The sequence below is a fragment of the Salinarimonas sp. genome (genome assembly GCF_046292825.1).
Classification (GTDB): Bacteria; Pseudomonadota; Alphaproteobacteria; order Rhizobiales; family Beijerinckiaceae; genus Salinarimonas.
In genome coordinates, this window is sequence record NZ_JBKBQG010000019.1 from 1 (window position 1) to 56,519 (window position 56,519).

A 56,519-nucleotide genomic window follows, 5' to 3' on the forward strand; every position below is an offset into this window, starting at 1 on the left:
GCGCTCCCGAGGCCACCCTCCCCTGCGGGGAGGGATGCTGCCGCGCGCTCGTCCCTCCCCGAAGGGCAGGGTGGACCCTGGAGCGGAGCGACAGGGGCCGGGTGGGGCCCGTGGCGCGGAGGACGATCTCCACCCGGGCCCCACCCGACCTCGTTCGCCTACGGCTCCGAGGCCACCCTCCCCTGCGGGGAGGGATGCTGCCGCGCGCTCGTCCCTCCCCGAAGGGCAGGGTGGACCCTGGAGCGGAGCGACAGGGGCCGGGTGGGGCCTGTGGCGCGGAGGACGATCTCCACCCGGGCCCCACCCGACCTCGTTCGCCTGCGGCTCCCACCCTCCCCTGCGGGGAGGGATGCTTCCGCGCGCTCGTCCCTCCCCGAAGGGCAGGGTGGACCCTGGAGCGGAGCGACAGGGGCCGGGTGGGGCCCGTCGTGCGGAGGACGATCTCCACCCGGGCCCCACCCGACCTCGTTCGCCTGCGGCTCCGAGGCCACCCTCCCCTGCGGGGAGGGATGCTGCCGCGCGCTCGTCCCTCAGAGCGGGCTCACCGGGAAGAACCGCAGATACAGCTCCCCGTACGCGCCCTCCTCGTGGAGGCGGCGGATGGCTTCGTCGAAGGCGCGGGCGAGGGCGGCGTCTTCGGGGCGCAGGACGAAGCCGATGCCCTCGCCGAAGAAGCGCGGCTCGAGGAAGGGGCCGTCGGCGAAGGTGCAGCAGCCCTCCGATGCCCGCCCGCCGATCCACAGAGCGAGCGAGAGGCCGTCGGCGAAGAGATAGTCCGTCTCGCCCGCGCGCAGGGCGGCCTGCGCGGCGGCGAGGTTTTGGGCGGCGACGCGCTCGGCCTCCGGCCAGAAGGTCTCGACATAGGCCTCGTGCGCGGTGCCGGCGACGACGCCGACGCGCGCGCCCGCGAGGCCGTCCGGATCGAAGCCGCCGGCGCGGGCGCTCGGGACGGCGATGCGGGCGGGGAGCGCGAAATAGGGGCGCGTGACGGCGAAGCGCGCGCGCAAATCCCCCGTGATGCGGAAGGCGGCGGCGGCGACGTCCGCCTCGCCGGCCTCGATCGCCTCGAGGAGGCCGCCGAAGGGGCGGGCCTGGATGGTGCAGGCGATGCGCATCCGCTCGCAGGCCGCGCGCGCGAGCTCGACCGCGAAACCGGTGGGCGCCCCGTCCGCGCCGACGAAGTGCAGGGGCGGGTAGTCGACGCTGGTGACGACCCGCACCGTGCGCGTGCCGAGGAAGAGGTCGGTCGGGGGCGCATAGGCCCGCGGGTCCCAGAAATTGGGGATCACCGCCGGCGGCAGCACCAGCCGCTCCCGCGCCGCGCCCTGCTGCGCGAAGGCGGGGGAGGGGAGGGGGGAGGGCAGGTCGGAGGAGGCGACGAGGGCGAGGAGCCCGAGTGCCGCCGCCCCGGCGCCGATGCGATCCACGTGGTCTGCCAAGACGCCACCCTTCGTGCGAATACCGATGCCCCGACGTCACGTAGCGCCACGCGCGCGGCGGGGTCAAGGCGCACGCAGGCGTGCGTAGACTCTGCGTGCGCATGCGCTTGGATGCAATTGCGAATCATGTGAAGGGTCGGGGGGACGACATGGACGAGGACAAAGCCGGGGCGCCGGCGCCCCCGATCCTGCCGGACGACGTCCGGTTCCTCGCCGCCTGGGGCGTCCCCGCGCACACGCTCCTGCGTGCCGCCCGGCAAGGGCGCCGCGAAGGCGTCTGCGCGGCCAAGGCGCTGCTCGCGCACGGCATGGTCGAGCCCGAGCGGGTCTATCGCGCGCTCGCCGCGACGATCGGCGTGCCCTATCTGGCGCGGCCTCGTCTGTCTCCCGACGTACGCTTTCCCGAGAGCCTGCGGTCGGGCTTCGCGCCGCTCGCCGAGGGCGGGACGGTCGTCGCAGCTCCCAGGCCCGAGAGCTTCGCGAGCCTCGTCGGAGGACGCGTGGCGAAGGGCATGTCCTTGACGTCTCCGGACGCCCTTCGCGAGGCGGTCTTCGGCGCGCGCGCCTCCGAGATCGCCGAGGAAGCCGCCAACGGGCTCTCGCTGAGGCGATCGGACCTCTCCTTTCGCGGCGGTTTCCGCCGTGCGCAGATCGTCGTCCTCGTCCTGTTGGCACTCGCATTCCTGGCCGTGGCGGCTCTCGCGCCCCATACGCTCGACCTCGTCGCCTGCGCCGCCGGAATGTGCTTCATCGTGATCGCGACGCTGCGGATCGCGACCTGCTTCGAGCCGGTCGCGACGCGCATGCAGGACCCGCCACCCCGCATGGCGGAGGCGGACCTGCCCGTCTACACGATCGTGGTGCCGCTCTATCGCGAAGCCAACGTGGTGGGCGGCCTGTGCCGAGCGCTGACCAGTCTCGACTATCCGCTCTCAAAGCTCGACGTGAAGCTCGTCGTCGAGGAGGACGATCCGGTCACCCGCGCCGCCATCGTCGATCTCGCCTTGCCGGGAGCCTTCCAGATGGTGGTCGCGCCTGCCGGGCAGCCGCGGACGAAGCCCCGCGCGCTGAATGTCGCGCTGCCGCTGGCGCGCGGCTCCTTCCTCGTCATCTACGATGCCGAAGACAGGCCCGAACCCGATCAATTGCGCCTGGCGGTCGCCGCCTTCGCGCGCGAGACGAGCGACGTGGCCTGCCTCCAGGCGCGCCTGTCGATCCACAATCGCGACGCCCTGCTCCCGCGCCTCTTCGCGATCGAGTACGCCGCCCTCTTCGACGTCGTGAATCCGGCCTTCGCCCGTTACGACCTCCCCATTCCGCTCGGCGGCACCTCCAACCATTTCCGCACCCGCAGCCTCCAGCGCATCGACGGCTGGGACGCCTACAACGTCACCGAGGATGCCGATCTCGGCATCCGGCTCGCGACGCTCGGGATGCGCACCGCCGATCTGCCCTCGACGACGTGGGAGGAGGCGCCCGTCTCGCTCGGCAATTGGCTGCGCCAGCGCGCCCGCTGGACGAAGGGATTCTTGCAGGTCTGCGTCGTCCACGGCCGCGCGCCGGTGCGCACGCTCGTCCGGCTCGGGCCCGGCGCGAGCCTCGCGAGCCTCGTCCTGATCGGCGGCACGGTGGCCTCGGCGCTCGCCTATCCGCTCTTCGCCTGGATGGCGATCGCGAGCGGGCTCGCGTTTTTGGGGGTGATGGTGCCGCCCTATCCGCTCGACACCGGCAGCGTGCGCGGGCTATTGGTCGCGACCGTCGGGTTGTCGACGCTGCTCGCGGGCGCGGCCTCGATCTACGCGCCGGCTTTCCTCGGCCTCGCGCGGCGGGGATGGAGGGGGATGTGGGGGACGGCTCTGTGCCTGCCGGTCTATTACGCGCTCGTGAGCCTCGCCGCCTGGCGCGGGCTCTACGAGCTCTTCACCGCGCCGAGCCATTGGCACAAGACCGAGCACGGCGCCGCGCCCGCCGAGACGGACCCGGCGGCGCCCGCTCAGATGCGGCGCAAGAGCTCGGCGGCGGCGTCGGAGGGGGCGCGCGTCGTGTCGAGCCCGGCGACGAAGCGGCCCTGGGCGTCCATGATGTAGACGATCGCCGTATGCTCCATCGTGTAGTCCCCGTCCTCGAGCGGCACCCGGCGGGCAAAAGCCCGGAACGTCCGCACCGCGTCCGCCACCGCCTCCGGCGTGCCGGTCAGCCCGACGATGCGATCGTCGAAGCTCGAGAGGTAGTTCTGGAGGATTTCGGGCGTGTCGCGCTCGGGGTCCACCGTGATGAAGAGCGCGCGGATGTCGCGGCCGCGGGTCTCCGACACGTAGGCGAGGATCTCGGACATCTCCCACAGCTTCGTCGGGCACACGTCCGGGCAATGGGTGAAGCCGAAGAAGACGAGATGCGGCTCGCCGAGGAAATCCTGCTCGCTCACCGGCTCGCCGTGATGGTTCACGAGGGCGAAGGGCCCGCCGACCGAGGAGGCGGCGACCTCGCGGCCCTGCGGCGTCAGCGTCATCACCGCGGCGATGCCGAGCGCGACGAGGCCGAACAGGAAGGCGGCGAGGGGGATGACGATGCGGCGCGTGCGGTCTGTCATGGCGGCGGGCGGCTCTCTCTCGTGGCGTCACGGCGTCGGGCGCCGCAGCCCTCCCCGGCGCCTGCCGCTCAGATAGCCCCTCAGAAGCACCATGCCAATGCGGCGAGAACGACCTGCGCGAAGACGGCGTCCCCCTGCGCGGCCCACATCAGGAGCCCCGCGCCCGCGAGCCCCGCGAAGCCGAGCGCCCCGGCGGCCAAGGCCACGCCTGGACGCGCACCGGCCCGCGCCGCGTCGCCCGCGCGCGGAGCGTCGGCTGCGGCGGCCTCCAGGCCGGGGGGTGCGACAGATCGGCTCATCGGCTGCATCTTAAGGCATATGGTCGGGGATTCAACACGTGAGACGCCGCGGGTACCACCCGATTGACCGATCACACGGATTGTCGCGTGCTAAGCGGTATTCGTGCGTGTTGAAGTGCGGCCTGCCGACGTTCCGGGTTTACCTAGGTGAAAGTCAGTGGTTTACGCAGAGAACCTAGGCTCTATATCATAGAGACACTGTAGTTCGCCAGTTGCCGCGGGTTCCAAATGGCCACCATACGTAAGACCATAATTGCATTGAAAGATATCCTCGCAACTCTGGAGGCGGATCTCGACTGGCTGACGCCGGCCGGACGCGACGAATTCCTGCAGCGGATGCGGCGCGAGCGCGACGAGACGACCGTCATTCTTCTCAACGAGCCGCCGACGACTTGTTCGACCGAAGATGCCGCAATCCTGCGGCGCGTCGCGGCGAGCCTGCGCGCCGACGGCGACCCGGCCCGCGCCGCGCTCGCCGATCGGCTCGACGCCTGGACCGCCGGGGGATGAGCACCCCGCAAACGAAGACCGCCGCCGCGGCGTGAGCCGGGCGGCGGCGTAACGGAACGCTGGAACTGGACTGGACTCGACTCAATGCAGGGTGGTTCCCGCTGCCGGTTTCGACTCGCGCAGCCGGGCGATCTCGTCCTTGAGGGCGAGCTTGCGTCGCTTGAGTTCGGCTATTTGCAGATCGCTGATCGAGGGGCTCATCGCAGCCTTGTGGAGCTCGTGCTCGAGAGCCTGATGCTTGCGCTCGAGCTCGGCCAGATGACTGGTCAGCGACATGTGTGTCTCCCTTCCTTCGTTCGGTCCGACGGTCGTAACGAACGTTATGAAGGTGGCATAAAATCGACCCTCCGTCCAAGAAATCCGTTTGTGCGCCGCATCGTGGATTTCCCGTAAACGCCTATACGGCAAAGCCCTCATCGATGCTGCAGGGCGGCTCTCTCTTGACGGCGGGCGGCTTTGGGGCTCTCTCTTCGGCATGGGCGCGCGCGGCGCGCATCCGTCGATCTCGCGGGGTGGCGATGAGTGCCGAAGAGGGAGCTGACGTGGTGACGCTGGAGGGCGTCGCGGGAAACGATCGCGGGGGCGGTCAGCAGAGCGAGCTCCAGGCCGAGCTCGCGCGGCTGAAGGAGGAGCATCGCGATCTCGACCGCGCGATCGAGGCGCTCGAGGATTCCGTCGCCTCCGACCGCCTGCAACTCCAGAGGCTCAAGAAGCGCAAGCTCCAGCTCCGCGACCGGATCCAGTTCGTCGAGGACCAGATCCTGCCCGACATCATCGCCTGACCGGCACGCCGCGCTTGCGATGGCGGGCGCGGTCGCTCTATGAGGCGAGGGTGAGGAGCGGAGTGACGATGACGAACGACAGCCCTTCCCCGAGCCCGGCCGTGCCGGTGGCCATCGTCATGGGCTCGCAATCCGACTGGGCGACGATGCGCCACGCGGCCGCGACGCTCGACGCGCTCGGCGTGCCCTACGACGCGCGAATCGTCTCCGCCCACCGCACCCCCGAGCGCATGGTCGCCTTCGCCAAGGGCGCGGCGGGGGAGGGCTTTCGCGTGGTGATCGCGGGCGCGGGCGGCGCGGCGCACCTGCCGGGGATGGTCGCCTCGCTGACGGCGCTGCCGGTCTTCGGCGTGCCGGTCGAATCGAAGGCCCTGTCGGGGCAGGATTCGCTCCTCTCGATCGTGCAGATGCCCGCGGGCATCCCCGTCGGCACGCTCGCGATCGGGCGGGCGGGCGCCGTCAACGCCGCGCTCCTCGCCGCCGCGGTCCTCGCGCTGAGCGATCCGGCGCTCGCCGAGCGCCTCGCCGCCTGGCGGCGCCGGCAGACGGAGGCGGTCGCCGAGCGTCCGGTCGACGAGGAAGCCGCGGAGCCGGCGCGATGAGCCCGCTCGCGCCCGGCGCGACGATCGGCATCCTCGGCGGCGGCCAGCTCGGCCGGCTGATCGCGCTCGCCGCCGCCCGGCTCGGCTTGAAGACCCACGTCTTCAGCGACGATCCCGACAGTCCCGCCTTCGCCGTCGCCGCCCACGCGACCCACGCGACCTACGAGGACGAGGCGGCGCTCGAGGCGTTCTCGCGCTCCGTCGCCGTCGTGACCTACGAATTCGAGAACGTGCCCGCCCGCGCCGCCGAGATCGTCTCGCGCCACGCGGTGCTGCGCCCGGGCGCCCGCGCGCTCGCGACGACGCAGGATCGCCTCGCCGAGAAGAGCTTCGTCGCCGGCCTCGGCCTCGCGACGGCGCCGTTCCGCGGCGTCGAGGACGAGGCGGGGCTCGCCGCCGCGCTCGCCGCGATCGGCGCGCCGGCGGTGCTGAAGACGCGCCGCTTCGGCTACGACGGCAAGGGCCAGGTGACGATCCGCCCCGGCGACGATGCCGCCGCCGCCTTCGCCGCGATCGGCCGCGCGCCCGCGATCCTCGAGGGCTTCGTGCCGTTCGCCGCCGAGCTGTCGATCGTCGCCGCCCGCGGCCTCGACGGCGGCCTCGCCGCCTACGAGGCCTGCGAGAACGAGCATGAGCGCCATATTCTGGCCGAGACCCGCGTGCCCGCCGCCATCGGCGAGGGGACGCGCGCGGCGGCCGCGGACATCGCCCGCGCGATCGGCGACGCGCTCGATTACGTCGGCATCTTCGCCGTCGAGCTCTTCCTCGTGCGCGCGGCGGACGGCGCGGAGCGGCTCCTCGTCAACGAGATCGCGCCGCGCGTGCACAATTCCGGGCACTGGACCGATTTCGGCGCGCAGACCTCGCAATTCGAGCAACACGTGCGCGCGATCGCCGGCTGGCCGCTCGGCGGCACGAAGCGGCTCGGTCGCGCGGTGTCGATGACGAACCTGATCGGGGACGCGGTCGAGACCGTGCCCGCGCTCCTCGCCGAGGAGGGCGCCCACGTCACGCTCTACGGCAAGGCGCAGGCGCGCGCGGGCCGCAAGATGGGCCACGTCACGCGCATCGCCTGGTGACGCGCGCCGCCGCGGCGTGCCGCCCGCCCCCTATTCCAAACCCCGCGGCGTCCTGTTAAACGCCTCCCCGCGACCCGAGACCTCGAGAGCGGATGGCTCCCTCATGACCGCGCCTGCGCCCGTGCCCGTCACCTCCGATTTCCTGCGGATCCTCCAGGAGCGCGGCTACGTCCACCAGTGCTCGGACTGGGAGGGGCTCGACGCCAAGGCGCGGGCCGGGGAGGTGATCGCCTATATCGGCTACGATTGCACGGCGCCCTCGCTCCATGTCGGGCACCTCGTCAACATCATGATGCTGCACTGGCTCCAGAAGACCGGCGGCCGGCCGATCGTGCTGATGGGCGGCGGCACGACGCGGGTGGGCGATCCGTCGGGGCGCGACGAGGGCCGCAAGCTCCTCTCGCTCGAGGACATCGAGGCCAACAAGGAGCGCATCAAGGACACCTTCTCGCGCTTCCTCACTTTCGGCGACCGGCCCGGCGACGCGACCATGGTCGACAATGCCGAATGGCTCGCGCCGCTCAACTACATCGAGTTCCTGCGCGACGTCGGCCGGCACTTCTCGGTCAACCGGATGCTGACCTTCGATTCGGTGCGGCTGCGGCTCGAGCGGGAGCACGAGCTCTCGTTCCTCGAGTTCAATTACATGCTCCTGCAGGCCTACGACTATACCGAGCTCGCGCGCCGCTACGGCTGCAATCTGCAGATGGGCGGTTCGGACCAGTGGGGCAACATCGTCAACGGCATCGATCTCGGCCGGCGCATGGGCACGCACCAGCTCTACGCGCTCACCTGCCCGCTGCTCACCACCGCGTCCGGCGCCAAGATGGGCAAGACGGCGGCGGGCGCCGTCTGGCTCGATGCGCAGATGCTGAGCCCCTACGATTACTGGCAGTTCTGGCGCAACACCGAGGACGGCGACGTGGTGCGCTTCCTCAAGCTGTTCACGACGCTGCCGCTCGACGAGATCGCCCGGCTCGGCGCGCTCGCGGGGGCCGAGATCAACGAGGCGAAGAAGGTGCTCGCGACGGAGGCGACCGCGCTCATGCACGGGCGCGAGGCGGCGGAGGCGGCCGAGGCCACCGCGCGGACGACCTTCGAGCAGGGCGCGCTCGCGCAATCGCTGCCGAGCGTCGAGATCCCGGCCTCGCGTCTCGCGGAGGGGCTCGGCGTGCTCGCCGCCTTCGGCCCCGACTACGCCGCCCTCGTCCCCTCGATGTCGGAAGCCCGCCGCCAGGTGAAGGGCGGGGGCTTGCGCGTCAACGACGCGCCGGTGACGGACGAGCGGGCCACGCTGGGCGAAGGCGACGTGGTCGACGGGGTGATCAAGCTGTCGTTCGGGAAGAAGCGGCACGTGTTGTTGCGATTGGTGTGAGTCTGGTGGTGAGCTATTCTGAAACTCCGACGACTTGCGTCGGGTTGGATCCCATGAGACACTCGGTTTCGCGATCATCGGCACGCAATGAGGAATAGAAGTGAGCGCCCGCTTTCTTCGACGTCCGGACGATAACATCCCCCTGCCCGAGACGGAGGCGGAGCGGCGAGCGCGCATCGAGCACGAGCGCGCTCTGATCGAAGAGGCGCGCGAAGAGCTGGCGAACGGTCACGGCATCACCGGCGAGGACGCCCGCGACCTCCTTCGTGCGTTCCGAGAGGGCCGCTCGTTCCCGATCCCGGATACGTCGACGAAAACCGAGGCGCGCTGACGCCCGATGCCGGCGCAGCTGACGCTCGCTCCCGCGGCCGCCCGGGACCTCGACAATGTACGACTATGGCTCACACAGCCCGGTGCGGGCGCAACGGCGCATGCCTCTCTGATCGATATCTCCGATGCGATCGAAACGATTGCCGACGCTCCATTCCAATGGCCATTGAGCCGCGATCATCCTTACACCCGCGCGCGCGTCGTCCGTCGCCACACGATCGTCTACGAAACCGATCCGCATCCTGGGCCGGCGCCGGCCTACGCCACCCTGGTCCGAGTCCTGCGCGTTTTCCGCCCGGCGCAGAGTCGGGATAGGCTATGACCGATCTCCTCACCGCATCGGCGTGATCTGCAACGGCGGCGCGAGCGGCGCTTCGCCGAGATCGGGGGCGATGGGGCGGGTGGGGGTGCCGGCGCCGAAGAGGTTGCGCAGGACGCCCGGGGCGATGGCCGAGAGCGGATTGACGGTCAGGACCGGCTCGGCCATCGGGCCGGCGACGCGGAAATTCACCGCGATCAGCCCCTCGTAGCGGTTGCCGCCGAGGAGGCGGCCGACGAGCGGCACCTGGGCGAAGGCGTTGTTGAGCCCGTAGGCGGGCACGAAGGCGCCGGCGAGATCGAGGGCGTCGCGGGAGAGGTCGATCCAGCCCGACAGGGTGAAGCCGAGCTGCGCGCCCCACATCCGCGCGTCGCCGAGCGTGAGGAGGCCGCCCTCGCGCACGAAATCCGCCTGCGCCTTGACGAAGACGGCCTCGCTGATGTCGACGGTGCCGCCGCGCCCGTCCGACACGCGCGCGCTGCCCGCGATCCGCCGCAAGGCGGGCTCGTCGCGCAGGCTGAACTCGCGCAGCACGAGGGAGCCGTCCTGGCGCGGCCCCGGCCGCCCGGCCTGGAGGAGGAGACGCCCGCCGATCATGTTGTCGTAGAGGCCGAGGAAGCGCAGGGTCGCGCCGGCATCGGCGCTCTCGACCAGGAGCCCGCCCCCGTCGAGCCGCGCCGTCAGCGGCGCGTCCGGGAAGCGGCCGGCGAGTTCGAGCCGCTCCGGAATCTGCCCGACGAGGCGCGCGGACAGGGTTGCGCTCGTGATCACCTCGCCGCGATGGCCGGTGAGGATGTCGATCGCCGCGTCGATCTCGACCGGCTCGCCCCCGGCCGGCCCCCCGCCGCCGGACGGCGCCGACCCGCCGAGCCCCCCGGCCTGGAGGCTCGCGACGAGGGGGCGGACGTCGAAGCTGCGCCCGCGCAGGCGTGCGCGCGTGACGCCGTTCTCGCGACGCACTTCGAGCCGTGCGTCGTCGCCGGGGGAGAGCCGCAATTGGTCGATGTCGATGGCGGCGAGGGCGCCTTCCCGCGTGAGGCGCCCGCTGCCGCGCACGAGCGCGCTCCCGGCCTCGAGCGTGATCTCCTCGAGCAGGAGCCCGCTCCCGCCCTCGTCGTTCGCGTCGCCCTCGCGCACGCGCACGAAGAGGCGCCCCGGCACTCCGGCCGCCTTGGAGAAGCCGGGCACCGGCTCGTCGATCCGCGTCCCCCCGAGAAAAGCCTCGATCGTCGCGCCGCGGATCGGCCCGCGCCCGATCGGCGCGACGATTTCGACGGGGATCGCGCCGCGAACGCGGCCCGGCGGCAGGAGCCCGCGGTCGACGAGCGCCTGCGCGTCGAGATCGAGGCCGATCCTGGCCTCGCCCTCCGCTGCGGGATCGCGCGGCTGCGCGATCGCGATCCGTGCGGGGATGCCGCCGATGCGCGCGCGCCCGTCGATCTCGACGAGACCGTCGGCGTGCACCACGACGTCGAGCGCGCCCTCGTCGAGCGTCTCGCCGCCGACGACCGCGCCGAGCACCACGTCGGTCAGGCGCCCGCTCGCCGCGATCGGCAGATCGGCGACGTCGAAGGGCTCGTCGAGGGGAAAGGAGAAGGAGACGGCGAGACGCGCATCGCCGGAGACGGTGTCCGGGTCGAGCGCGATGCCGGCCGCGGCCTCGAGCGCGGGCGTCCGCATCAGGGCCGCGAGCGCGTCGAGCCCGCCGGACGCCTCGAAGGCGATCTCGGCGCGCGGCTCGCGCATCCAGAAGTCCCGGATGCCCATGCGCCCGGCTCCGAGCGCGATCGGGCTGCGGCCCGGCTGGACGAGCTCGGCCGCCCGCGCCTCCACGGAGGCCGACCGGCCGGTGACGCGGCCCGTCACCGAGACGCCCGCGAGCGGCGGGAAGTCCGCGTCGAGCGCGAGCACCCCCTCGTCGATCGCGAAATCGACGGCGACCGCTTCGTGCGGGATCGAGCCGTGGTCGAGGAGCGAGGCGAGATCCTCGCCGGTGAGCGCCACGGCGACGTCGAGCGCGCGGACGTGGCCCTCGCGCAGCGCGTCGCGCAGGAAGATGCGCGGGATCGGCGCGACGAAATCGGGCCACAGGGCCAGAGCGTCCCGGGAGGCGATGTCGCGTGTCGCGACGGAGACGCGCAGGCCCCCGCGATCCTCCTCGCCGCCGAAGGAGATGCGCGCGGCGACCGCGATGTTCTCGCCGGCGACCTCGACGGCGTCGAGGACGACGCCGTCGGGCCCGGCCGAGCCCGCCACCGCCACCCGATCGAGCCGCAGCGGCGGCTCGCCGTCGCGCGCCCCGCGCACGCGCGCGTCGCGGCCCTGGAGATCGATGCGCCAGAGGCCGGGCTCGTCGGCGGCGGCGAGCGTGCCGGCGAGCGCGATTCGCGTCGCGCCGCCGGCGATCGCGAGGCGCTCGATCGCGACGAGCCCCTCGGCGGGGCGCCATTCGGCGTCGAGCGCGGCCGTGTCGACGGGCACCCGCGGCATGAAGGGGTCGCGCGTCGTCAGCCAGCCCGGCCCGCCCTCGAGCGAGACCGCGAGGCGCCGCACGGCGCCGTCCGGGGCGACCGAGAGCCGGGCCGATCCGCCGAGGAGGAGACCGTCGCCGCTGATCCGCTGAGAGACGCCGGACATCAGAGCGAGGTCGTAGGCCGGCAGGCCCTCGAGCGCGAGTTCGGCCTGGCGGACGCCGTCGTCGGCGACCTCGACCGCGCCGCGCAGCGTCCAGGTGCCGCGCGGGCTCGCGACCTGCGCCTCGACGCTGCGGCGCCCGCCCGTCGTCCAGATCCGCGCGTCGATGCGCCCGAGCGCCACCCGCTCGCGCCCCGCCTCGTCGACGAGGGTCAGCCGCGCCCCGTCGAGACGCGCGCTCTCGAGGGCGCCGAACGGGGTCGTCGGATCGAGGAGGACGGCGAGCGCGGCGCTGGAGCGCGCTTCGAGCGCGGGGGCGAAGCCTTCGTAGGAGGGGTCGAGCGGCTCGGCCTCCACCGGCGTCGCCGGTTCGGAGCTCGCCTGGGCGGTCGTTTCCTGCGCCGGCACGAGCGAGACGGAGCCGTCGCGGGCGATGCGCGCGCGCAGATCGACGTCGGAGAGGACGATCGAGCGTGGCGCCGGCTGCCCGGAGAGGAGGGAGAGCGTGCCGATCCCCACCACCGCGTGCGGCGCGCGCGCGACCAGCGCGCCGTTCGCGTCGTAGAGGCCGAGATCGGTCACGGCGAGCGCGAGCGCGCCTTCGTGGAGGGTGAGCGCGCTCTCGCCGAGGCTCGGAACGAGGGTGGGGCCGAGCCGCTGCGCGAGCGCGGCCTCGATCTGCTCGGACAGGCCGTGCACCCGCAGCGGCGCCGAATCGAGGCGCAGGTAGAGCGCTCCCACCGCGACGACGAGGGCGACGCCGAGGAAGAGCTTGGCGACGAGCATGCCGCGGAGGGCGCGCGCGAATCGGCCGCGGCGTGGGCGCAGGCGCTCGCAGGGTCCGAATCGCCCGCCGCGCAACTCGGCCGGCCGGAGGTGGGTCACCTCGTCCGTCACAGAAGAGTCCGCCGTCGCGACGCCACGCCTTTTCCCCGTCCTCGCCCTCGCCGCGGCGGCGCCGGCGGCCTATGCTCGTGATCCTGGAGGCGCGGCGCGGCGTACACCGCGCGCAGGCCCCGGCAGGACAATACCTCAAAACCGACGAAAGGAAGGCACATGGCGCTGGTCATCGGCGAGCCCGCACCCGGGTTCACGCTCCCCGCGGACGGCGGGCGCAGCGTCTCGCTCGCGGATTTCGCGGGCAAGGCGTTGGTTCTCTACTTCTATCCCAAGGACGACACCAGCGGCTGCACGAAGGAGGCGCAGGCCTTCAACGGGCTGCGCGACGCCTTCGCGCAAGCCGGCGCCGCGATCCTCGGCGTGTCGCCCGATTCGGTGAAGAGCCACGACAAGTTCAAGGCGAAGTACGAGCTGGGCTTCGACCTCGCCTCCGACGAGGAGAAGAGCATGCTCGAGGCCTACGGCGTGTGGGTCGAGAAGAGCATGTACGGCAAGAAGTACATGGGCGTCGAGCGCACGACGGTGCTGATCGACGCGCAGGGCAAGGTCGCGCGCGTGTGGCCGAAGGTGAAGGTCCCCGGCCACGCCGAGGAGGTGCTCGCGGCGGTGAAGGCGCTCTGAGCGGGGAGGGGGCGCGGCGGCGTGGCCTGGAAGACGGACGCCGCTGTTCTCCTTGTCCTCAGGGGGGGGGAATCTTCCGAAGGCTGTCATCCCGGGCCGCGAAGCGGACCCGGGACCCATACGCTCCGCACCGAATCCGAGCGCGCATGCCGCGCTCGTCCCGCACCCTCGCATCATCGAACCTCGGAGACCCGCAGCCTACAGGCTGCGAGGCAAACGTCGCGGTTCTGGGTCCCGGATCGCCCTCCAGCGTCCGTGGTGACGCCGTCGGGGCTGCTCCTGCGTGTCATCCCCGGCCGGAGCACGCGTAGCGTGCGCAGGGGAAGGGGGCCCAGCACCAAGACGTGTGCGGAGCACACTATCCTGCCGCCGACCAGGCGGCTAGACGCCGCCGCAAGCGCTTGCTGCGCAAGCAGGTTTCACGCTCTCGTCCCCTTCCCCTCCGGTCGCAAGCGACCTCCGGCCGGGGATGACACCGGGGAGCACGCACCAAGTCGGCGCGACTGAGTCGATGACGCCTCGGAGAGATCCCACTTCCGCCTGACCCGGCGAGCGTTTGCCCAATCTTAACCCTAACGGGGCTTGAATCCCTGGCGCGTGGCAGGCGTCGGGAGGCGGCAGGATGGGTGGAGACTGGGCTTCGTCGCGGGAGCGGGATCTCGTCACGGCGCGGTTGCGGCCGCCGCCGCGCACGCTCTTCGCGGTCGGGCCCGTCACCGCGACCGTCGCGGCCCTCGCCTTCACCCTCCTCGCCGCCTGGGCGGGGGGCGCGACCTGGTACATCGCCTCGAAGGAGGACCTCGTCGGCGAGCTCCTGCGCCGCCAGGCCCAGACCGAGGCGCGCTACGAGGACCAGGTCGGGGCTTTGCGCGCGCGGCTCGACCGCGTCGCGAGCCAGAAGCTCATCGACCAGGACACGATCGAGCAGCGCGTCGGCGCGCTCGTGAACCGGCAGGCCGAGCTCGAGACGCGCCAGGCGGTGCTCGCCGATCTCGCCGAGCGGATCGCGCCCGGCGGCGCGCTCGTCGTGGGCGATCTCCTGCCGGCCGCGACCGGGAGCCTGCGCGCGAGCGAGATCGAGGCGCCGGCGCTGCCCGCTGCGGCGACCGGCTTCGCGCCCGTGCCGCGTCCCGCTCCCGTCGCGCCGGACGCGCGCGAGCGGCGCCCCGAGCCGGGCGGCTTCGAGCTGCGCCTGCGCGACGGCCGCGCGAGCGACGCGAGCCGCGTCTTCGCTCCCGCGAGTTCTGGCGCCGCCCCCGTCCGCGCCGCGCTCGAGGGCGGCCTGACCCGCGTCGAGGCGGCCCTCGCGGGGATCGAGGAGCGCCAGATGCGCGCGCTCGCGGCGATCCAGGAGGTCGTCGAGGACGAGGCGACGCTCCTGCGCGAGGCGATCCTCACGGCGGGGCTCGATCCCGACTCGCTCGAGCCGGCGCCCGAGGGCGTGCTCGCGGTCGAGGGCATGGGCGGCCCCTTCATCCCGCTCGGCATCGACGGCGAGGCGGGCGGGTTCGAGGCCAAGATCGACGGGCTCCAGGAGATGCTCGTCCTGCGCGATCGCCTGCGGCGCACGACGATCGGTCTGCCCTTCGCCCGCCCGGTCTCCGGAGAGGTGGCGGTGACGTCGGATTTCGGCGTGCGGCCCGACCCCTTCACCCGGCGCCCGGCCTTCCATGGCGGGATCGATTTCCGCGCGGCGACCGGCACGCCCGTCTACGCGACGGCGGCCGGGCGGGTCGTGGTGGCGGCGCGCGCGGGCGGCTACGGCAATCTCGTCGAGATCGACCACGGCAACGGCCTCACGACGCGCTTCGCCCATCTCTCGGCGATCGTCGTCGCGGAGGGGGACGAGGTCGCGGCCGGCACGATCGTCGGCCGCGCCGGCTCGACCGGCCGCTCGACGGGCCCGCACCTGCACTACGAGACCCGCATCGACGGCCGCCCCGTCGACCCGCGCCGCTTCCTGCGCGCGGGAGAGCTGCTGGATGCGGGGGGGTGAGCGTGCGACGACCATAGGAGCGCGCATGCCGCGCTCGATCGGCTGACGTGCAGCACCGATCGTCGAAATAGCGCAGCCGAATGCTGCGTCCCTCGACGCCGTCATTCCGGGGCGCGAAAGCGAGCCCGGAACCCAGACTCCCGACGTCGGATGAGCAGCCTGCAGGCTGCGTCCTTCGACGCATCCAGGGACTCGGTTTCGAGCGAGCGCGCATGCGCGCTCGAACAAGCGTCGTGGATCTGGGTTCCGGGCTCGCTTCGCGCCCCGGAATGACGGCAGGGGAATCCCGCCTTGCCCTCAGCCCTGCCGGGCGGGGGTGTGGACGACGAGGCCGTCGAGGTCCTCGCGCACGCGGATCTGGCAGGAGAGGCGGGAGGTCGGGCGCACCTCGAAGGCGAAGTCGAGCATGTCCTCCTCCATCGATTCCGCGCCCCCGGCCTTCTCCGCCCATTCCTCGGCCACGTAGACGTGGCAGGTCGCGCAGGCGCAGGCGCCGCCGCATTCCGCCTCGATGCCGGGCACGCCGTTGCGGATCGCGGTCTCCATGACGGTGGCGCCGATCTCGGCCTCGACCGTACGCGCGGTGCCCTGGACGTCGATGAAGGTGATGCTGACCATGGGTTCTCCGTCGGTGCCGCACGCATGTCCGCGCGTCGCCTCCGCCTAGCCGGGATTCCTCCCGTACGCAAGGGGTCGAGACGTCTCGCAGGCACCGCGGCGGGTGCCGCTCAGGCGATCAGCGGCGCGATTTCCGATTGCGTGGCGGCGAGCGTGTCGGGAAGCGCCGCGATCTCGGCGGCGGGCTCGACGCCGCCGCGCAGGTCGCGTTCGATCCCCTGGAGGAGGTGCGCGAGGCGCAGCGCGCCGATCCCCCGCGCGGAGCCCTTGAGCGTGTGGGCGGCGTCCGCGCGCGCGACGGCGGGGCCGGGCGCGAGGATCGCCGGGGCGAGCTTCCCGATCTGGCCGACGAACAGCGCCAGCACCTCGCGGGCGAGGTCGGCATCGTCGAAGGTCTGCCGCGCGAGATGATCGCGGTCGAGAAGGGGGACGTCGTCGTGCATGCGGCGGCTCTCCTTGTCCGGGGGCGGGGTCCGGGCGCCTGTCCACAGCCTGGAGGCCACAGCGTTAACGAAAACCTAAGAAGCGTCCGCGCTCGGGTTTCCTTCGCATCCGCGCGCCTCTAAAGTCGCTCCGAGAAGATCGCGCATGTCCGTCGCGCCTCGGGAGGCGGGGCCGGCGGATTTCGGGGGCCGGGGGAGCGAAACTTTAACGCGCTCTCCTGCAGATGCCCTCGCGCGTGTTGCGTCACGAGGCGGCGAGATGGCGACAGAGAAGAAGCTCAAGGACCCGGCGGAAGCGGCGCTTTCGGCGATCGAGCAGGCCCTGAGGCTGGACGGGGAGCGTCCCGCTCCCGATCCGCGCGAGCGGCCGGATCAGCGCGGACCGGACGCGGCCGACGGCACGACGCCGGCCGAGCCGTCGGCGCGCGCCGAGGGGGCCGACGAGGAGCGCCTCGCGGCGGTCCGCGCCAATTTCGCCGAGGAGCTTCGCCTGCCCGAGATCGGCAAGGACGAGCTCGCCCGCCTGCCCGAGGCGCGCGTCGAGGCCGCCCCCGCCGAGGCCGTGCCCGCCGACGGGCCGGGCTCCGATCCCCTCGCCGAGTTCGGTCCCGATCGCTCGCGCGTCGCCAACGACGATCGGGCGAGCGTCGGCGCGTTGATGCAGGCGCTCCAGGCGCGGCCCTCGCGGCGCCCCTACGCCGTCGCCGCCGGCCTCTCCGTCCTCTGGGTCGCGGGCCTCGCGGCGGTCGCCTCCGCCGAGGCGGGCCTCGCCACGCTCGGCGGGCCCTGGTCGCCGGCCGAGGCGGCGGTCGCCCTCGTCCTCGTGCTCGCTCCGGTCACCGCGATCTTCACCGCCGCGATCCTCGCCGTGCGCTCGCAGGAGATGAAGCTCGTCGCCCGCTCCATCGGCGAGGTCGCCGTGCGGCTCGCCACGCCCGAGACCTTCTCGACCGACGCGGTGCTCACCGTCTCCCAGGCCGTGCGCCGCGAGGTTGCGGCGGTGGGCGACGGCATCGAGCGCGCGCTCGCCCGCGCCGGCGAGCTCGAGACGCTCGTGCGCACCGAGATCTCCACGCTCGAGCGGGCCTATTCCGACAACGAGATCCGCATCCGCTCGCTCGTTGACGAGCTCGTCGCCCAGCGCGAGGCGATCGTCTCTAATGCCGAGCGCGTGCGCGCGGCGCTCGCCGGCTCGCACCAGAGCTTCACCCAGGATCTCGAGAACGCGGCCGCGCGTGTCGTCGAGGCGATCGGCCAGACCGGCGAGCGGGTGTCGCATTCGCTCGAATCGCGCGGTGAGCAGATCACCCTCGCCCTCGGCCGCACCGGCGAGCGCGTCGTCGAGGACATCGCCTCGCGCGGCGAGGAGCTGATCCAGCGTCTCGCCGGCTCGAGCGACGAGATCAAGGCGGGCATCGCCGCGACCGGCGAGGAGCTGGCGCTGACCCTCGACGGCAAATCGCGCGACATCACGAACGCGCTCGACGAGACCGGGCGCGTGCTCACCCGCGGGCTGACCGAGGGCGCGAGCGAGATCACCCGCACCCTCGCCCAGACCGGCGAGGGCGTCGTCGCTTCGCTCGCCGAGCAGGGCTCGCTCGTGCGCGCCACCTTCGAGGGCACCGCGAAGGCGCTCGAGGAGAGCTTCACCACCCGCGGCGAGGAGCTCAACGCCCGTCTCGCCGAGACCGGCGAGACCATCGCCGCGACGCTCGCCGCCCGCGGCGCCGAGGCGCGCGCGCAGATCGAGGAGAGCGTCGCCGACGTCGGCCACGTCCTCGCCTCGCGCGGCGAGGGCCTCGCCCGTCGCCTCGAGGAGGTCGGCGACGGCGTGATCGCGCGCCTGTCCGAGCGCGGCGAGAGCGTGCGCGCGGAGGTGGCCTCCGCCGCCGACGCCATCGCCCGCTCCGGCGACGAGGTGTCCGGCCGCATCGCGGAGCGCTTCGAGGCGCTAAAGGCCGAGGTCGAGGAGGCGAGCGCCGCCGTCGCCCGCTCCGGCGACGCGGTCTCGGAGCGGATCGCCGAGCGCTTCGACGCGCTGCGCGCGCAGATCGCCGAGGCGAGCGAGGCGGTGGCGCTCTCGGGCGACGACGTGCGCCTGCGCGTCGAGGAGGCCGCCCGCACCCTCGCGGACGCGCTCTCCGCGCATACGGACGCCTTCCGGGGCGCGGTCGGCGAGCACGAGCGCGCGCTCGCCGGCGCCCTCGCCGCGAGCGCCGCGCAGACGCGCGAGGACCTCGCCGCCACCGGCAAGGAGGTCGTCGTTGCGATCACGACGCAGGGCCTTCGCATCAACGACGCGCTGCAGCGCACGAGCGACACCCTCACCGACACGCTCGACACCCGCGGCGCCGCCCTCGACAAGCTGCTGGGCGAGCGGCTCGACGGCTTCGAGAGGATCGTGGTCGAGCGCGGCGGTCGTCTCGTCGAGCGGATCGGCGAGCGCGCGGAGGCGCTCGACGGGGCGCTGGGCGCCAAGCTGCGCGTGCTGGAGGAGACGATCGTCGACCGTGGCGGGGCGCTCGCCGAGCGCTTCGGCCGCGACGTCGAGACCCTGACCGGCGTCGTCTCCGAGCGTTTCGCCGAGATCGACCGCATCGTCAACGTGCAGGGCCAGGAGCTCGCGCAGAGCCTCGCCGAGCGCGCCCGCGAGGCGACCGAGAGCGTCGAGGCCCAGCTTGCGGCGCTCGAGGAGCGCTCGCAGAAGCGCTCGCTCGAGATCACCGCGACCTTCGACCAGCTCGTCGCCCGCGTCGACCAGAGCCTCGGCGCGCGCTCCTCCGCGCTCAACGAGGCGCTCGTGGTGCGCACCGGCGAGATGGCCCGCGTCCTCGCCGAGGGCGGCCGCGAATTCGCCCGCACGCTCGAGAGCCGCGCGGCCGAGATCGGCGAGGTCATCGGCAACCGCTCGGCCGAGCTCACGCAGGTCCTGTCCGCCAAGGCCGGCGAGATCGACGCCGTGCTCGGCGGCCGCGCCGAGGAGATCGCCAAGACGCTCGACGGCCGCGTCGAGGCCATCGCGACGACGCTCGACGGGCGCGTCGAGGACCTGGAGACCCGCGTGATCGGCCGGCTGGAGCGCGTCTCCGGCGAGATCGGCGCGCGCGGCGAGGCGATCGACGGCGCGATCGGCGCCCGCGCGGAGGCCTTCATCGGCCTCTACGACAGCCGCGCGAAGGACATCGACGAGACGCTGTCCCAGCGCTCGAGCGAGCTCGTGACCCTGTTCGAGACCCGCAGCCGCGAGGTCGTCGCGGCTCTGACCTCGCGCACCGACGATCTCGCCCACGTCTTCGACGAGAAGAGCCGGCTCCTCGCCCAGACGCTCGACGAGCGCGGGCGCGAGGTGACGGCGCAGCTCGAGGCGCGCACCCGCGACGTCGCGGTCTCGCTCGGCAACCGCATGGGCGAGATCGCCACGCTGCTGTCCGAATCGAGCCGCTCCATCGCGGCCATCATCGACGAGCGCGGCGAGGAGGTGGTCGGCACGCTGTCGGCGCGGATGGCCGAGGTCGGCAGCCTGTTCGACGACCGCATGGGCGCGCTCTCCGAGCTCCTGTCGGAGCGCGGCGAGGGTCTCGTCGGCACGCTCGACGCCCGCGGCCGCGACCTCGTGGCGACGCTCGGCGCCCGCGTCGGCGAGATCGACGCGCTGATCGCCTCGGGCGGCGAGCGCCTGACCTCGAGCCTCGCGGCGCGCGGCGAGACGCTCGTCGGCACGCTCGAGGAGCGCATCGGGCGCATCGAGCATCTCATCGAAGACGGCGGGGCGCGCCTCGCCGGCACGATCGAGAGCCGCGGCGAGGGCCTCGTGACCGCTCTCGAGACGCGCATGGGCCGGCTCTCGGCTTTGTTCGAGCGCGGCGGCACCACGCTCGCCGAGATCCTCGACAAGCGCTCGGACGCGATCATCGTCAATCTCGGCGAGCGCATCGATCAGGCGACGGGCGCGATCGACGCCCGCGCCGGCGCCCTGACGGACGCGCTCGACCAGCGCACCTCCGATCTCGCGCGCATCGTCGACGATCGTGGCGAGGCGCTCGTCGGTGCGCTCGGCGCGCGCGTCGGCTCGCTGCATCAGCTCATCGAGACCCGCGGCGTCGCCCTGGTGCAGGCGCTCGAAGCCCGCTCCGAGGCGCTCGGCCGCGACGTCGACACGCTCTCGAGCCGGCTCGTGGACGGGCTCGGCGCCCAGAGCCGCGAGCTGCTCGACGCGCTCGCCGTGCGCAGCGACGACCTGCGCGAAGCCTATGCGCGCACGACGAGCGAGCTGCGCGAGGCGCTCGACGAGGGCACCCAGGCGACCGTCGGGGCGCTCGTCGCGACGAACGAGCGCATCCGCACCGAGCTCGGCGGCGTCCTCCTGCGCCTGCACGAGGCGAACCGCGCGCTCCAGGGCGTCGCCAATTCCGCGACGGGCAGCCTCGGCGAGGTCGAGCAGGCGCTCGCCGGCCGCGCGGGCGAGATCGCGGCGCTCATCGGCGAGGTCGCCGAGCAGACCCGCGACGCGGCCTCCCGCGTCGAGCGGCAGGTCTCCGCCCTCCAGGGCGTCTCGACGGGCGCGATCAAGGAGGCGGGCGAGCTCGCGATGCTGCTCGACGAGCGCGGCCGCCAGATCGCCGACACCACGCGCGATCAGCTCGCCTCGCTCGGCGACGCCACCGCGGTGCTCGAGCGGCTCGAGAGCCGCCTCGGCGCCGCGCTCGGCGCGCGCGTGCAGGCGCTGGAAGGCGCGCTCGCCCGCATGGACGAGCGCTCCGGCGAGATGGAGCGCGCGACGAGCGCCTTCTCCGCTCTGATCGAGGGCGCGCTGCACGAGGCCGAGGAGAAGGCGCGCGCCATCGGCGGCGTCCTGTCCACGAGCGCCGAGAGCGCGAGCCGCGCCATCGGCGCCGAGTTCGAGAAGGTGCGCGAGGCCACCTCCGACGAGCGCGCCCGCACCGCGCTCGCCATCCGCGACGCCTATTCCGAGGTCGCGCGCGAGATGAACGAGGCGCTCGCGGGCGCGGCGACGCGCTTCCGCGAGGCGGCCTCCGAGCTCAAGGGCATGACGGCCCAGGTCAGCCGCGATCTCGAGGCGACCCGCGCGGAGCTCAAGCGCGGCGTGCTCGAATTGCCGAAGGAGACCGAGGAGAGCGCGGCCGCCATGCGCCGCGTCGTCGGCGACCAGATCAAGGCGCTCAACGAGCTCGCCTCCCTCGTCGCCCGCTCCTCCAAGGCGGTCGACGCGATCCCCGCCCAGCCGCAGCAGGCCCGCGCGGCGGCGATCGGCGGCGCGGCGGTGGCGGCGGCGACCGACGTGTTCGCGGCCCAGCCCGCCTTGCGCGGCGCGGCGCCCGCTCCGGCGGCGCCCGCACCCGCCCCGGCTCCGGCGCAGCCCGCGCGCGCCAGCGTCGAGAAGCTCAGCCTGCGCGGCTCGGATGCGGGGGCGCCCGCGAGCGCGGCGCGCGGCGGTTGGCTCTCCGACGTCCTCGCCCGCGCCTCGGAGGACGAGGAGCCGGCCGCGCCGAAGCCCGCGGCCAAGCCCGCCGCCCAGCAGCAGGCCGCCCGCCCGCGTTCGAACGCGCTCGAGAGCCTCAATTCGATCTCCGTCGACATCGCGCGCATGATCGTGCACGAGGTCGCGGTCGAGTTCTGGAACGGCTACGAGCCGGGCGAGATGGGCCGCTTCGAGGGCAGGCTCTACACCCAGCAGGGCCGTGCCACCTTCGAGGAGATCCGCCGCAAGTACCGGCGCGAGGCCGATTTCCGGCAGACGGTCGACCGCTACGTGGAGGAGTTCGAGCGGCTCCTCGCCGAGGTCGCCCGCGACGATCGCGACCAGGTGCTCACGCGCACCTACCTCACCTCCGAGACCGGCAAGGTCTACACGATGCTCGCCCATGCGAGCGGCCGGCTGAGCTGAGGGAGCGCGCGCGATGGCGGAGATCGATCAGGGCGCGGTCGCGGGCCTGAAGGAGGCGATGCCGGTGTGGTGCGCGAGCCTGCGCGACCGCATCTGCGCCGCCTTCGAGGCGATCGAGGACGAGGCGACGGGGCCCTTCCACGCGGACGCGCCGGGGGAAGCCGGCCGCTTCGAGCGCAAGCCCTGGTCGCGCAAGGACCATAGCGGCGCCGATGGCGGCGGCGGCACCATGGCGATGATGCGCGGGCGCGTCTTCGAGAAGGTGGGCGTGCACGTCTCGACCGTGTTCGGCGAGTTCGCCCCCGAGTTCCGCGGCCAGATCCCCGGCTCGGGCGAAGATCCGCGCTTCTGGGCCTCGGGCATCTCCCTCATCGCCCATCCCTGGAACCCGCACGCGCCGACGGTTCACATGAACACGCGCTTCGTCGTCACGACGAAGCCGTGGTTCGGCGGCGGCGCGGACCTGACGCCCGTGCTCGATCGCCGGCGCCGCCAGGAGGACCCCGACACGATCGCCTTCCACGAGGCGATGCGCGGCGCCTGCGAGGCCTTCGCGCATGTCGCGGATTACGCCCGCTACAAGGAATGGTGCGACGAGTACTTCTTCCTCAAGCACCGCAACGAGCCGCGCGGCATCGGCGGGATCTTCTACGACTACCATTGGAGCGGGGACCCGGAGGAGGACTTCGCCTTCACCAAGCGCGTCGGCGAGGCCTTCCTCGACATCTATCCGCGCATCCTGCGCGGCAACGTCGCCACGCCCTGGACGGAGGCCGACCGCGAGGAGCAGTGCATCCGCCGCGGGCGCTACGTCGAGTACAACCTCCTCTTCGACCGCGGCACGATCTTCGGCCTCAAGACCGGCGGCAACGTCGAATCCATCCTCTCCTCGATGCCGCCGACGGTGCGCTGGCCGTGAGCCGGCGGCTTTCGGGGGATTGGCGGGGGTAGGCTGCGCGCTCCCTCTCCTTCCCCCGAGCGTTCGAAAATCTCTTCCCTGTCGTCATTCCGGGGCGCGAAGCGAGCCCGGAACCCAGAACCTCGACGTCGGTTCGAGCGCGCATGCGCGCTCGCGCTTCAACCAAAGAAAGATGACGCCTTGAGGGACGCAGCCTACAGGCTGCTAATCGACGGTCGGGAATCTGGGTTCCGGGCTCGCTTCGCGCCCCGGAATGACGGCGTTGAAGTACTAGGCGAAAGATTCGCAGACTCTAAGCTTAGACTCAACGTTCGAAAATCCCTCCCTGCGGTGTCATCCCGGACGCCGAAGGCGATCCGGGACCCATACGCTCGACGCTGCAGTCGCAGCCTGTAGGCTGCGTTTCTCCGACGATTTCTGCTCCAAGGTGGCGGGGCGAGCGCGGCATGTGCGCCCGAACTTGTCGTCGAGCGTATGGGTCCCGGGTCCGCTTCGCGGCCCGGGATGACAACCCTCGCAAGATTCGCAAGACTCCGAGCGGGAGGAAGGAGAAGGGTCGCGCCTGCCGAAACGCGTCGGGAGACGAAGAGCGGCGAGAGCGCGACGGTGACGCCATGCCCCTGCACGCGAACGGCCCCCTCTCGCGGCTCGTCGAGCGGCATCTGACGCCGGAACTGCCGGCGGCGCGCTTCGTCGCCAACGTGGCGCTCGTCTCGATCGCCGGGCTCGTGCCGGCGCTCGCGCTCTACGTCTTGCTCACGCCGGGCTTCGCCGCCCATCTGCGGGGGAGCGAGGGCGCGCTCGGCGCGTTCCTGCGGCAGGTCGCGACGAACGGACTGCCGGTCGTCATCGCACTCAACTACGTCTCGTTCACGCTGCTGGCCCGCGTGAGGGCGGAGACGACCGGGCTCGGCAGAATCGTCGCGCTCGATTTCGCCGCGCGGACCGGCTTGTTCGTCGCCCTTCACGCGGCGATCTATGCGGGCTCGGCCGTCCTGTTCGGCTCGTTCGGCGGCGATCCGGCGCGCGGCCTCGCGGTGGTGGCGCCGACGCTCGTCGCCGCCGCCGGCTTCGGCAATCTGTCGGGCGTCTATCTCTATGCGGGCCTCGTCGGCGCGCTGCCGCTGCACATGGCGCTCGCCGAGAGCGCCGCGCGGCGCGCCGGCCGTGGCCCACCGACGCGCGCCGCGAGCCTTCTCCTCGCGATCGCGATCTTCGGCGCGCAGGCGCTCGCTCTGACGCTGACCGCCCGCCTCCTCGCCGCCCTGCAGACGGCGTGACGCGCCGGTCCGCTCAGGCCGCGAAGAAGCGCAGCACGAAATACAGGATCGCTGCGAGCGCACCCGAGGCCGGCACCGTGATCACCCAAGCGGCGGCGATGCCGAAGGCGTGGCGGCGGCGCACGAGCCGGCGCTTCTCGCGCTTGCGGGCATTGGCGATCGCCTCCTGCGGCGTCTTGTTGAGCTTCTCCGGCTCGAGGAAAAGCGAGCGCGGCTGCACGGCGGGGTTCGGCACGCCCTTGTTGGTGAGCGCCTCGCGCAGGAGGCCCACCCCGAAGATGGCGCCGACCGCGATATGGGTCGAGGAGACCGGCAGGCCGAGCCAGGAGGCGATCAGCACCGTCGTCGCCGCCGAGAGCGCGACGCAATAGGCGCGGATCTGGTCCATCTTGGTGATCGTCTCGCCGACCACCCGGATGAGCCGCGGCCCGAACAGAGCGAGCCCCACCGCGATGCCGATCGCGCCGATCGCGAGCACCCAGAGCGGCAGCGGCACGCGATCGACCGCCGCCGTGCCGCTCTCGGCCGCGGCGACGATCGCGGCGAGCGGGCCCACCGCATTGGCGACGTCGTTGGCGCCATGCGCGAAGGAGAGGAGGGCGGCGGCGAAGATCAGCGGCACCGTGAACAGCGTGCTCACGTGCTTCGAGCGGTTCTCGAGCCCGCGCGCGTTGCGGCGCACCCAGGGGCGCGACATCAGCCAGCCGAAGGCGAAGAACGCGAGGCCGAGGCCGAGCACGAGCTCCGTCGTCGGGCGCCAGATCCGCGAGAGGCCCTTGAGCGCGAGATACATCGCGAAGATGCCCGCCATCAGCCCGACGAGCGCCGGCACCCAGCGCTCGGCCGCCGCGATCTTGTCCTCGCGAAACAGGATCGCCCATTTGACGAAGCCGAGGAGCGCGGCGGCGATCGCCCCGCCGAGCACCGGCGAGATCACCCACGAGGCCGCGATCGTGCCGATCACCGGCCAGGCGACGGCGGCGGCGCCCGCCGCGGCGAAGCCCGATCCGATCACCCCGCCGATGACCGAATGGGTGGTCGAGACCGGTGCGCGCAGATAGGTCGCGAGGTTGATCCACAGAGCCGCCGCGAGAAAGGCCGACATCATCACGAGGATGAAGTCGAGCGCGCTCATGGCGGCGTCGGTGCGCAACAGGTTGCGCGAGACCGTGTTGACGACGTCGCCGCCGGCGATCAGCGCGCCCGCCGCCTCGCAGAAGGCCGCGATGGCGAGCGCGCCGCCGAGCGTCAGCGCCCGCGCGCCGACGGCGGGGCCCATATTGTTGGCGACGTCGTTGGCGCCGACATTGAGCGCCATGTAGGCGGCGATCACCGCGCCGATCACGACGAAGACGCTGAGCGGCCCCTCGGTCACGGAGAAGGCCGCGACTGCGATCGCGCCGATCAGGAAGACGAGCACGAGACCCGGACCCGCGAGGCTGCGAGCGAGATCGTAGGTCGCGGCCTCGAGCCGTCCGACCTTCTTCAGGTCCTTGTCGACTTTCGCCAAGAGAGAGCAATCCTTGCGCCGGCAAAACAACGCCTGCCCATAGCATTCCGGTTCCGGATTGGAAGCGGATTCGGGCCGCGGCCCGCGCTCGGGAGGCATCGCGTCCGCGACATTCCGGGGTCGCATTCGCGGTCCATGCGGTCTATCGAGCCCCGACCCGCGCAAGACCCGGCGCGCGCGAAAGGACCCTTCATGGACCGCACCATCGACACGACGATGCACCAGGGCATGCACCTCCAGCGCCAGCGCTTCCGCACGCGGGCCTGGATCAGGACGCGGCTGTGGGCGCAGGTGCTCGTCGGCATGGCGGCGGGGCTCGCGCTCGGGACGCTGCTCGGGCCGGATGTCGGGCTCGTCGCGCCCGCGACCTCGGAGACGATCGCCTCCTGGCTCGCGCTGCCGGGCATGATCTTCCTCGGGCTCATCGCGATGGTGCTCGTGCCGCTCGTCTTCGCCTCGATCGTGGGCGGGCTCGCCGGCTCGGCGTCCGCGGGCGCGCTCAAGGCGGTGGCGGGGCGGCTCGCGCTCTTCGTCCTCGCGACGACCGTGCTCGCCGTCACGCTCGGCGCGACCCTGGCCAATTTGATGGCGCCCGGCGCCGGCATGGGCGGCACGCTTGCGCCCGCCCCGCGCCCGACCGCCGGCAACGACGCCTTCGACCTCGCCCGCGCGCCGGAAGTCCTCGCCGCGGTGCTGCCGACGAACCCCACCGCCTCGATCGTGCAGGGCGATCTCCTCGCGGTCGTCGTGCTCGCGGTGCTCGTCGGCCTCGCCTGCCTGCAGGTCGACCGCGAGCGGATCGCGCCCTTCCTGCGCCTTCTCGACGCGCTCCTCTCGATCGCGATGGAGATCGTCAAATGGGCGATGTTCCTCGCGCCCTTCGCCGTGTTCGGGCTGATGGCGCAGCTCGTGATGCGCATCGGGCTCGGCACGGTCGCGGCGATGTCGGCCTACGTGCTCACCGTGATCGCCGGGCTCGCGATCCTGCTCTGCGTCTATCTCGCGCTTTTGTGGCTGCGCGCGGGCGTCTCGCCGGGGGCGTTCCTGAAGGGCGCGGGCTCGACCATGCTCCTCGCCTTCTCGACCTCGAGCTCGTCGGCGATCATGCCGATGACCATCGCGACCGCGCGGCGGCTCGGCGTGCCGGAGGCCACCGCCAACCTCGTCGTGCCGCTCGGCGCCACCATGAACATGGCCGGCACCGCGCTCTACCAGAGCGTCGCGATCCTGTTCCTCGCCCAGATGGCCGGCATCGAGCTCGGGCTCGGCGAGACCGCGCTCATCGCCGCGACGCTGGTGGCCACCTCGATCGGCGCGCCGGGGACGCCCGGCGTCTCGATCGCGATCCTGATGAGCGTCGCGGCCGGCTTCGGCATCCCGGTCGAGGGCATGGTGATCATTCTGGGCGTCGACCGCATCCTCGACATGGCGCGCACCACCGTGAACGTGACCGGCGACCTCGTCGCCTGCATCCTCCTGCGCGAGACGGGGGCAGGGGAGGGGGCCGGGGTGACGGCGGGGGCGGCGACTTAGCCGTCCGTGGCCGGCGATCGTCGGCGTCGTATGGGACCGACGTCGATGCCGGGCGCTCTGTCCTTCCCCCTTGTGGGGAAGGTGGCCCGACGCCGAAGGCGGCGGGTCGGATGGGGGTCGTCGACATGGCACCGATACGTCAGATCCTGCACGACCTCCACCCCGAGCCCGATCCGGAATAAGACCCGAAAAGACGTGCGACGCTCATGGCCCCCGTTGGGAGGCGCCGAGGGTGAGGGGAGTGCAGGGTCAAGCGTCAGGGTGCCTTCTGCACGACCCCCATCCGTCTCCGGGCTGGCGCCCGGAGCCACCTTCCCCCAAGGGGGAAGGACAAGAGCGCGCTGCATCCGCCGCTCGCTCAACGAGACAAATCTGATCCCTGGTGGGATGCTCGCGCGATCCGTCGCACGGGCGATGGGGAAAACCGGGGCTTTCCTCGGGGGCTCGGGTCGCTAGGATCGCCGCATTCCAAGGAGAGCCCCGCATGTCCGATCTCGACGCCGTCCTCGCCCGCATCGATGCCGACCTCGACGCGTCGCTCGAGCGCCTGTTCGCGCTCCTGCGCATCCCCTCGATCTCGACCGATTCGGCCTATGCCGCCCATTGCCGCGCGGCGGCGGAGTCGCTCCGGGCGGATCTCGCGAGCCTCGGCGTCGGCGCGCAGGTCCGCGAGGTGCCCGGCGCGCATCCGTCCGTCGTCGGGCGCATCGACGGGCCGGCGGGCACGCCGCATGCGCTGTTCTACGGCCATTACGACGTCCAGCCGGTCGACCCGCTGTCGCTCTGGGAGACGCCGCCCTTCGAGCCGCGGATCGCTGAGACGCCGGACGGGCGCAAGATCATCGTCGCCCGCGGCGCCTGCGACGACAAGGGCCAGGTGATGACCTTCGTCGAGGCCTGCCGCGCCTGGAAGGCGGTGACGGGCAAGCTGCCGATCGGGATCACCTTCCTGATCGAGGGCGAGGAGGAGAACGGCTCGCGCGGGCTGCCGGCCTTCGTCGCCGCCATCAAGGACGAGCTCGCCGCCGATCTCGCGCTCGTCTGCGACACCGGCATGTGGGACCCGAACACGCCCGCCATCACCGCCTCGCTGCGCGGCCTCGTCTATACCGAAGTGGTGGTGCGCGCCGCCGATCGCGACCTGCATTCGGGCCTCTTCGGCGGCGCGGCCGCGAACCCGATCCACATCCTCTCGCGCATCGTCGCCGATCTCCACGACGCGGAAGGCCGCGTGACGCTGGACGGCTTCTACGACGGCGTCGCCGAGCCGCCGGAGGAGGTGCGCGAGCGCTGGCACGCGCTCGGGCTCACGGCGGAGGGCTTCCTCGGCCAGGTCGGGCTCGCCCGGCCGGTGGGGGAATCGGGACGCATGGTCATCGAGCAGATCCAGTCGCGCCCGACCTGCGACGTCAACGGCATCGTCGGCGGCTATACGGGGGAGGGCACCAAGACCGTGATCGCCGCGGAGGCGCGCGCGAAGATCTCGTTCCGCCTCGTCGGCGACCAGGACCCGGAGGCGGTCGCGAACGCGCTCGAGGCCCACGTCGCCGCCCGCATCCCGGAGGATTGCCGCTACGAGCTCATCCGCTACAAGGGCTCGCGCGCCATCGCGCTCCCCTACGACAGCCCGGCCCTCGCCAAGGCGAGCCAGGCGCTCGCCGCGGAATGGCAGGTCGAGCCGGTGGTGATCGGCTCGGGCGGCTCGATCCCGATCGTCGGCACGTTCAAGTCGACGCTCGGCCTCGATTCGGTCCTCGTCGGGTTTGGTCTCGACGACGACCGCGTGCATTCGCCGAACGAAAAGTACGATTTGCGTAGTTTCCACAAGGGGATCCGCTCGTGGGCGCGGATTTTGGCGGCGTTGGGGGAGTGAGGGTTAGGAAGACCGCGAGGTCTTAAATGCCGAACGGCTCCCGGTTGGCTGCGAGCGATGGACCTGCCGGGATCATCGCCGCGGCGGCGGCTCCGAGCGCGCGATAGGCTCCCTCGCGGCAACTTGCCGGTCAGCCGTTACTGCTCCCCCTCCACCAACCCCTCCCCCTCCAACCACTCCGTCACGATCCTTCTAATCATCTCCGACCGGTTCGGCCGATCCGGCGCGCGACGGGCCGCCTCCTCCAGAGCTGCGACGATCTCCGGTGGTGCGCGGAAGGTGAGCATGGGCATGAGGCCGGTGGCAGGGCGGCCTCGCTTTTTTCGTATGTCGGGAATTGACACGGCATCCTTTTTCGACATACGATTATTCAGCCCCTCGAACAGGATTCGCCCCTTGTGCGAGACGAACGATACCACGCCCGGCGCGCAGGAGCACCGGGACGCGCGGCTTCTGGAGCTGGGCGCCGCGCTCGACAAGGCGGTGGACGCGCTCTGGCTGGCCGAGGAGGTTTTGGGGGACGGGTCGGAGCGGGTCGCGGGCGCGATCGCGCAGGGCTGGACCTTGTGCGACGCGATCGCCGAGCGCATCGGCGCACATCCCGCGCAGACGCTCGACGGTTTGAGCGTCAAGGCACGCGCGCTCGCCCTCCTCGGGGACGAGGAGGATGGTGTGCGACGCGATCTCGTGCGCGTGCTCGGTCGGCGAGTGGAGGCGCGGTGAGAGATTCTCGGAAACCCTTCCCACCCGTCATTCCGGGGCGCGAAGCGAGCCCGGAACCCAGATCCACGACGTCGGTTCGAGCGCGCATGCGCGCTCGCTCGCCAACCAAAGCCCATGGATATGTCGAGGGACGCAGCCTATAGGCTGCTCATCCACGGTCGGGAGTCTGGGTTCCGGGCTCGCTTCGCGCCCCGGAATGACGGCGTCTCGGTTCCAGGCGCCCCCTCAACGCCCCCGCCCGCGCGGCGGCGACGCGGCTTCCGCCTCACCGCGCGAAGCGACCCTCGGCCGCGCGGCGCGGCAGGCGTCGGAGCAATAGCGGACCTCGTCCCAGACGCGCTCCCATTTCTTGCGCCAGGCGAAGGGGCGGCCGCAGGCGAGGCAGTCTTTGGTCGGGAGGTCGCCCTTGCGGCGCATCTTCGCCATGAAAACCCCGCTCAGCGGCCGATCTCGCGGGCGGCCTCGCGCGAGATCGGGCTCCAGCGGGTGAGGACGACGTAGCCGTCGCGCGCGGCGACGACGAGGAGGCGGCGATAGGTGTGGACGACGGTGCCGGGCGCATGGCCGTGCGGCTCGCGCCAGCCCTGCGCCTCGGCGACGTGGACGACGCCCGGTCCGACGCGCGCGAGCGTCTCGATCGCGCCGAAGGCGCGCACGCGGCCGAGGATCTCGTCGACGGACGACGTCCAGTCGAGGGTTCGCTGCGCATCCGTCGCGCGCGGCCAATAGGAGCCGCGCCCCTGCGGCTCGGCGCCCGCCCAGAGCGCGGCGAAATCGCCGGCGATCCGGCGCGCGAGCCGGCCCGTCGCCATCTGGCACCGCATCAGGAGGGTCTCGTGCGTCTCGGCCTCGCCGAGGGGGAAACGCTCCTGCGCGATGACGGCGCCGGTGTCGAATTCGGGCTCGATCACGTGCGCGCTCACGCCCCAGTCGCGCCGCCCCTCGAGCAATGCGCGGTAGAGCGGATAGGGGCCGCGGCCCTCCGGCAGCGGGGAGGGGTGGAAATTGAGCGCGTAGGGAATGGCGCCGCGCCAGCCCTCGATCCGCCACGGATAGCCCGCGACGACGAGGCAGCAATCGCTCAAGGTCGCGAGATCCTCCGGCCGCAACCGCGACATCTGGATCGGGATGCGCAGCGATCGCGCGCGGGCGATCACCCGCTCGTTGTGGTCGAGCACGCCGTCGCAGGGGCGCGTGAACAGCTTGACCGGCTCCCATCCGGCCGCGAGGAAGCCCTCGAGCGCCTCGGCCATGAAGTCGATGCCCGCATAGGCGAAGCGCATGGCTCACCCCTCCCGCTCGCGCCGTCCGCGTCCTCCCCCGGCCGCCGCGGCGACGATCGGCCGCGCGGGGGGTGGACGCGGGACGCCCACGCGATACTTAGCGCGCGGCGTTGTCGTTTGCAGTGGGCAAGAGCCGGGAGAGAGTTCGATGAGCGGCACCATTCTCGTCTATGGCGGCAACGGCGGGGTCGGCCGCTCCTGCGCGCAGGCGCTCGCCGCGCGCGGCTATCGCCCCTATCTCGTGGCGCGCGACGAGGCGCGGCTCGCCGAGGCGGCGCGCGCGCTCGACACCGGCTACAGCGTCGCGGACGTCACCGATCCCGAGGCGATCGCCCGCGCGACGCGCGACGCGGCGGGGACGGACGGGCTCGCCGGGCTCGTCTACGCGGTGGGTTCGATCAATCTCAAGCCCTTGGCCAAGCTGACGGCGCAGGATGTCGAGGCGGATTTCCGGCTCAACGCGCTCGGCGCCGCGCTCGCGGTGCAGGCGGCTTTGGCGCCGTTCCGGCAGGCGGGGGGCGCGAGCGTGGTGCTCTTCTCGACGGTCGCCGCGCGGCAGGGCTTCGCCGCACACGCCTCGGTCGCGATGGCGAAGGGCGCGGTGCAGGGGCTGACGCTGGCGCTCGCGGCCGAGCTCGCGCCCAAGGTGCGCGTCAATTGCATCGCGCCCTCGTTGATGGACACGCCGCTCGCCTCGCCGCTGACCGGCAATCAGGCGATGGCGAGCGCGATCGCCGGCATGCACGCGATCCCGCGCATCGGCGAGGCGAAGGACGCCGGCGCGCTCGCCGCCTTCCTGATCTCGGAGGAGGCGTCCTGGATCACGGGGCAGACGATCGGCGTCGACGGCGGGCGCTCGACCCTGCGCACCAAGGGTTGAGGGCGCGCGCGTGGGCGCCCTGCGGCTCCTCCTCGGCGACCAGCTCACGCGTCGGATCGCCTCGCTCGCCGACCTCGATGCGGAGGCGGACGTCGTCCTGATGGTCGAGGTCGCCGAGGAGGCGACCTATGTGCGCCACCACAAGCAGAAGATCGCCTTCCTCTTCTCGGCGATGCGGCACTTCGCGGAGGAATTGCGCGAGGAAGGGGTTCGGGTCGACTACGTGCGGCTCGACGATCCCGGCAATACGGGCTCCTTCGGCGGGGAGCTCGCGCGGGCGCTGGGGCGTCATGCGGTCGACCGGGTGATCGTCACCGAGCCCGGCGAATGGCGGGTGCTCGAGGCGATGCGCGATTGGCGCGAGGAGCTCGGGCTCCCGGTCGAGATCCGCGAGGACAATCGCTTCCTGTGCTCGCGCGGCGAGTTCGCCGCCTGGGCCGAGGGGCGCAAGCAATTGCGGATGGAGTTCTTCTACCGCGAGATGCGCCGCAAGACCGGCTTCCTGATGGAGGGCGGCGAGCCCGTCGGCGGCCAGTGGAATTTCGACGCCGACAACCGCAAGAGCCTGCCCGCCGGCATCGCCGTCCCCCCGCGCCGCCGCTTCGAGCCGGATGCGACGACGCGCGCGGTGCTCGACCTCGTCGCGCGCCGCTTCGGCAACCATTTCGGCGATCTCGACGGCTTCGGCTGGGCGGTGACCCGCGCGGGCGCGCTCGAGGCGCTCGCCTTCTTCCTCGAGGCGGCTCTGCCGCGTTTCGGGGACTACCAGGACGCGATGAAGACGGGCGAGCCCTTCCTCTTCCACGCGGTGATCTCGCCCTATCTGAACGCGGGCCTGCTGACGGCCGAGGAGGTCTGCGTCGCCGCCGAGCGCGAATGGCGGGAGGGGCGCGCGCCGCTCAACGCGGTCGAGGGCTTCGTGCGGCAGGTGATCGGCTGGCGGGAATATGTCCGCGGCATCTACTGGTTGGAAATGCCGCGCTACGCGCAGACGAACGCGCTCGACGCCCAGCGCCCGCTGCCGGATTTCTACTGGACCGGCGAGACCGACATGAACTGCCTCGCGCAATGCGTCGCCGACACCCGCGCCCATGCCTATGCGCACCATATTCAACGGCTGATGGTGCTCGGCAATTTCGCCCTGATTGCCGGCATCCGCCCCGCCGCGCTCGAGGAATGGTTCCTCGTCGTCTATGCCGACGCCTACGAGTGGGTGGAATTGCCGAACGTGCACGGGATGATCCTCTTCGCCGACGGCGGTCTCCTCGCCTCGAAGCCCTATGCGGCCTCGGGCGCCTATATCGACCGGATGAGCGATTATTGCCGCGGCTGCCGCTACGATCCGAAGGTGAAGGAGGGCCCGAAGGCCTGCCCGTTCAACTACCTCTACTGGCATTTCCTGATCGACAACGAGAGCCGCCTCGCCCGCAATCCGCGCATGGCCATGCCCTATCGCACGCTCGCCAAGATGAATCCCGATCGGCGCGCGGCGATCGAGGCGGACGCGAGCGCCTTCCTCGGCGCGCTCACGTCGTCCTACCGGTGACCAGCGCGCGCCGCGACGGCGATCCGCGGCGCGAGCGCTTGCGTTCATCCGCGTTTCCACTAGGAAGGCACTCGTGGCCGCGTGCGTGCGGCCGGGAGGAACAGGCCCGATGGCCCTCGCTCTGCGCCTCGCGCGCGCCATCGACGCGACGAATGCGCTGATCGGCCGGCTCGCCGCGTGGCTCGTCCTCGCGGCCGTGGTGATCTCGGCGGGCAATGCGCTGTCGCGCCGGATGTTCTCGCTGTCGTCGAACGCCTGGCTCGAGGTGCAATGGTACCTGTTCGGCGCGGTCTTTCTGCTCGGCGCGTCCTGGACGCTGCGGCGCAACGAGCACGTGCGGATCGACATCCTCGCGAGCCGCTTCTCGAAGGGCGCGCGCGACCGGCTCGACCTCGTCGGCCACGCGCTCTTCCTGATCCCCTTCGCCCTCGTCCACGTGGTGCTCGCCGTGCCCTTCTTCCTCCTGTCCTGGCGCACCGGCGAGATGTCGGCCAATGCCGGCGGGCTGCCTTTGTGGCCGGCCAAGCTCCTCGTCCTCGTCGGCTTCGCCATGCTTCTCGCGCAGGGCGTGTCCGAATTCGTCAAGCGGCTCGCGATCGTCACCGGGCGGCTCGCGGACGAAGCCGACGAAACCGTCCCCCACCCGGCCACGCGCCGCGAGCCGTGAGCCTCGGATGAGCGCCTTCCTTATCGAGAACATCGCCCCGATTATGTTCGTGTGCCTCGTGGCGTTCATGATCCTCGGCTATCCGATCGCCTTCTCGCTCGCCGCGCTCGGGCTCTTCTTCGGCTTCGTGGGCATCGAACTGGGGCTGTTCGCGCCGACCTTCTTCCAGGCGCTGCCCGATCGCGTCTTCGCGGCGATGGCGAACGAGACGCTGCTCGCGATCCCCTTCTTCACCTTCATGGGGCTCGTCCTCGAGCGCTCGCGCATGGCGGAGGACCTGCTCGACACGATGGGCCAGCTCTTCGGCGCGATGCCGGGCGGGCTCGCGCTCTCGGTCGTGCTCGTCGGCGCGCTGCTCGCGGCGACGACGGGGGTCGTCGCGGCGGCCGTGATCTCGATGGGGCTGATCTCGCTGCCGATCATGCTGCGCTACGGCTACGACCGCAGGTTGGCGACGGGCGTGATCGTCGCGTCGGGCACGCTCGCTCAGATCCTGCCGCCATCGCTGGTGCTGATCGTGCTCGCCGACCAGCTCGGCCGCTCGGTCGGCGACATGTATCGCGGGGCGATGGTGCCGGCGCTGATGCTCACGGCGGCCTTCGCGATCTACGTCCTCGTCGTCTCGCGCCTGCGCCCGCAGCTCGCCCCGCCGCTGCCGAAGGAGGCGCGCCGGATCGGCCGGGGGCTGCCCTCGCTCCTCGTCGTGATGGCGCTTTCGGGGGCGATCGGCGTCGCGGCGACGGCGCTCCTCGCCGATCGCGTCGAGCAGGCGCCCTATGTCTGGGGCGCGGCGATCGCCGTCCTGTTCGCCACCGCGCTCGCCATGCTCGACACGCGGCTGAAGCTGAACCTCCTCTCGCCGCTCGCGCGGGAGGTGGTCAGCGTGCTCGTGCCGCCGCTCGCGCTGATCTTCCTCGTGCTCGGCACGATCTTCATCGGGCTCGCGACCCCTACCGAAGGTGGGGCGATGGGGGCGGTCGGCGCGCTCGCGCTCGCGGCCCTGAAGGGGCGCCTCACCCTGCCGCTCACCCGCGGCGCCTGCGAGCAGACGTTGAGGCTCTCGGCTTTCGTGATGTTCGTTCTGATCGGCGCGCGCGTCTTCGCGCTGACCTTCTACGGCGTCAACGGCCACATCTGGGTGAAGGAGCTCCTGCTCGCGCTGCCGGGCGGGGAGGCGGGCTTCCTCCTCTTCGTCGCGGTGACGGTGTTCTTCCTCGGCTTCTTCCTCGATTTCTTCGAGATCGTGTTCATCCTCGTGCCGCTCCTGGTGGCGCCGGCTCAGGCGCTCGGCATCGACCTGATCTGGTTCGGGGTGCTGCTCGCGATCAATTTCCAGACGTCGTTCCTCACCCCACCCTTCGGCTTCTCGCTGTTCTACCTGCGATCGGTCACGCCGACGCGCGACCACGTCGATCCCGTCACCGGGCGCACCATCGCGGGGGTGACGACGATGCAGATCTATCGCGGCGTCGTCCCGTTCGTGCTCATCCAACTCGCGATGATCGCCGTCGTCTACGCGCTGCCGCAGACGGTCACCCATTACCGCGCCGAGCGCCCGGCGCTCACCGACGAGGACGTGCGCGAGCGTCTCGACCGCCTGATCATGCCCGATTTCGCACCCCCCGGCGGCTTCCCCGGCTTCGAGCCCCCGCCGCTGCCGCGGGTGGATTGAGGGTGTCCTAGCCGCGAGGCGGGGTCGCGCGGGGGCGTTGCGTGAGGCGTCCTATCTCCTTCGCCTTTCCCTGGGGATCTGAGGGTTTGGGACGAGCTCGACCGCTAGGGAGTGCACACGTCGCTGTCTTCGCATGCGATCGACGTCGACGAAGGCCGCTCTTGTCCTTCCCCCTTGGGGGAAGGTGGCTCCGAGCGAAGCTCGGAGACGGATGGGGGTCGTGCAGGAGGCACTCGAACGACAGTTCCTGCACGACCCCCACCCGTGAGGAGTCCCATTGCCCTCCCCCAAGGGGAAACCGTCGAGCCCTCCGCGAACGCTGAGATCTCCAAGAAAACCGATCGGAAGAGATGTGTGAATCTCGTAGCCCTTGGGGGAGGGCAATGGGACTCCTCTGGGGTGGGGGGCGTGCAGGATCGAGCGATCGAGTGCCTCCCGACGACCCCCATCCGACCCGCCGCCTTCGGCGTCGGGCCACCTTCCCCCAAGGGGGAAGGACAAGAACGTCCGCGAGCGACGCCGATCGCATGCAAAGACGTCGATGTCTGCGCTGCCTGGCTCCTGAGGAAAAGGAGAGGGGCCGTCCCCGTCGCTCTCGCCGCTACGACGGCGGCGTTCCCCAGAGCGCTGCGATCCAGCCGAAGGCCCACCAGGCGAGCAGCGTGAAGGCGACGAGGGCCATCAGCGCGAAGGCCAACGGGCGGGCGCGCTGGCGGGGCAGGTCGAGCCCGGCCTCGGCGCGGGCGCGGTGGTCGGCGAGCTGATCCTTCGGGATCAGGCGCACGATCGCCCACAGCCCGACCGTCACCACCGCGAGATCGTCGAGGAGCCCCACGATCGGGCGCCAATCGGGGATCAGGTCGAAGGGCATCAGCACGTAGGCGAAGACGAGCAGCGCCACCGCCTTCGCGGAGCGCGGGGTGTGCGGGTCGCGCAGGGCGCGCACGAGCGTCGCGCCGTCGGCGCGGATGCGGCGCGCGCCGTCGCGCAGGCTCACGAAGCGGCGGCCTTCTTCGCCGCGACGGCCTTCTTGGGCGCAGCCTTCGCCCCTGGAGACGCCTTCTTGGAGGCAGACGCCTTCTTCGTCGCCGTCTTCGCCGTCGCGGCCTTCTTCGGCGCGCTCTCGCCGTCGGCCTCAGCCTCCGCCTTCCTGGCCGCTGCCTTCTTGGCGGGCGCCTTCCTGGTGGCGCTCTTGCCGCCGGCCTTCTTCGTCTTGCCCCCGCCGCCGGAGGCGCGCTTCGCCTTGAGGAGGGCGGCGGCGTCCTCGAGCGAGATCGCCTCCGCCTCCATGCTCTTCGGCAGGGTGGCGTTGGTGGTGCCGTCGGTGACGTAGGGGCCGTAGCGGCCGGCCTTGACGACGATCGCCTTGCCGCTCTCCGGATCCTCGCCGAGCGCGCGGCCGGGATCGCCGCCGCCGCGCCGGCCGCCGCCGGTGCCGGTCTCCTTGGCGACGATGAGGTCGATCGCCCGGTTCTGGCCGATCTCGAGCACGTCGTCGTCGCGCCCGAGCGAGGCATAGGTCTTGCCGTGCTGCACGTAGGGCCCGAATCGGCCGATGCCGGCGAGGATCGGCTCGCCCGTCTCGGGATGGCGGGCCACCTCGCGCGGCAGCGACAGGAGCGCGAGCGCGCGCTCGAGATCGACGGCGGAGGGGCTCATGCCCTTGGGCAGCGAGGCGCGCTTGGGCTTCGCGTCGCCCTGCGCCTCGCCGAGCTGCACGAAGGGGCCGAAGCGGCCGTCGCGCAGGGTCACGTCGAGCGTCGTCACGGGGTCTCGGCCGAGCACCTTCACGCCCGGCTGCCCGCCCTCCGCGCCCGCCTCGCCGTCGGGCCCGGGGGCCGCGAGCTGGCGGGTGTAGCGGCATTCGGGATAGTTCGAGCAGCCGACGAAGGAGCCGAACTTGCCGAGCTTGAGCGAGAGCGTGCCCGTCCCGCAGCTCGGGCAGGCGCGCGGATCGACGCCGTCGCCGCGATCGGGGAAGATGTGCGGGGCGAGATAGTCGTTGAGCGCGTCGAGCACCTCGCCGGTGCGCAGCTCCTTCGTGCCGGCGATCGCGGCGGAGAAGTCGCGCCAGAAGTCGCGCAGGAGCTCCTTCCAGTCGACCTCCGCCGCCGAGACGCGGTCGAGCTGCTCCTCGAGCGCGGCGGTGAAGTCGTACTCGACGTAGCGCCGGAAGAAGCTCTCCAGGAAGGCCGTGACGATGCGGCCCTTGTCCTGCGCGACGAGGCGCTTCTTCTCGATCGCGACGTATTCGCGGTCCTTGAGCACCTGCAGGATCGAGGCATAGGTGGAGGGCCGCCCGATGCCGAGCTCCTCCATCCGCTTGACGAGGCTCGCCTCGGAATAACGCGGCGGCGGCTCGGTGAAGTGCTGGCTCGCGGTGATGCGCTCGCGCCGCAGCGGATCGCCCGCGGTCATCGGCGGCAGGCGGCCGCCCTCCTCGTCCTCCTCGTCGTCGCGGCCCTCCTGATAGACCGCGAGGAAGCCGTCGAACTTCACCACCTGCCCGGTCGCGCGCAGATCGAGCGTGCGCGGGCCCACTTTCGCGGCGATGTCGACGGTGGTGCGCTCGAGGAGCGCCGATTCCATCTGGCTCGCCATCGTGCGCAGCCAGATCAGCTCGTAGAGGCGCGCCTGCTCGGGCTCGAGGAAGCGCGCGACGTCCTTGGGCCGCCGGCCCATGTCGGTCGGACGCACCGCCTCGTGGGCTTCCTGTGCGTTCTTCGCCTTCGTCTGATAGCGGCGCGGCACGTCGGGGACGTATTGGTCGCCGAACTCGCGGCCGATGGCGCGGCGCGTCGCGGCGATGGCCTCGGGCGCCATGTCGACGCCGTCGGTTCGCATATAGGTGATGAGGCCGACCGTCTCGCCGCCGATCTCGGCGCCCTCGTAGAGGCGCTGGGCGACGCGCATCGTCTGGGCGGGGGCCATGCCGAGCTTGCGGGAGGCCTCCTGCTGGAGCGTCGAGGTGGTGAAGGGCGGCTGCGGGTGGCGCTTGGCGGGCTTGGCCTCGACCGAGGCGACCGAGAAGGTCGCGAGCTCGAGATCGCGCTTGAAGGCCTCCGCCTCCTCGCCCTTGCCGATGTCGAGGCGCGTGATCTTGCGCCCGTCGGCGCCGACGAGGCGGGCGTCGAAGATCGCGTTGTCCTTCGTCGCGAGGGTGGCGACGAGGGACCAGTACTCGCGGGCGACGAAGCTCTCGATCTCGCGCTCGCGGTCGCAGACGAGGCGCAGAGCCACCGATTGCACGCGCCCGGCCGAGCGCGAGCCCGGCAGCTTGCGCCAGAGCACCGGGGAGAGGTTGAAGCCGACGAGGTAATCGAGCGCGCGGCGCGCGAGATAGGCGTCGACGAGCGCCTGGTCGATCTCGCGCGGGGCCCGCAGCGCGCTCGCGACCGCGTCCTTGGTGATGGCGTTGAAGGTCACCCGCTCGACGGGCAGGCCCTTGAGGGCCCGCTTCTCGTTGAGCGCCTCGACGAGGTGCCAGGAGATCGCCTCGCCCTCGCGGTCGGGGTCGGTCGCGAGGATGAGCTTCTCGGCGCCGCGGATCGCCTTGGCGATCTCGGAAATGCGCTTGGCGCCGCGATCCTCGAGCTCCCAGATCATCCGGAAATCCGCGTCCGGATCGACCGAGCCGTCCTTGGGCGGCAGGTCGCGGACGTGGCCGAAGGAGGCGAGGACCTCGTAGTCGCGGCCGAGATATTTGTTGATCGTCTTGGCCTTGGCCGGCGACTCGACGACGACGACTTTCATCCGCGGCTTCCCGATGGGCGCTCTCGTGGTGGTCTCGTCCGCGCCGCCCGAAGCCCCCTCGAGCGACGCGGGCTGCATTAACTGGGTGATGGCGCGCGTCCTGTCAAATCGGGGCGAGTGCGGTGATGCGGCGCGGGGGAGGCGAGGGGAGGGGGGGCGATGACACCCTTCCCCCCCTCCCGCCCCCTCTTCCCCCCGCCGCCCCCACCCGCTAACGTCCGCGGCCCCAGCGACAAGCCAATGCGAGAGCCCCCATGTCCCTGCGCGTCGCGGTCCAGATGGACCCCATCGAGCACATCAAAATCGCCGGCGACACCACCTTCGCCCTCCTGCTCGAGGCGCAGGCGCGCGGGCATTCGCTCGTCTATTTCACGCCCAACGATCTCTCGATGCGCGACGGGACGGTGGTGGCGCGGATGCGCGATCTCCAGGTCGCGGACGTCGAGGGGGCGCATGCGCGGCTCGGCGAGCCGCGGCGGGCGGCGCTCGCGGAGGCCGTGGACGTCGTCCTGATGCGCCAGGATCCGCCCTTCGATCTCTCCTACATCACCGCGAGCCACCTCTTGGAGCGCGTCCACCCGCAGGTTCTCGTCGTCAACGATCCCCACCACGTGCGCAACGCGCCCGAGAAGATCTTCGTCACGGAATTCCCCCACCTGATGCCGCCGACGCTCATCTCGCGCGACAAGGCCGAGATCGAGGATTTCCGGCGCGAGCACGGGTCCGTCGTGATGAAGCCGCTGCACGGGCACGGCGGGGCGGCGGTGGTGCGGCTCACCCCCGACGACCCGAATTTCGGCTCGCTGTTCGATCTGTTCTCCGTCACCTTCCGCGAGCCTTGGGTGATCCAGAAATTCCTCGAGCGCGTCACCGAGGGCGACAAGCGCATCCTCCTCGTCGACGGGGAGCCCAAGGGCGCCATCAATCGCGTGCCGGCGCCCGGCGACATCCGCTCGAACATGGTGCGCGGGGGCGCCGCCGGGGCGACCGACCTCACGGCGCGCGAGCGCGAGATCTGCGAGACGATCGGCCCGTCGTTGAAGCGCATGGGCATGATCCTGGTGGGCATCGACGTCATCGACGGCCTCCTCACCGAGATCAACGTGACCTCGCCGACGGGCGTGCGGGCGGTGAAGCGGCTCGGCGGGCCGGACCTCGCGGTCGACGTCTGGGACGCGATCGAGGCGAAGCGGCGGGGCTGAGCGCGGCGGCACCGGGTCGCGGGGCGAGCCCCACCCCCGCCTTGCGGGCGCAAATCGCCCCCCCTATATCAGCCGCGGTCGGGGACGCGGCGCGGATCGCGGGCCCGGCGCATCGCGAAACACACCAGTCCATGTGAAGTCAGCCATGGGCCGAGCTGCTTCGGGGCTCGGCGGTCTGCTTGAAAGTGAGGGATCCCGCCATGGGTAAGGTCATCGGTATCGATCTCGGCACGACGAATTCCTGCGTCGCGGTCATGGAAGGCACCACGCCCCGCGTCATCGAGAACGCCGAGGGCGCACGCACGACGCCCTCCATCGTCGCGTTCACCGACGAGGGCGAGCGCCTCGTGGGCCAGCCGGCAAAGCGCCAGGCGGTCACCAATCCCGAGCGCACCTTCTTCGCGATCAAGCGCCTGATCGGCCGCACTTTCGACGACCCGACGACCAAGAAGGACCAGGCGCTCGTCCCCTACAAGATCGTTCGCGGCGGCAACGGCGACGCGTGGGTCGAGTCGGACGGCAAGCAATATTCGCCCTCGCAGATCTCCGCCTTCACCCTTCAGAAGATGAAGGAGACGGCGGAAAGCCATCTCGGGCAGCCGGTCACCCAGGCCGTCATCACCGTCCCCGCTTATTTCAACGACGCCCAGCGCCAGGCGACCAAGGACGCCGGCAAGATCGCCGGGCTCGAGGTGCTGCGCATCATCAACGAGCCGACCGCGGCCGCGCTCGCCTACGGCCTCGACAAGAAGCAGACCGGCACGATCGCGGTCTACGATCTCGGCGGCGGCACCTTCGACATCTCGATCCTGGAGATCGGCGACGGCGTGTTCGAGGTGAAGTCGACGAACGGCGACACCTTCCTCGGCGGCGAGGATTTCGACATGCGCGTGGTCGAGTACCTCGCCTCCGAGTTCAAGAAGGAGCAGGGCATCGACCTCACGAAGGACAAGCTCGCCCTCCAGCGCCTCAAGGAGGCCGCGGAGAAGGCGAAGATCGAATTGTCCTCGACGACGCAGACCGAGATCAACCTGCCCTACATCACCGCCGATTCGTCGGGCCCCAAGCACCTGACCATGAAGCTCTCGCGCGCCAAGTTCGAGAGCCTCGTCGACGATCTCATCCAGCGCACCGTCGAGCCCTGCCGCAAGGCGCTCAAGGACGCGGGCCTCAACGCGGGCGAGATCGACGAGGTGGTGCTCGTCGGCGGCATGACCCGCATGCCGAAGGTCCAGGAGGTGGTGAAGTCCTTCTTCGGCAAGGAGCCGCACAAGGGCGTCAACCCCGACGAGGTCGTCGCGATCGGCGCCGCCGTCCAGGCGGGCGTGCTGCAGGGCGACGTGAAGGACGTGCTGCTGCTCGACGTGACCCCGCTCTCGCTCGGCATCGAGACGCTGGGCGGCGTGTTCACGCGGCTCATCGACCGCAACACCACCATCCCGACGAAGAAGTCGCAGGTCTTCTCGACGGCGGAAGACAACCAGAACGCGGTCACGATCCGCGTCTTCCAGGGCGAGCGCGAGATGGCGGCCGACAACAAGCTGCTCGGCCAGTTCGACCTCGTCGGCATTCCCCCCGCGCCGCGCGGCGTGCCGCAGGTGGAGGTGACCTTCGACATCGACGCCAACGGCATCGTCAACGTCCAGGCCAAGGACAAGGCGACCGGCAAGGAGCAGGCGATCCGCATCCAGGCCTCGGGCGGCCTCTCCGACGCCGACATCGAGAAGATGGTCAAGGACGCGGAAGCCCACGCCGCCGAGGACAAGAAGCGCCGCGAGCTCGTCGAGGCCCGCAACCAGGGCGAGGCGCTCGTCCACTCGACCGAGAAGTCGCTGAAGGAGTTCGGCGACAAGGTCGGCGAGGCCGACAAGCAGGGCATCGAGACCGCGATGAGCGCCCTGCGCGAGGCGCTCGTCGGCGAGGACGTCGAGGTGATCAAGTCCCGCACGCAGGACCTGATGCAGGCCTCGATGAAGCTCGGCGAGGCGATGTACAAGGCCTCCCAGGAGGGCGGTCCCTCGGACGACGGCGACGAGCCCGGCGCGAAGAAGGACGAGGACGTCATCGACGCCGACTTCCAGGAGGTCGACGACGAGGACAAGAAGAAGCGCGCCTGACGGCGTCCTTCCCCAGCCGATCGTGCCGCCGCCGACAGCGCGAGCTTGACGGCGGCGGCGCATGCGTGTCCCCTGACGCGTGTCCCCTCGCGGGAATCGTCTCCGACGCTCCCGCGCGGGCGATCGCGGGAGCCGGGCGGGCGGCGCCCGCGGATGAGATCGAGGCACCGGCCCTTCAATGTCGAAGCGCGATTATTACGAGATCCTCGGCGTCGAGCGGAATGCCGACGAGAAGACGCTCAAGAGCGCCTTCCGCAAGCTCGCCATGCAATGGCACCCCGACCGCAATCCCGGCAACGCGGAGGCCGAGCTCAAGTTCAAGGAGCTCAACGAGGCCTACCAGGTTCTCTCCGACGAGCAGAAGCGCGCCGCCTACGACCGCTTCGGCCACGCGGCCTTCCAGAACGGCGGCGGCGGGCCGGGCGGCCCGGGCTTCGGGCCCGATTTCTCCGACTTCATGTCGGACATCTTCGAGAACTTCTTCGGCGAAGGCGGCGGCGCGCGCACGCGCGGGCGCTCGACCGGCGGTCGAGAGCGCGGGGCGGACCTGCGCTACAATCTCGAGATCGCGCTCGAGGATTGCTTCCGCGGCAAGGCCGAGGAGCTGACGATCCCCACCGCGATCACCTGCGAGGCCTGTTCGGGCACCGGCGCCAAGCCCGGCTCGAAGCCGAAGGTCTGCGGCACCTGCAACGGCTACGGGCGGGTGCGCGCGACGCAGGGCTTCTTCACGATCGAGCGCACCTGCCCCACCTGCGCGGGCCGCGGCGAGATCCTCGACGATCCCTGCGACATCTGCCGCGGCGCGGGCAGGGTCACGCGCGAGCGCACGCTCACCGTCAACATCCCCGCGGGCGTCGAGGAGGGCACGCGCATCCGCGTCGCCGGCGAGGGCGAGGCGGGCCTGCGCGGCGGGCCCTCGGGCGACCTCTACATCTTCCTTTCGATCAAGCCGCACGCCTTCTTCCAGCGCGACGGCGCCGACCTCTTCGCGCGCGTCCCGATCTCGATGTGCACGGCCGCGCTCGGCGGCGAGGTGACGGTGCCGACGATCGACGGCTCGGACGCGCGCGTGAAGATCCCGGAGGGCACCCAGACCGGCAAGCAGTTCCGCCTGCGCGGCAAGGGCATGCCGGTCCTGCGTTCGCGCGACGTCGGCGATCTGTACATCCAAGTCGTCATCGAGACGCCGCAGAACTTGACGAAAAGGCAGCGTGAGCTCCTCCAGGCCTTCGAGGCGGAATGCTCGCGCGACACGCATCCGGAGAGCCACGGCTTCCTGAACCGCGTACGCGAGTTTTTCGACGGTCTCGGTGGATCAGGGCGGGGTTGACGCACGTTCGTCGGGTTGGTGTAACGGATCGCGCGGGCTCGCCGCGGGACAGTCACAGGGGGAGGAGGCGCGCGTGCTTCCGAACATGCGGCGTCAGGCCGACAGGAAAGGTCCCGATCTCGAGGACGAGGCGCGCTTCCTGCGTTCCTGGCTCGAGCGGCCCTTGATGACGGGGGCGGTGGCGCCGTCGGGCAAGGATCTCGCGCGCGCCATGGCGCGATTCGTCGATCCGCGCCGCGAGGGGCAGGTGGTCGAACTCGGCCCCGGCACGGGGCCGGTCACCGAGGCGTTGATCGAACGCGGCATTCCGCAGGAGCGGCTCGTCCTCGTCGAGTTCAACCCGGATTTCTGCAAGCTCTTGAGCCAGCGCTTCCCGCGCGCGACGATCAGGCAGGGCGACGCCTACGACATTCGCCACACGCTCGCCGGCAGCCTCGTCGGACCCGCGGCCGGCGTCGTCTCCTCGCTGCCGCTGTTCACGAAGCCGGTGACGGAGCGTCTGCGTCTCCTGCGCTCGGCGATGGACCTGATGCAGCCGAACGCGCCCTTCGTGCAGTTCACCTACGCCGTCGTTCCGCCGATTCCGAAGCATCCCGGCGAGTACACCGCCGAGGCCACCGGCCGCATCTGGCTCAACCTGCCGCCCGCGCGCGTCTGGGTCTATCGGCGACCCGCGCATCGGTGAGGCGCCCGGGAGGCGCCGCGTCCCCCGCGCGGATCACCCGCTCGCGTCGCAGGTGGCGAGAAGCCCCGCCATGATTCGCCCGCGGCTCGCGAGCGTGTCGACGAGGATGTGCTCCTCGAGCGTGTGGAACTTGTCGCCCTCGACGCCGAGACCGTCGAGCGTCGGGATCCCCATCGCGCCCGTGAAATTCCCGTCCGAGCCGCCGCCGGCGCTGCGATGGGTCAGCGTCACGCCGATCGAGGCGGCGAGGGCGCGGGCGCGCTCGAACAAAGCGAGCGTCGCCGCGGAGGGCTCCCAGACCGGGCGCGTCACGCCGCGGCGGACGTGGAAGGCGACCTCGCCGGTCGCGTCGGAGAGCGCGAGCATGCGCGCGACGCCGTCGTCGAGATCCGCCTGACGCTTGGCCATCGAGAGCACCTCGCCCCGTGCCCGGCTCGCGACGCAGTTCACCCAGCGCCCGGCCTCTACGACGCCGACGCTGAACGTGCAGTCCTCGCTCGTCATCGCCTCGATCTCGAGGATGCGCCGCGCCATCTCGCGGATCGCCGAGCGCCCCTCCGAGAGGCGCGCACCGGCATGGCTCGGCCGGCCGATCGTCTCGATCTCGAAGCGCGCGATGGCGTAGCGGCCGCTCGTGGTCTCGCCGCCGATGCCGCCGGGCTCCGGCACGAGGACGAGAGCCGCCTTCGCCGCCTCCGCCTCGATGAGATCGCGCGTCGCGGGGCTGCCGACCTCCTCGTCGCTGGTGAAGAGGATCGTGACGGGGAGCTTCGTCGGGATGCCCGCCGCCTTCAGCTGCCGCAGCGCTTCGAGCGCAAGATAGTTTCCGCCCTTCATGTCGCAGATGCCGGGACCGTAGGCGCGCGCGCCCTCGCGGCGGAAGGGGAGATCGGCGAGCGTGCCGACGGGGTGGACCGTGTCCATGTGGCCGAGGACGAGGATGCCTCTGCCGTCGGGAGAGCCGATCCGCGCGCGCAGGCAATCGCCGAAGCCGAGGCGGCCGGGGATGCGCTCGGGCGCGGCGCCGAGATCGACGAGGTCGCGCGCGGCAAGGTCCATCATGCGGCCGACCGCCGCCGCATCGTAGGTCGGGCTCTCGCATTCGATCCAGGGGCGCAGGCCCGCGAGCATCGCGTCGGCGTCGAAGGGCAGGCGGGCGATGTCCATACGCTCAGACCTCCGGCGCGGTGCGGGTCTCGACGAGACGGGCGAGCAGGCTCGCGCCGATCGGCAGGATCGAATCGTCGAGAACGAAAGCAGGATTGTGCAAGGGCACGTCGCCGCCGTGGCCGACCCAGAGATACGCCCCGGGCACGATGCGCAGCATGTCGGCGAAGTCCTCGCTCGCAAGCGAGGGCGGATGATCGGCGCGGACGCCCGACGCCCCGACGATCTCGGCTGCGACCGCCTCGGCGGCCGCGACCGCGCGGGCATCGTTCTCGAGCACGTCGAACACGTCGCGGATCTCGAGCGCGATCTCGACGCCATAGGCCGTGGCGAGCCCCTTGGCGAGCGCGCCGAGGCGATCGCCCATGATCGTGCGCGCCTCGCGGTGGAAATAACGCAGGGTGCCGGCGAGCCGGGCCTCGTCGGGAATGACGTTGTAGGCGCTGCCCGCCTCGATGCGGGTGATCGAGAGCACCGCCGGGTGCAGCGGGTGGACGTCGCGCGCGACGACCGATTGCGCGCTCTGCGCGAACGCGGTCGCCACGACGACGGGGTCGCGCGCCAGGGACGGCATGGCCGCGTGCCCGCCTTTGCCGCGCACCACGATGTCGAAGAAGCTCGCCCCCGCCATCGCCGCCCCCGGCGTGATGCCCACCGCGCCGAGCGGCAGGTCGGGCGCGTTGTGGAGGGCGAAGATCTCGTCGCAGGGGAAGCGCTCGAAGAGCCCGTCGGCGATCATCGCCCGCCCGCCGCCGAGGCCCTCCTCGGCGGGCTGGAAGATCAGGATCGCGGTACCGGAGAAATCGCGGCTTGCCGCGAGATGGCGGGCGGCGCCCAAGAGCATCGTCGTGTGCCCGTCGTGGCCGCAGCCGTGGAAGAGGCCCGGCACGGTCGAGCGATAGGGGAGGTTCGTCGCCTCCTCCATCGGCAGGGCGTCCATGTCGGCGCGAAGCCCGATGCGGCGGCCGGGGCCCTTCGCGCCGGCGATCACGCCCACGACACCGGTCCCGCCGATTCCCGCGTGAACCTCGTCGCAGCCGAAGGAGCGCAGGAGCTCGGCCACGCGCGCGGCCGTGCGGTGCTCGGCGAAGCCGATCTCGGGATGGGCGTGGAAATCGCGCCGCCAGGCGGTCAGGTCCGCGGAGCCGGCGTCGATGGCGGGGAGGGGATTCATGGCTTTGGCACCTCCCGTGAGGCGGGGGGGACGAAGGCGGGGCCGTGCGGGCTGATCCGGATGCCCGGCGCGAGCCGGGTGAAGGGGAGGGCGCCGGGGTCGATCGGCATCGCGCCGGGCGCCGCCGCGACGAGGATCGCGCGGGCGATGGGGTCGAAATCGGCGCGGAAATGGACGGAGCTCTTCACGACGAGGACGTCCATGGCCTCCGGCTCGATGCCGACGTAGCGGAACATCGCCCGATCCGCCATCTGCGCCTTCGCCGAGGCGACCGCGATGCGCACGCCGCCGATCCGCAGGCAGGCGGACGGGCCGAGCCTCATGCGCGAGCCGCCGTAGAACGCCCCGTCGGCGACGAGAACGCCGTCCGAGAGCGCCTCGACCGTGAACGTGCCCTCGAAGGGCGCATCGCCGGGGATGCCGGAGGCGCCGCCGAGCGCGAGCGCGATCCGCGCGCCGATCCCGGCCTCGTGCGCGGCGGCCGCGGCGCGCGGATCGACGATCAGACCGATCGCCGCGCGCTCGATCCCCGCCGCCACGAGGGCGCGCAGCAGGCCGGTCGTGTCCGAATCGCCGCCCGCGCCCGGATTGTCCTGGGTGTCGGCGATCACGACCGGCCCGCCCTCGCGCGCGGCGATCGAGCGTGCCCGCGCCACCGCCTCCTCGGGAGAGAGCGCCTCGCCGGCGAAGCCGCCCTCGGCCGCGATCACGCGGGCCGCGAGCGCGTCCGCCGCGCGCTCGGCGCTTTCGGAATCGTCGGCATAGCCGAGGATCGCGGGCGCGCAATCGGGGATGTCGGCGGCGGGGAAGCCCGGAAGGAAGGAGAGGGAGGCGATCGCGGGATCGGTCGCCTCGGCCTGCGCGAGCGCGGCGTAGATGGAGCGCGCCGGCTCGAGATCCGTGCATTGCCACACGGTCGGGATCAGGAAGGGGATCTGCCGAAACGCCTTGGCGAGGGGGCGACCGTCGATAAGGCGCAGGAGGAGGGCGATGGCGCGCTCGCCGGTGCGCGCCATGTCGACATGCGGATAGGTGCGGAAGGCGACGAGCGCGTCCGCCGCCTCGACCATGCGCCTGGAGACGTTGCCGTGCAGGTCGAGCGCGGCGACGAGGGGCACGCCCGGCCCGATCAGCGCGCGAACGCGCGAGAGGATCTCGCCCTCGCCGTCCTCCACGTGCTCGGCGACCATGGCGCCGTGGAGATCGAGGAAGACCCCGTCGAGGGGGCCCGCCGCTTCCAGATGCGCGAGGAGGCGCCCGAGGATCTCCTCGAAGGCCTCGCGCGTGACGTGGGCCGACGGGACGGCGGCCGTCCAGAGCGTCGGCACGATGCGCAGGCCCGCGGCGCGAGCCGCATCGAGCGCGCCGGCGATCCCGATATTCACGCCGTCGACCGCCGGGAGCATCGCCTCGCCCTCGGCGAGACCCGGCCAGCCGCCGCCCTCGTGAAAATGGGCAAGCGTGGCCTTGGTCGGCGCGAAGGTGTTCGTCTCGTGGAGGAAGCCGCCGATCGCGATGCGGGGCCTCGCCTCGTCTGCGTCGTCGCGCGCCATGCCCGATGGGCTCCTCTGCCTGGTTCGACGACGAGCCTAGCGGCCCCCCGTGCCGCCGTCGATGCCGCAGCGCCCGGCGCGGACGCCCATGCCGGTGGGGTATGGGTGCGGCGTCGCGCGCATCGCGGATGGGGAGCCCGTGGCGCTTTACCCATCGTGAGAGCCCGGCCTAGGCTCGGGGGGCACGTGACAGGGAGTGGTCATGACCGACATCCACGATCTCGACGCCGCCGCCCTCGCCGCAGCCTATCGCGCGCGCGCACTCTCCCCCGTCGAGGCGACGCGCCATCTGATCGCGCGGCGCGACGCGATGGAGCCGGCGATCCGGGCCTTCACCCATGTCGACGACGACGCGGCGCTCGCGGCCGCGCGAGCCTCCGAGGCGCGCTGGCGGGCCGGCGCGGCCCTCGGTCCGGTGGACGGCGTGCCCGCGACGATCAAGGAGAACGTCGCCGTCGCCGGCTGGCCCTCGGCGCGCGGCTCGGTCGCGCTCGAGAGCCCGCCTTATGAGGACGACGCGCCCGCGACGATGCGGCTGCGCGAGGCGGGCGCGGTGCTTTTGGGCCAGACGGCGATGCCCGAATTCGGCTGGAAGGGCCTCGGCGACAGCCCCGCCCACGGTGTCACCCGCAATCCATACGACCTCGCGCGCTCGCCGGGAGGCTCCTCGGCGGGAGCGGCTGCGGCGGCGGCGCTCGGGATCGGCGTCCTGCATATCGGCACCGACGGGCTCGGCTCGGTGCGCATCCCCTGCGCCTTCACCGGGCTACCCGGCCTGAAACCCACCTCCGGCCGGGTGCCCGCCTGGCCGGCTTCGCCGATGGGGCTCCTCGCGATCCTCGGGCCGATGGCGCGGAGCCTCGCCGACGTCGCGCTCCTGTTCGAGCTGATGGCGCGCCCGGACGATCGGGATTCGCTCGCGACGACCGAGGCGGCGCCTGCGGCGCGCGCGGGGCTCGAGGCGGGCGTGCGCGGCCTGCGCGCGGCCTGGAGCCCGCGTCTCGGCTATGTCGTGGGCCTCGATCCGCGGATCGAAGCCGCCTGCGAAGCCGCGCTCGCGCCGCTGCAGGCGGCGGGCCTCGCGATCGAGGCGCGCGACCCGGGATTCGCGGATCCGATCGACCTGTGCAACGTCTTCTGGCATGCGGGCTCGGCCACCGTCCTGCGCAAAATACCAGAATCGCGTTGGGATATGTGCGACCCCGGCTTCCTGCGTGGCGCGCAGGCGGGCATGGCGCTGCCGGCGGTGCGTTATGCGGAGGCGATCGCCGAGCGCGCATCCTTCGTCGAAGCCATGCGCCGCTTCCACGAACGCTTCGATTTCCTGATCACGCCGACGATGCCGATCCCGGCCGTGCCGATCGGAGCCGACCTGCCGCCGGGATGGGCACACGGGACGGATTGGACCTCCTGGTCGCCCTATACCTATCCCTTCAACCTCTCGGGCCAGCCGGCCGTGACGGTGCCCGTCGGCCTCACCGAGGACGGATTGCCGATCGGGCTGCAGATCGTCGGCCGGCGGGGGGAGGATGTGCGGGTCCTCGCGACCGCGCGCGTGATCGAAGCCGCGATCGCGTACGTCCATCCCGACACGCCCCGCGGCATGCCGCTTGCTTAATCGTGACTATCGCGTGAGCAGATGCGGGGCAGAGCGTGCTTGACCATGGGTCAACCCCCGTGCTCCGATCCGAAATCCGGTCTCGACGCCGGAGGCGAACGAACAAAGGGGAACGACAATGCGGATCAAGACCACCCGCCGACAATTCCTCGCCGGCGCCGCCGCGGCGACAGGGGCGGCGACCCTGCCCTTCGGGGCCCTGCCGGCGCGTGCGGCGCCGAGCGGCATCCTGCGCGTCATCCCGCACGCCTCTCTGACGATCCTCGATCCGGTGGCGACGACGGGCTATATCGTCCGCAACCACGGCTACATGATCTTCGACACCCTGTTCGCGCAGGACGCGAACCTCCAGGTCCAGCCGCAGATGGCGAGCGGGGTCGAGATCTCCGACGACCGCCTGACCTACCGCATCTCGCTGCGCGACGGCCTCGCCTGGCACGACGGCAGCCCGGTCACGGCCGAGGATTGCGCGCTCTCGCTGATCCGCTGGGGCAAGGTCGACGGCATGGGCCGGCGCCTGTTCACCTATGTCGAGGAATGCACGCACGACGGCACGGACACGATCGTCCTGAAGCTGTCGCGGCCCTACGGGCTCGTGCTGCAATCGATCGGCAAATTGTCGACGAACGTGCCCTTCATGATGCCCAAGCGCCTCGCCGAGAAGCCGCATACCGAGCGGCTAACGGCCGAGGAGCAGATCGGCTCGGGCCCCTTCAAGTTCGTGGCGAGCGAGTTCCGGCCCGGCGCCCGCGTCGTCTACGAGCGCAACGCGGATTACGTCCCGCGCGACGAACCCGCCTCGAACGCCGCCGGCGGGAAGGTGGTGCATCTGGAAGGCGTCGAGTGGATCAACTTCCCCGATCCGAACACGCAGCTCAACGCGCTCATGACGGGCGAGGTCGATTATTGGGAGCAGGTGCCCGCCGATCTCGTGCCGATCGTCGGCTCGATGCCGGGGGTGAACGTCCAGAACTTCAACCCGCTCGGCAATGTCGGCATGGCCCGCTTCAACAGCCTCGTCGGCCCGAGCGACAATCCCGGCGTGCGCCGCGCGATCGTGCGGGCGCTCGATCAGACCTCGCTCCTGCAGGCGGCGGTCGGCTCGCCGGACTTCTACCAGACCTGCCATTCGGTCTTCCCCTGCGGGACGACCTTCGCGAACGACGCGGGCTCCGAGCTGATCGCCGAGCCGGATCTCGAGGACGCGCGGCGCATCCTCGCGGAATCGGGCTATGACGGCGAGCGCTTCGTCATCCTCGCGACGACCGACATCCCGGTCCAGACGAACTACATCCAGGTCGTCGCCGACACGATGCGGCGCATCGGCATCAATGTCGACGCGCAGGCGATGGACTGGGCGACGGTGCTCCAGCGCCGCACGAGCCGCAATCCCGTCGACGACGGCGGCTGGAACATGTTCGTGACCTGGTGGGAAGGCGCCGACCTCCTCGATCCCGTGGTGCAGTTCGCCCTCTCGGCGGCGGGCGACGGCGCCTGGGTCGGCTGGGCGGACGATCCTCGGATCGAGGAGATCCGCACGCGCTTCGCGGAAGCGGCCTCGACGGAAGAGCAGCTGCAGCTCGCCCGCGACGTCCAGGAAGCCTTCTTCGAGCAGAACTTCCACGCGATGCTCGGGCAGTTCTTCGTGCCGACGGGCTTCCGGGAGAACGTCACCGGCATCCTCGAGGCGCCGCCCTTCTTCTGGAACATCCAGAAGAGCTGATCGCGAGAGGTCCCGGCGCGCGCGTCCGCGGGCGCGCCGGTCCTCCTCCCTTCGGGAAACGCCATGCTCGTCCTCGTCCTGCAACGCCTCCTCTCGACGATCCCGGTGCTGCTCGTCGTCGCCGTCGTCGTCTTCATGATGCTGCGCGTATCGGGCGATCCGGCCGCGATCCTCGCGGGCGACACCGCGACGAGCGAGCAGATCGCCGCCGTGCGCGAGGCGCTCGGCCTCGATCGGCCGGTCTGGGAGCAGTTCCTCGCCTGGTTCGGCCAGGTCCTGCGCGGGGATCTCGGTCAATCCCTGTTCACGGGCCTGCCCGTGACGACGCTGATCGCCCAGCGCATCGAGCCGACCCTGATGCTCGCGACGACGACGATCGTGTTCTCGGTCCTCGTCGCGGTGCCGCTCGGCGTGCTCGCCGCCTGGCGCTCGGGGACCTGGATCGATCGCGGGGTGATGGTCTTCGCCGTGCTCGGCTTCTCGGTGCCGGTCTTCGTGCTCGGCTACGTCCTGATGCTCGGCTTCTCGATCAATCTGCGCTGGTTTCCCGTCCAGGGCTATACGAGCCCCTTCGTCGATTTCCGCGCCTTCGCCTCGCAGATCGTGCTGCCGACGCTGACGCTCTCGTGCATCTACGTCGCGCTCATCGCCCGCATCACCCGTGCGAGCGTGCTCGAAGTGCTCAACGAGGACTATATCCGCACGGCCCGCGCCAAGGGGCAGATCGAGCGCACCGTCCTCTTCCGCCACGCGCTGCGCAACGCCGCCGTGCCGATCGTCACGGTGATCGGGCTCGGCGTCGCGCTGCTCATCGGCGGCGTCGTCGTCACCGAGAGCGTTTTCAACATTCCCGGCCTCGGCCGGCTCGTCGTCGATGCGATCACGCGGCGCGACTACCCGATCATCCAGGGGCTGATCCTGTTCTTCGCGCTCGTCTACGTCGTGCTCAACCTGATCATCGACCTGACCTACACCCTGCTCGACCCGAGGATCCGCTATTGAGCCCCGCGCCCGACACCACCGTCGCGCCGGGTGCGAGCCCGGCCGAGACCGACGCCGACCTCGAGGCCGCGCCGCCGAGGCGGCCCGCCTCGCGCCTCTCCGCGACCCTCGCGCTCGTGCGGCGCTACCCGCTGGCCGCGCTCGCCGCCCTCGTGCTCGCCGCGATCGCGCTCGGCGCCATCTTCGCGCCCTTCATGGGGACGACCGACCCGACCGCGCTCGCGCCGGCACGGCGGCTCGCGGGCGCCTCCGCCGAGAACTGGCTCGGCACGGATCATCTGGGCCGCGACATCTGGAGCCGTCTCGTCTTCGGCGCGCGGGTGTCGGTCGTGGTCGGCCTCGCGGTGGCGGTGCTCGCGATCGTGGTTGGCCTGGTGATCGGGCTGTTCACGGGCTTCATCCGCTGGCTCGACCCGATCGTGATGCGCGTGATGGACGGGCTCATGGCGATCCCCGGCATCCTGCTCGCGATCGCCCTCGTCTCGGTCTCGGGCGCGAGCATCACCACCGTCATCATCGCCATCGTGGTGCCGGAAGTGCCGCGCGTCGTGCGCCTCGTGCGCGCGGTGGTGCTCTCGGTGCGCGAGGAGCCCTATGTCGAGGCGGCGATCTCGGTCGGCACGCCGCTCGTGAAGATCCTGTGGCGCCACGTCCTGCCCAATTGCGTGCCGCCGCTGATCGTGCAGGCGACCTACGTCGCCGCCTCCGCGATGCTGACCGAGGCGATCCTCTCCTTCCTCGGCGCCGGCACGCCGCCGACCGTGCCCTCCTGGGGCAACATGGTCGCGGAGGCGCGGCTCCTCTTCCAGATCGCGCCGTGGAACCTGCTCTATCCCGGCATCGCGCTCGCGATCACGATCCTCGCGGTGAACATCCTGGGCGACGCGCTGCGCGACCGCCTCGATCCGAAACTCGCCAAGCGCGTCGGCCAGAGGTGAGGGAGGCGGCGATGGACAAGCCCGTGCTCGAGATCCGCGATCTCACCGTCGCCCTGCCCGAGGGCGCCGATCGCGCGCATGCGGTCGAGAACGTCTCCTTCACGGTGGCGCCCGGCGAGATCGTCTGCGTGGTCGGCGAATCCGGATCGGGGAAGTCGGTCACCGCCTTCTCCGTGATGGGGCTCCTGCCCTCCGAGCTCAAACCGAAGACGGGCGAGATCCTGCTCGAGGGCGAGAACGTGCTCGCCGCCTCGCCCGAGCGGCTGCGGGATCTGCGCGGCACGCGCATGGCGATGATCTTCCAGGAGCCCGCGACCGCGCTCAACCCGGTGATGACGATCGGCGACCAGATCGACGAGGTCCTCCAGATCCACACGAAGCTCGGCGAGAAGGAGCGGCGCGAGAAGGTGATCGCCATCATGGAGGCGATCCACCTGCCCGATCCGCGCGCGCTCTACGACCGCTATCCCCACCAGCTCTCCGGCGGCCAGCGTCAGCGCGTGATGATCGCCGCCGCCATGGTGCTCGATCCCGCGATCCTGATCGCCGACGAGCCGACGACCGCGCTCGACGTGACGACGCAGGCGCAGATCCTCCAACTGATCAAGGAGATGCAGGAGCGCCGCGGCACGGGGGTGCTGTTCATCACCCACGATTTCGGCGTCGTCGCCGAGATTGCCGACAAGGTCGTGGTGATGCGCCGGGGCGTCGTCGTGGAGCAGGGGCCCGCGCGTGCGGTCTTCGCCAATCCGAGCCACGATTATACCCGCATGCTGATCGCCTCCGTGCCGAGCCTCGAGCCGCCGTCGCGCCAGCCGATCGCCGGGGACGTCGCGGTGCGCACGAGGAAGCTCGTGAAGTCCTATGGCGGCGGGGGCCTGTTCGGGCGGGGCAAGGGCACGCTGCTTGCCGCGAACGAGGTCGACATCGCGGTGCGCCGCGGAGAGACGCTCGGGATCGTGGGCGAATCGGGGTCGGGCAAGTCGACGGTCGCCCGTTGCATCGTGCGGCTCGTCGATCCGACGTCCGGCGAGATCGAGCTCGGCGGCATCGACATCGCGCGCCTCTCGGCCGCTGCGATGAGGCCTCATCGCCGACGCGTTCAGATCGTCTTCCAGGATCCCTATCGCTCGCTCAATCCGCGCCGCACGGTCGGCGCCTCCGTGATCGAGGGGCCGATGAATTTCGGCCTCTCGCGCGAGGACGCGCTCGCCCGCGCGCGGCGCCTGATGGGGCTCGTCGGCCTCTCGCCGGACGCGCTCGAGCGCTATCCGCACCAATTCTCCGGCGGACAGCGCCAGCGCATCGCGATCGCCCGCGCGCTCGCGATGGAGCCGGACGTGCTGATCGCCGACGAGGCGGTCTCGGCCCTCGACGTATCGGTGCAGAAGCAGGTGCTCGAATTGCTCGATCAGGTGAAGCGCGAGTTCGACCTGGCGCTCCTGTTCATCACCCACGACCTGCGCGTCGCCGCCCAGATCTGCGACCGCATCGCGGTGATGCGCCGCGGCGAGGTGGTGGAGGAGGGGCCCACGCGCGAGCTCTTCCTGAACCCCCGCCACGACTACACCCGCACCCTCCTCGCCGCGGCGCCCGGGCGCCATCTGGTGGCGCCGAGCGCGGCGTGACCGCCGGTGTCATCCCCGGCCGGAGCGCCGAAGGCGCGCAGGGAAAGGGGACCCAGCATGAAGACGTGTGCGGAGCACACTTTCGCGGCGGCGACGAGCCGCCTCGTCGGCGGCTTAGGGAGCGCCTTCGGCGCAGGTAATGTGCTGGGTCCCCTTTCCCTGCGCACGCTTCGCGTGCTCCGGCCGGGGATGACACGGATAAGCATTTCCGAGGCTGTCATCCCGGACGCCGAAGGCGATCCGGGACCCATACGCTCGACGTGTCAGTCGCAGCCTGTAGGCTGCGTTTCGCCGAGTT

The 56,519-nt window shown here is 71.5% G+C and carries 45 protein-coding genes; 29 read left to right on the forward strand and 16 right to left on the reverse strand.

What is annotated here, in order from left to right:
• Window positions 1-530: 530 nt before the first annotated feature.
• Window positions 531-1,439: a transporter substrate-binding domain-containing protein gene (locus ACK4UM_RS10985; RefSeq protein WP_409798707.1), complete on the reverse strand. Its 909-nt coding sequence runs from the start codon at window positions 1,437-1,439 to the stop codon at window positions 531-533.
• 149 nt (window positions 1,440-1,588) lie between these two features.
• Between ACK4UM_RS10985 and ACK4UM_RS10990 the strand changes: the two genes are divergently transcribed.
• On the forward strand, window positions 1,589-3,526 hold the full coding sequence (locus ACK4UM_RS10990; RefSeq protein ID WP_409798709.1) for a glycosyltransferase: 1,938 nt from the start codon (window positions 1,589-1,591) through the stop codon (window positions 3,524-3,526).
• Here ACK4UM_RS10990 and ACK4UM_RS10995 read toward each other — a convergent pair.
• Both ACK4UM_RS10995 and ACK4UM_RS11000 read right to left on the reverse strand, forming a co-directional pair.
• Entirely contained in the window at window positions 3,433-4,029 is a 597-nt protein-coding gene (locus ACK4UM_RS10995) for an SCO family protein (protein WP_409798711.1), read from the reverse strand. The genes ACK4UM_RS10990 and ACK4UM_RS10995 overlap by 94 nt on opposite strands.
• An 80-nt stretch (window positions 4,030-4,109) precedes the next feature.
• On the reverse strand, window positions 4,110-4,328 hold the full coding sequence (locus ACK4UM_RS11000) for a hypothetical protein (protein WP_409798713.1): 219 nt from the start codon (window positions 4,326-4,328) through the stop codon (window positions 4,110-4,112).
• A gap of 228 nt (window positions 4,329-4,556) precedes the next feature.
• On the opposite strand from ACK4UM_RS11000, the gene ACK4UM_RS11005 reads away from it, so the two are divergent.
• Complete coding sequence (locus tag ACK4UM_RS11005) at window positions 4,557-4,838, forward strand: hypothetical protein (protein ID WP_409798714.1); 282 nt, start codon at window positions 4,557-4,559, stop codon at window positions 4,836-4,838.
• A gap of 81 nt (window positions 4,839-4,919) precedes the next feature.
• Here the strand turns inward: ACK4UM_RS11005 and ACK4UM_RS11010 are convergent, their stop codons facing one another.
• On the reverse strand, window positions 4,920-5,114 hold the full coding sequence (locus ACK4UM_RS11010) for a YdcH family protein (protein ID WP_409798716.1): 195 nt from the start codon (window positions 5,112-5,114) through the stop codon (window positions 4,920-4,922).
• A 266-nt stretch (window positions 5,115-5,380) separates the two neighbouring features.
• Here ACK4UM_RS11010 and ACK4UM_RS11015 point away from each other — a divergent pair, with 266 nt between their 5' ends.
• From ACK4UM_RS11015 to ACK4UM_RS11040, 6 genes are all read left to right on the forward strand, one after another.
• Window positions 5,381-5,620: a YdcH family protein gene (locus ACK4UM_RS11015; RefSeq protein WP_409798718.1), complete on the forward strand. Its 240-nt coding sequence runs from the start codon at window positions 5,381-5,383 to the stop codon at window positions 5,618-5,620.
• Between the two features lie 68 nt (window positions 5,621-5,688).
• Entirely contained in the window at window positions 5,689-6,222 is a 534-nt protein-coding gene (gene purE / locus ACK4UM_RS11020) for a 5-(carboxyamino)imidazole ribonucleotide mutase (RefSeq protein WP_409798720.1), read from the forward strand.
• A complete protein-coding gene (locus ACK4UM_RS11025) occupies window positions 6,219-7,301 on the forward strand; it encodes a 5-(carboxyamino)imidazole ribonucleotide synthase (RefSeq protein WP_409798721.1) in 1,083 nt (360 codons plus the stop codon). The genes purE and ACK4UM_RS11025 overlap by 4 nt, the downstream gene beginning before the upstream one ends.
• 103 nt (window positions 7,302-7,404) lie before the next feature.
• Window positions 7,405-8,676 carry a tyrosine--tRNA ligase gene (tyrS, locus tag ACK4UM_RS11030; RefSeq protein WP_409798723.1) on the forward strand — a complete coding sequence of 424 codons (1,272 nt, stop codon included), beginning with the start codon at window positions 7,405-7,407 and terminating at the stop codon, window positions 8,674-8,676.
• A 100-nt stretch (window positions 8,677-8,776) separates the two neighbouring features.
• On the forward strand, window positions 8,777-9,007 hold the full coding sequence (locus tag ACK4UM_RS11035) for a hypothetical protein (RefSeq protein WP_409798725.1): 231 nt from the start codon (window positions 8,777-8,779) through the stop codon (window positions 9,005-9,007).
• Between the two features lie 6 nt (window positions 9,008-9,013).
• The gene (locus tag ACK4UM_RS11040) at window positions 9,014-9,328 is read left to right on the forward strand and encodes a type II toxin-antitoxin system RelE/ParE family toxin (protein WP_409798726.1); all 315 of its coding nucleotides are present in this window, start codon (window positions 9,014-9,016) and stop codon (window positions 9,326-9,328) included.
• Window positions 9,329-9,337: 9 nt separating this feature from the next.
• Here the strand turns inward: ACK4UM_RS11040 and ACK4UM_RS11045 are convergent, their stop codons facing one another.
• Entirely contained in the window at window positions 9,338-12,745 is a 3,408-nt protein-coding gene (locus ACK4UM_RS11045) for an AsmA-like C-terminal region-containing protein (RefSeq protein WP_409798728.1), read from the reverse strand.
• A 270-nt stretch (window positions 12,746-13,015) separates the two neighbouring features.
• Between ACK4UM_RS11045 and ACK4UM_RS11050 the strand changes: the two genes are divergently transcribed.
• Together ACK4UM_RS11050 and ACK4UM_RS11055 are read left to right on the forward strand one after the other, a co-directional pair.
• Window positions 13,016-13,480, forward strand: a complete 465-nt coding sequence (locus ACK4UM_RS11050) for a peroxiredoxin (protein ID WP_409798730.1) — start codon at window positions 13,016-13,018, stop codon at window positions 13,478-13,480.
• A gap of 622 nt (window positions 13,481-14,102) precedes the next feature.
• Complete coding sequence (locus ACK4UM_RS11055) at window positions 14,103-15,476, forward strand: M23 family metallopeptidase (RefSeq protein WP_409798732.1); 1,374 nt, start codon at window positions 14,103-14,105, stop codon at window positions 15,474-15,476.
• Between the two features lie 297 nt (window positions 15,477-15,773).
• Here the strand turns inward: ACK4UM_RS11055 and ACK4UM_RS11060 are convergent, their stop codons facing one another.
• Both ACK4UM_RS11060 and ACK4UM_RS11065 read right to left on the reverse strand, forming a co-directional pair.
• A complete protein-coding gene (locus ACK4UM_RS11060; protein WP_409798734.1) occupies window positions 15,774-16,094 on the reverse strand; it encodes a 2Fe-2S iron-sulfur cluster-binding protein in 321 nt (106 codons plus the stop codon).
• A gap of 110 nt (window positions 16,095-16,204) precedes the next feature.
• Complete coding sequence (locus tag ACK4UM_RS11065) at window positions 16,205-16,537, reverse strand: Hpt domain-containing protein (protein ID WP_409798736.1); 333 nt, start codon at window positions 16,535-16,537, stop codon at window positions 16,205-16,207.
• A 259-nt stretch (window positions 16,538-16,796) separates the two neighbouring features.
• Here ACK4UM_RS11065 and ACK4UM_RS11070 point away from each other — a divergent pair, with 259 nt between their 5' ends.
• From ACK4UM_RS11070 to ACK4UM_RS11080, 3 genes are all read left to right on the forward strand, one after another.
• On the forward strand, window positions 16,797-22,442 hold the full coding sequence (locus ACK4UM_RS11070; protein WP_409798737.1) for a hypothetical protein: 5,646 nt from the start codon (window positions 16,797-16,799) through the stop codon (window positions 22,440-22,442).
• 13 nt (window positions 22,443-22,455) lie between these two features.
• Entirely contained in the window at window positions 22,456-23,361 is a 906-nt protein-coding gene (hemF, locus tag ACK4UM_RS11075) for an oxygen-dependent coproporphyrinogen oxidase (RefSeq protein WP_409798739.1), read from the forward strand.
• Window positions 23,362-23,975: 614 nt separating this feature from the next.
• Complete coding sequence (locus tag ACK4UM_RS11080; RefSeq protein ID WP_409798741.1) at window positions 23,976-24,641, forward strand: hypothetical protein; 666 nt, start codon at window positions 23,976-23,978, stop codon at window positions 24,639-24,641.
• Window positions 24,642-24,654: 13 nt separating this feature from the next.
• Here the strand turns inward: ACK4UM_RS11080 and ACK4UM_RS11085 are convergent, their stop codons facing one another.
• Complete coding sequence (locus ACK4UM_RS11085) at window positions 24,655-26,151, reverse strand: inorganic phosphate transporter (RefSeq protein ID WP_409798742.1); 1,497 nt, start codon at window positions 26,149-26,151, stop codon at window positions 24,655-24,657.
• A gap of 192 nt (window positions 26,152-26,343) precedes the next feature.
• Between ACK4UM_RS11085 and ACK4UM_RS11090 the strand changes: the two genes are divergently transcribed.
• Window positions 26,344-27,684: a dicarboxylate/amino acid:cation symporter gene (locus tag ACK4UM_RS11090; protein WP_409798744.1), complete on the forward strand. Its 1,341-nt coding sequence runs from the start codon at window positions 26,344-26,346 to the stop codon at window positions 27,682-27,684.
• A gap of 484 nt (window positions 27,685-28,168) precedes the next feature.
• The gene (locus ACK4UM_RS11095; RefSeq protein ID WP_409798746.1) at window positions 28,169-29,557 is read left to right on the forward strand and encodes a M20/M25/M40 family metallo-hydrolase; all 1,389 of its coding nucleotides are present in this window, start codon (window positions 28,169-28,171) and stop codon (window positions 29,555-29,557) included.
• Window positions 29,558-29,694: 137 nt separating this feature from the next.
• Here ACK4UM_RS11095 and ACK4UM_RS11100 read toward each other — a convergent pair whose 3' ends face one another.
• A complete protein-coding gene (locus ACK4UM_RS11100; protein ID WP_409798748.1) occupies window positions 29,695-29,919 on the reverse strand; it encodes a ribbon-helix-helix protein, CopG family in 225 nt (74 codons plus the stop codon).
• Here ACK4UM_RS11100 and ACK4UM_RS11105 point away from each other — a divergent pair.
• Window positions 29,843-30,280 carry a hypothetical protein gene (locus ACK4UM_RS11105; protein WP_409798837.1) on the forward strand — a complete coding sequence of 146 codons (438 nt, stop codon included), beginning with the start codon at window positions 29,843-29,845 and terminating at the stop codon, window positions 30,278-30,280. The two genes, ACK4UM_RS11100 and ACK4UM_RS11105, sit on opposite strands and share 77 nt — an antisense overlap.
• A gap of 225 nt (window positions 30,281-30,505) precedes the next feature.
• Here the strand turns inward: ACK4UM_RS11105 and ACK4UM_RS11110 are convergent, their stop codons facing one another.
• Window positions 30,506-30,706 (reverse strand): DUF2256 domain-containing protein, encoded by a 201-nt coding sequence (locus ACK4UM_RS11110; protein ID WP_409798750.1) that lies wholly within the window; start codon window positions 30,704-30,706, stop codon window positions 30,506-30,508.
• A gap of 11 nt (window positions 30,707-30,717) precedes the next feature.
• Window positions 30,718-31,563: a methionyl-tRNA formyltransferase gene (locus ACK4UM_RS11115; protein ID WP_409798752.1), complete on the reverse strand. Its 846-nt coding sequence runs from the start codon at window positions 31,561-31,563 to the stop codon at window positions 30,718-30,720.
• Between the two features lie 148 nt (window positions 31,564-31,711).
• Between ACK4UM_RS11115 and ACK4UM_RS11120 the strand changes: the two genes are divergently transcribed.
• From ACK4UM_RS11120 to ACK4UM_RS11135, 4 genes are all read left to right on the forward strand, one after another.
• Entirely contained in the window at window positions 31,712-32,443 is a 732-nt protein-coding gene (locus tag ACK4UM_RS11120; protein WP_409798754.1) for an SDR family NAD(P)-dependent oxidoreductase, read from the forward strand.
• A gap of 10 nt (window positions 32,444-32,453) precedes the next feature.
• Entirely contained in the window at window positions 32,454-33,989 is a 1,536-nt protein-coding gene (locus ACK4UM_RS11125) for a cryptochrome/photolyase family protein (RefSeq protein WP_409798756.1), read from the forward strand.
• A 109-nt stretch (window positions 33,990-34,098) separates the two neighbouring features.
• Window positions 34,099-34,656 carry a TRAP transporter small permease subunit gene (locus ACK4UM_RS11130; protein ID WP_409798757.1) on the forward strand — a complete coding sequence of 186 codons (558 nt, stop codon included), beginning with the start codon at window positions 34,099-34,101 and terminating at the stop codon, window positions 34,654-34,656.
• A 7-nt stretch (window positions 34,657-34,663) separates the two neighbouring features.
• Complete coding sequence (locus ACK4UM_RS11135) at window positions 34,664-36,328, forward strand: TRAP transporter large permease subunit (RefSeq protein ID WP_409798759.1); 1,665 nt, start codon at window positions 34,664-34,666, stop codon at window positions 36,326-36,328.
• 601 nt (window positions 36,329-36,929) lie between these two features.
• Here the strand turns inward: ACK4UM_RS11135 and ACK4UM_RS11140 are convergent.
• On the reverse strand, window positions 36,930-37,325 hold the full coding sequence (locus ACK4UM_RS11140) for a YkvA family protein (RefSeq protein ID WP_409798761.1): 396 nt from the start codon (window positions 37,323-37,325) through the stop codon (window positions 36,930-36,932).
• Entirely contained in the window at window positions 37,322-40,081 is a 2,760-nt protein-coding gene (gene topA / locus ACK4UM_RS11145; RefSeq protein WP_409798763.1) for a type I DNA topoisomerase, read from the reverse strand. The genes ACK4UM_RS11140 and topA overlap by 4 nt, the downstream gene beginning before the upstream one ends.
• Window positions 40,082-40,335: 254 nt before the next feature.
• On the opposite strand from topA, the gene gshB reads away from it, so the two are divergent.
• The 4 genes from gshB to ACK4UM_RS11165 all read left to right on the forward strand — a co-directional run bounded on the left by gshB (window position 40,336) and on the right by ACK4UM_RS11165 (window position 45,418).
• On the forward strand, window positions 40,336-41,283 hold the full coding sequence (gshB, locus tag ACK4UM_RS11150) for a glutathione synthase (RefSeq protein ID WP_409798765.1): 948 nt from the start codon (window positions 40,336-40,338) through the stop codon (window positions 41,281-41,283).
• Between the two features lie 200 nt (window positions 41,284-41,483).
• A complete protein-coding gene (gene dnaK / locus ACK4UM_RS11155) occupies window positions 41,484-43,400 on the forward strand; it encodes a molecular chaperone DnaK (protein WP_409798767.1) in 1,917 nt (638 codons plus the stop codon).
• A gap of 178 nt (window positions 43,401-43,578) precedes the next feature.
• A complete protein-coding gene (gene dnaJ, locus ACK4UM_RS11160) occupies window positions 43,579-44,733 on the forward strand; it encodes a molecular chaperone DnaJ (RefSeq protein ID WP_409798769.1) in 1,155 nt (384 codons plus the stop codon).
• Window positions 44,734-44,818: 85 nt separating this feature from the next.
• Window positions 44,819-45,418, forward strand: coding sequence for a class I SAM-dependent methyltransferase (locus tag ACK4UM_RS11165; protein ID WP_409798833.1), 600 nt, complete (start codon window positions 44,819-44,821; stop codon window positions 45,416-45,418).
• A gap of 33 nt (window positions 45,419-45,451) precedes the next feature.
• Here the strand turns inward: ACK4UM_RS11165 and ACK4UM_RS11170 are convergent, their stop codons facing one another.
• The 3 genes from ACK4UM_RS11170 to ACK4UM_RS11180 are packed head-to-tail and all read right to left on the reverse strand — an operon-like array spanning window position 45,452 to window position 49,312.
• On the reverse strand, window positions 45,452-46,585 hold the full coding sequence (locus ACK4UM_RS11170; protein WP_409798771.1) for a M20/M25/M40 family metallo-hydrolase: 1,134 nt from the start codon (window positions 46,583-46,585) through the stop codon (window positions 45,452-45,454).
• A gap of 4 nt (window positions 46,586-46,589) precedes the next feature.
• On the reverse strand, window positions 46,590-47,759 hold the full coding sequence (locus tag ACK4UM_RS11175) for an amidohydrolase (RefSeq protein ID WP_409798773.1): 1,170 nt from the start codon (window positions 47,757-47,759) through the stop codon (window positions 46,590-46,592).
• The gene (locus tag ACK4UM_RS11180; RefSeq protein ID WP_409798774.1) at window positions 47,756-49,312 is read right to left on the reverse strand and encodes a M81 family metallopeptidase; all 1,557 of its coding nucleotides are present in this window, start codon (window positions 49,310-49,312) and stop codon (window positions 47,756-47,758) included. Before ACK4UM_RS11180 ends, ACK4UM_RS11175 begins: the two co-directional genes overlap by 4 nt.
• Before the next feature lie 202 nt (window positions 49,313-49,514).
• Here ACK4UM_RS11180 and ACK4UM_RS11185 point away from each other — a divergent pair, with 202 nt between their 5' ends.
• From ACK4UM_RS11185 to ACK4UM_RS11205, 5 genes are all read left to right on the forward strand, one after another.
• Window positions 49,515-50,930, forward strand: a complete 1,416-nt coding sequence (locus ACK4UM_RS11185) for an amidase (RefSeq protein WP_409798775.1) — start codon at window positions 49,515-49,517, stop codon at window positions 50,928-50,930.
• Between the two features lie 118 nt (window positions 50,931-51,048).
• Window positions 51,049-52,653 carry an ABC transporter substrate-binding protein gene (locus tag ACK4UM_RS11190; protein WP_409798777.1) on the forward strand — a complete coding sequence of 535 codons (1,605 nt, stop codon included), beginning with the start codon at window positions 51,049-51,051 and terminating at the stop codon, window positions 52,651-52,653.
• A gap of 63 nt (window positions 52,654-52,716) precedes the next feature.
• Window positions 52,717-53,655 carry an ABC transporter permease gene (locus tag ACK4UM_RS11195; RefSeq protein ID WP_409798779.1) on the forward strand — a complete coding sequence of 313 codons (939 nt, stop codon included), beginning with the start codon at window positions 52,717-52,719 and terminating at the stop codon, window positions 53,653-53,655.
• Window positions 53,652-54,593 (forward strand): ABC transporter permease, encoded by a 942-nt coding sequence (locus ACK4UM_RS11200; protein ID WP_409798781.1) that lies wholly within the window; start codon window positions 53,652-53,654, stop codon window positions 54,591-54,593. The genes ACK4UM_RS11195 and ACK4UM_RS11200 overlap by 4 nt, the downstream gene beginning before the upstream one ends.
• An 11-nt stretch (window positions 54,594-54,604) precedes the next feature.
• On the forward strand, window positions 54,605-56,221 hold the full coding sequence (locus ACK4UM_RS11205) for an ABC transporter ATP-binding protein (protein ID WP_409798783.1): 1,617 nt from the start codon (window positions 54,605-54,607) through the stop codon (window positions 56,219-56,221).
• Window positions 56,222-56,519 lie beyond the last annotated feature (298 nt).

What these genes read in the sequence shown, in the direction of transcription:
- ACK4UM_RS10990 (WP_409798709.1), top strand. Translation starts at nt 1,589, where the DNA reads ATGGACGAGGACAAAGCCGGGGCGCCGGCGCCCCCGATCCTGCCGGAC.
- ACK4UM_RS10995 (WP_409798711.1), bottom strand. Translation starts at nt 4,029, where the DNA reads ATGACAGACCGCACGCGCCGCATCGTCATCCCCCTCGCCGCCTTCCTG.
- ACK4UM_RS11000 (WP_409798713.1), bottom strand. Translation starts at nt 4,328, where the DNA reads ATGAGCCGATCTGTCGCACCCCCCGGCCTGGAGGCCGCCGCAGCCGAC.
- ACK4UM_RS11005 (WP_409798714.1), top strand. Translation starts at nt 4,557, where the DNA reads ATGGCCACCATACGTAAGACCATAATTGCATTGAAAGATATCCTCGCA.
- ACK4UM_RS11010 (WP_409798716.1), bottom strand. Translation starts at nt 5,114, where the DNA reads ATGTCGCTGACCAGTCATCTGGCCGAGCTCGAGCGCAAGCATCAGGCT.
- purE (WP_409798720.1), top strand. Translation starts at nt 5,689, where the DNA reads ATGACGAACGACAGCCCTTCCCCGAGCCCGGCCGTGCCGGTGGCCATC.
- ACK4UM_RS11025 (WP_409798721.1), top strand. Translation starts at nt 6,219, where the DNA reads ATGAGCCCGCTCGCGCCCGGCGCGACGATCGGCATCCTCGGCGGCGGC.
- tyrS (WP_409798723.1), top strand. Translation starts at nt 7,405, where the DNA reads ATGACCGCGCCTGCGCCCGTGCCCGTCACCTCCGATTTCCTGCGGATC.
- ACK4UM_RS11040 (WP_409798726.1), top strand. Translation starts at nt 9,014, where the DNA reads ATGCCGGCGCAGCTGACGCTCGCTCCCGCGGCCGCCCGGGACCTCGAC.
- ACK4UM_RS11045 (WP_409798728.1), bottom strand. Translation starts at nt 12,745, where the DNA reads ATGCTCGTCGCCAAGCTCTTCCTCGGCGTCGCCCTCGTCGTCGCGGTG.
- ACK4UM_RS11050 (WP_409798730.1), top strand. Translation starts at nt 13,016, where the DNA reads ATGGCGCTGGTCATCGGCGAGCCCGCACCCGGGTTCACGCTCCCCGCG.
- ACK4UM_RS11055 (WP_409798732.1), top strand. Translation starts at nt 14,103, where the DNA reads ATGGGTGGAGACTGGGCTTCGTCGCGGGAGCGGGATCTCGTCACGGCG.
- ACK4UM_RS11060 (WP_409798734.1), bottom strand. Translation starts at nt 16,094, where the DNA reads ATGGTCAGCATCACCTTCATCGACGTCCAGGGCACCGCGCGTACGGTC.
- ACK4UM_RS11065 (WP_409798736.1), bottom strand. Translation starts at nt 16,537, where the DNA reads ATGCACGACGACGTCCCCCTTCTCGACCGCGATCATCTCGCGCGGCAG.
- ACK4UM_RS11070 (WP_409798737.1), top strand. Translation starts at nt 16,797, where the DNA reads ATGGCGACAGAGAAGAAGCTCAAGGACCCGGCGGAAGCGGCGCTTTCG.
- hemF (WP_409798739.1), top strand. Translation starts at nt 22,456, where the DNA reads ATGGCGGAGATCGATCAGGGCGCGGTCGCGGGCCTGAAGGAGGCGATG.
- ACK4UM_RS11080 (WP_409798741.1), top strand. Translation starts at nt 23,976, where the DNA reads ATGCCCCTGCACGCGAACGGCCCCCTCTCGCGGCTCGTCGAGCGGCAT.
- ACK4UM_RS11090 (WP_409798744.1), top strand. Translation starts at nt 26,344, where the DNA reads ATGGACCGCACCATCGACACGACGATGCACCAGGGCATGCACCTCCAG.
- ACK4UM_RS11095 (WP_409798746.1), top strand. Translation starts at nt 28,169, where the DNA reads ATGTCCGATCTCGACGCCGTCCTCGCCCGCATCGATGCCGACCTCGAC.
- ACK4UM_RS11105 (WP_409798837.1), top strand. Translation starts at nt 29,843, where the DNA reads ATGGGCATGAGGCCGGTGGCAGGGCGGCCTCGCTTTTTTCGTATGTCG.
- ACK4UM_RS11100 (WP_409798748.1), bottom strand. Translation starts at nt 29,919, where the DNA reads ATGTCGAAAAAGGATGCCGTGTCAATTCCCGACATACGAAAAAAGCGA.
- ACK4UM_RS11110 (WP_409798750.1), bottom strand. Translation starts at nt 30,706, where the DNA reads ATGGCGAAGATGCGCCGCAAGGGCGACCTCCCGACCAAAGACTGCCTC.
- ACK4UM_RS11115 (WP_409798752.1), bottom strand. Translation starts at nt 31,563, where the DNA reads ATGCGCTTCGCCTATGCGGGCATCGACTTCATGGCCGAGGCGCTCGAG.
- ACK4UM_RS11120 (WP_409798754.1), top strand. Translation starts at nt 31,712, where the DNA reads ATGAGCGGCACCATTCTCGTCTATGGCGGCAACGGCGGGGTCGGCCGC.
- ACK4UM_RS11130 (WP_409798757.1), top strand. Translation starts at nt 34,099, where the DNA reads ATGGCCCTCGCTCTGCGCCTCGCGCGCGCCATCGACGCGACGAATGCG.
- ACK4UM_RS11135 (WP_409798759.1), top strand. Translation starts at nt 34,664, where the DNA reads ATGAGCGCCTTCCTTATCGAGAACATCGCCCCGATTATGTTCGTGTGC.
- topA (WP_409798763.1), bottom strand. Translation starts at nt 40,081, where the DNA reads ATGAAAGTCGTCGTCGTCGAGTCGCCGGCCAAGGCCAAGACGATCAAC.
- gshB (WP_409798765.1), top strand. Translation starts at nt 40,336, where the DNA reads ATGTCCCTGCGCGTCGCGGTCCAGATGGACCCCATCGAGCACATCAAA.
- dnaK (WP_409798767.1), top strand. Translation starts at nt 41,484, where the DNA reads ATGGGTAAGGTCATCGGTATCGATCTCGGCACGACGAATTCCTGCGTC.
- dnaJ (WP_409798769.1), top strand. Translation starts at nt 43,579, where the DNA reads ATGTCGAAGCGCGATTATTACGAGATCCTCGGCGTCGAGCGGAATGCC.
- ACK4UM_RS11165 (WP_409798833.1), top strand. Translation starts at nt 44,819, where the DNA reads ATGCGGCGTCAGGCCGACAGGAAAGGTCCCGATCTCGAGGACGAGGCG.
- ACK4UM_RS11170 (WP_409798771.1), bottom strand. Translation starts at nt 46,585, where the DNA reads ATGGACATCGCCCGCCTGCCCTTCGACGCCGACGCGATGCTCGCGGGC.
- ACK4UM_RS11175 (WP_409798773.1), bottom strand. Translation starts at nt 47,759, where the DNA reads ATGAATCCCCTCCCCGCCATCGACGCCGGCTCCGCGGACCTGACCGCC.
- ACK4UM_RS11180 (WP_409798774.1), bottom strand. Translation starts at nt 49,312, where the DNA reads ATGGCGCGCGACGACGCAGACGAGGCGAGGCCCCGCATCGCGATCGGC.
- ACK4UM_RS11185 (WP_409798775.1), top strand. Translation starts at nt 49,515, where the DNA reads ATGACCGACATCCACGATCTCGACGCCGCCGCCCTCGCCGCAGCCTAT.
- ACK4UM_RS11190 (WP_409798777.1), top strand. Translation starts at nt 51,049, where the DNA reads ATGCGGATCAAGACCACCCGCCGACAATTCCTCGCCGGCGCCGCCGCG.
- ACK4UM_RS11195 (WP_409798779.1), top strand. Translation starts at nt 52,717, where the DNA reads ATGCTCGTCCTCGTCCTGCAACGCCTCCTCTCGACGATCCCGGTGCTG.
- ACK4UM_RS11205 (WP_409798783.1), top strand. Translation starts at nt 54,605, where the DNA reads ATGGACAAGCCCGTGCTCGAGATCCGCGATCTCACCGTCGCCCTGCCC.